Genomic DNA, 56923 nt, shown 5'->3' with positions numbered 1-56923 from the left:
AGATGGACCTGCCCGCGTCGGTGCAACAGGCCCGTGAGGGGGGGCACTGATGATCGACGCGATCGAGCGAGCACTGCTCGCAGTGACTTCGCTGCTGCTAGGCGGCGACGCCGACGGCCTCTGCCAGCTGCGCGCACCCGTCGACGAAACCACGCTGGTGACGGACCGCAACAGCCTTCTGACGGTGTACCGGGTGGTGGGTTCGCGTCGCCACATTGGCCAGCAGGAGTTCGACGCGCAGGCGCGAGGGCTGTGCGCAGCCCTCACGAACCTGCTCAAGGCCGGCCAGGGCGGCAGGCAGCACAGCGTGATGTTCGGGTTTCGTTCCGACCCCAAGGGTAGCGAGCAGCTCCTGAAGGAAGTGCTGGGCCCGGCGCTGCAGACCGCACGGCGCCTTGGGGCGGATGCGGGGTTCCTGTTCAACGATCGCCTGGCGGCCATGGGCCCGGCCTGCGTTGAGGAGCTGGCCGTCTTCGGCGTGTACACGCACACGGCAGGGCTGAGCCCAAACGAGATGCAACGCTGGCTGCTGCAGCGCAAGGAGCAGGGCCTGGCCATGGCGAAAGCTGGCGTGGTGCTGGACCCCATGCTCACCCAGACCCCGTATGGGCCGCCGGGGCTACTGCTTTCTCGCCACAACGCGGCCCTGTCCATGCTGGAGGGCAAGCTCACGGAGGAAGGCGGCGCGGTCAAGATCATGATGGACAGGCTGCCCTGCGGGGAGGCCGTAAGCCTCATGCGGCGTTTTGGCGATGCGGCTGCCCAGGACCAGAAGTGGCGCCCTGAGCTGCTGGGCGACAGGCCGGCCGGTGTGGCAGTGCGTCGCTCCACCGGGGTCAAGGACTTGTCGCTGCCGCTGCGCATCGGCAGGCAATTGGTCACCGAAAAGTTGCGCGAGCACTTTGGCGACGCTGAGATGGTCAAGCGCGGGCGCTACTGGTATGCCACGATCACGATGGAGGTCGCGCCTTCCGAGGACGTCGCTCCGAGCTTTGCCGATCTGGCGAGCGCAGTGGGCACGACCGTTCCCTGGCAAGGCCACTTCGAGCTGACGCCCAACGGCCAGGATTCCAATCAGCTGGAGCGCTTCTTCGCCACCCTGTTCGGCTCGGCCGGGGAGCACAACAGGGCGGTCAAGAAGGGCTTCGACGAGCTCAAGGAGCTCAAGGAGATCGGGGAATACATCGGCGCATTCCGTGCCGTGTTTTCTACCTGGGCCCTCTCCGAGGCGCAGTGCGTGGACAACCTGAGCTTTCTGAAGTCGAAGGTCGAAGGATGGGGCCAGGCGGTGGCCACCAACGAGAGCGGCGCGCCGGCGCCGGCGTTCCTGGCCAGCGTGCCGGGCTTCTCGCGGTCGCTGCCCGCGAAGTACATCGGCGGGCCGCTGTCGGCTTTCACGCGCATGATGCCCGTCTTCCGGGCGTCCTCGATCTGGAAGAGCGGCCAGCTCGTTCCCTTCACCCGGGAAGGGCGTCCCTACCCGATCAATCTCGGCTCACCACTGCAGAACTTCTGGGGCACGCTCGTGTTTGCCCCCACCGGCACGGGCAAGTCGTTCACCATGAACATGCTCAACGCCGGCGTGCTGTTCACCCCCGGCATGACCGAGCTTCCCATGGTGACCGTCATCGACAAGGGCCCCAGCGCCAAGGGCGTCGTGAACCTGGCCAAGGCCCTCTTGCCACCACACCTCGCGCAGCAGGTGGTCTACTGGCGCCCGACGCCCAACGACGTCGGCTACTGCGTCAACCCCTTCGACACGCAGCTCGGATGTGACAAGCCCCTGCAGGCCGATCGCGACTTCCTCTCGGCGCTCCTGGGCGGGATCGCCCCAAACCTGGGAAGCGAAGGAGGCAAGTTCATCGGCATGGTGGTCGACGTGGCGTACGAGACGTTCGGCCGCACCTCGAAGGATGCGAAGCGCTGGCAGTGGAACACCGCCCGCGCGCTGAGCGAGAAGCTCGCGTCCGTGGGCATCGAGTTCCGTGAGGATCGTGCGCCGCGTGTGTGGGACGTCGTCGACGCCTTCCTCGATCGCGGCATGTACGAGGAGGCCGGGGACGCGCAGTTGCATGCGGTCCCGCTGCTGCCGGACCTGCCTCGGGTGTTGCAGGACCGGCGCATCACCGACGTCTACGGTACCGCACCCACGCCGAGCGGCGAGAAGATGCTCGACGTCTTTAGTCGCAACGTGATCGCGGCCTCGGGCGAATACAAGCTGTTCTCGGGGGTCACGCGTCACAAGTCCGATGCCCGCTTCGTGGTGGTGGACATCGAAGGCCTGGCGTCCGCGAGCATCTCCGAAGAGGGCCGCAGGCGGTTCGGCCTGATGATGCTGTTCGCCAGGCGCTTGGGAGCGCGTAACTTCTTCCTGCATCCGGACGACATGGCGCAGGTCTGTCCCCCGAAATACCTGCCTTACCACCAGGCCCGGATCCAAAAGATCCGCGAGCAGCTGAAGTTCCTGGAGTACGACGAGGTGCACAACGCCAAAGGCATCGGCTCCGTGCAGGACCTGCTTCAAAAGGATGCGCGCGAAGGCCGAAAGTACAACGTGGTGGGCATCCTGTCCAGCCAGGACCTGGACGACTTCCCCGTCGACCTGGTGAAGAACTGCTACAACTTCTTCATCATGGGCGCGGGCAATGACAAGGCCGCACGCGAGCTGCAGGAGACGTTCAACCTGAGCGACTCGGAGCTGCAGACGATCATGGCGGAGTGCACCAGCCCCGGCAAGTTCTTCGGGATGTTCCGCACCAACCGGGGCATGTTGTCGCAGCTGCTGCACACGAAGGTCGGACCCATCGAGCACTGGGCGTACACGACCACCGCCGAGGACATGAATCTGCGGGACGCAATGTACGACCAGTTCGGCGTGAAGGGGTCCTTGGCCTTCCTGGCGCACCGCTTCCCGCGAGGTAGCTGCAGGCAGCTGCTCGAGCAAATGCGCAACGCCATGGGCTCCAGCGCGGTTGTGGACGGCAAGGGCATCACCGAGGCGCTGCTCAAGCAGCTTCGGCCCCAGGCGGAGGAGTTCCTGGCAGCTGCCCTCAGCTGACGGGCTCCTGGTTGCGCTCCGCGATCGGAGTGGGCGGTGCATGCGGCGAAAGCGCCTGCAGGGCGGCGTCGCGCTCCTTGGCGTAGGCCGGGCGGTAGACGTCGGCCAAGAGGTCCCGCCGCGCCGCCCGTGTTGCCGCGCTCCTCCAACCGGCGTCGTAGCTGAGGGCCTGCGCAAAGGTCGGACGCAGAGTGGTCTCCCCTCGCAGGATGCTTGCCGCCTGGCGCATCAGGAGCGCGTCGGTGGCGGCGAACTCAGCGCGCACGTCCTGCGGGTCCGCATCGACAACCGCGTCACGGTCGGCCTCCAGTCGCTGCGCAGCGCGTTCCAGGGCGTTGATCATGTCCCGGGCGTCCCCGCCCTCCGGTTGCTGCGTCGGCGCAGCCGCGGTGAGGACCACCCGCACTTGCCGGATGGGGGCGGCAATGGCGAACTGCTGCTGCTGCGCATAGATCACGGCCTGGCCAGACTGGCCCAGCGCCTCGAGGTCGTCGGCGCAGATCCAACCGAGGGCGATCTCGGCGGGCTTGTCGCTCGGCACGCCGCGCTTGAGCGCCTGCACAGCCTCGCTCACCACGCCCCGGTAGGCAGGCAAGCCCGACGGCCCGGCGCCAGGTTGCATGTAGCCGAAGGTCACGCGCTCCACGCCAGCCCGCGTCGCTGCTTCGACCAAGGCCTGCACGCAGGGGCCTGGCAGTGTGTAGTCGGGGCAGTGTCTTGGTTCCATGCGAATTGTTGAGCGCGGTGAGGGGATTTGAATACGGGTTGCGCGCCGGGTACATTGCACTTATTGAAGTCTGTACCGGAATACTGATGCAAACCGTAGCCGATTCTGCCGACATCACCAAACAGGTGTGGCAGATCATCGACAAGCTTCCGCAGCGCGAGGCGATCCTGGAGGGTGACGCGCGCTTTTGGGTGCAGGAAGTCGTCGCGGCTTACGGTGACCTGGCGATCTGGCACGCGATACGCGCCGGCGGATTCGGGGGTTCCCAGATCGGCGCGCTCGTGAGAAACCACAACGGGCAGCGTGCCGACCATGAGGCGTCGGCCCACAACATCGTGGAAGGCGCCCTGCTGCGCCGGCTGCCCGACGAGCCCAATGGGCACATGCGCCGCGGCACGGCCATGGAGGAGCGCCACCGCCCCTGGTTCTACGAGAAGCACAACGCCCAGCGCGACGCGCAGGGCTTCACGATCCTGTCGAAGAACACCGGTCCGTGTCCCTGGATGCGCTACTCGCCCGACGATCTCGTGTTCATGCCCACCCAAGCGGGGCGGGAGCGCTGGCTGATCGACTTCAAGGCGCCATCGGTGGTCGACCAGTCGGAGGCCGTCTCGTTCCAGTACGTGTGCCAGCTGCACATGGGCCGCCTCGTGTGCGAGCACAACGGCGTGGGCATCGACGGATTGCTGCTGTCGCAGTTCGACTGGGCCAACTGGCAGCTCAAGGACGATGTGGTCGGCTACCTGCCGGAGCTGGATTCGATGATCACGGCGGCCGGCGACTACTACTGGGACTTCGTGCTGCGGGGGCAGGTCCCTCCCTACGTGCACAAGGAGCGGCTGGATGTCGATGTGGTCCCCGAGACCGTGCGCGAGGCAGCCGGCCGCCTGGCTCGCCTGAAGGCGATCGCATCCGCTCTGGAAAAGAAGATCGAGGCGGTGGAGCAGGCCGTCAAGCCCGCCCTCGAGAAGCTGAAGTTCGGGGGCGCCAGGTTGCCCCTGAACGGGATCTCGTTTTCGGCCGTGCCGAAGCCCGACGAGGACAAGATCCGGGCCCAAGTGCCGGAAGCGGTCCTCGCTGCGGTGCCCCTCATCGGCGGGCGCAAGCGCTACGACGACGAGAAGATGGTCAAGAAGCTGCGCGAGCTCGAAGTGGACATGACGCAGTTCGTCAAGCCCGCGAGCATGGACAACGACGTCCTCTATGGCGCGCTGTGCGCCCACGGTTTCGACGCAGACGCCCTGATGGGCGAGCAGGTGCGCGGCACCGTGGACAAGAAGCTCACCGCGGAAGCCATCGAGTGGGTCGAGCGCGAGTTCGCCGACTTGATCCAGGCTCCCGCCCAAACGTCCGCCATCGAAGAAGCCGGTGGCGCCCAGAACGATCGCGATGGACACGAAACGCAGCGCCAAGTCCCGCGGTCCGTAGTCGCGTAGCGCTGCGTTCCTGTCACACCTATTCACTAGGAGATCACCATGGGTATCAAGCACAACGAACAGTCCGGCAACGGCCTCGTCTTCCTGAACATCGACGCCAAGCACGGCGTCCTGACCCAGAAGGGCACGGCGCTCCCGGGCGCCTCGGTCGAGGGCCTGCTGACCAAGTTCCAGATCCGCCCGGAGAAGTTCGAGCACAACGGCCAGACGATCCACAAGGACACGATCGCGCTGCGCATGGTGGACACCACCCCGGGCGAGCCGGACATCTCCCTGAACTTCACCATCGCCTCCGGCGGCGACGGCGCCGACGTGCAGGGCGACGCCGCCTACCAGGCGCTGCGCACGCTGGCCAAGCTGAACGCGGCCGACCTCTCGCTGCCGATCGAGATCAAGCCCTGGAGCGTGCAGAAGGGCCAGCGCTTCGGCGACGGCGTGGCCGACCGCGACATGACCGGCGTGGCGGTCAAGCAGGGCGGCCAGTCCCTGAAGGACGACTACGGCAACGGCGTCACCGAGCTGCCCGAGCTCAAGACGGTGCTGGGTGCCAACGGCAAGCCGGTGATCGTGCAGGGCAAGGAACTGAAGGACCGCAGCGAATGGAACGCGATCCTGGACAGCCTGCTCGAGCAGATCGCCGCCAAGCTGCCGGCCATGCAGCAGTCGCAGCAGCAGGCGAACGGCGCCGGCGAGGACATCGATGCCGACGCCGCGGCCGCCGCGGCCGAGGCCGCCGCCCGCCAGCCGCAGCCGGCCGCCCAGCCCGCCGCCGCCAACCGGCCCGGCATGCGCCAGCGCGCCTGATGCCCGTAGACAGCTTCTGATCGAGAGCTGAGAGGGGCCTGTTCCAGCAGGCCCCTTCTTTTTCAGAGGGCTCCGGCGGCCGGAGCCCTGCGAAAAAGAACCCGGAGGCTCCATGCACCCCTTTGCCACGCACGCGGTGATCCTCGACGGAGAGGACGCGATGCGCACCATCGCACATCACCTGGTGGACCAGTCCATCTGGTTTGCGGTCACCCCCTTGCCCGACGACCAGTGGGAGCTGGAGGTCAAGGAGGGGGAGCAGCACCGTGTGCAGCTCGACGCGGCGAAGCTCCCGAAGCCGCGGCCCATGACGCAATCCTGTGCGGAGCAACTCACTGTTCGCGCCAGCGCGTGGGACAAGCTGGCCCGGGCCTTCATCGAGCACTGGTCATCGCACGCGCTGGACGGCGGCGTGGACGGTCTCGTCGGCCTCGTCGAACGCCTCTCCAAGGAACACCCCTCCCGTGCCTCGCACGTGCACTTCGGTGGATGGGAGCTGCGGCGAAAGGAGGGTGCCTCGCAGTATCTCTACGCAAGCCGCCCGGACAAGCAGGGGGAGATCCACCTGAAGGCGGCTGCCGACGGGTTCGTGGTCGACGTGTGGACGAAAGGCGCAGGCGAGGTCGTGGCGAGCACCGCTGCGGCCTACACCGACCTGGGCGAGAACCCGGACATGCCGGACCTGCGCAGGTTCGGGGACCTGGCGGTGGGCGACTGGTTTTTCGACGGCGACAGCGGCGAGGAGTACGTGAAGTCCGGCAACGGCAGCGCGCGGTTCCTCACCGGAGGTGACGCCTTCGAGGGCAGCGAAGCCACGTTCCAGCCTGGCGAGGTCGTCGACCGCATCGGGGTGGCCTGCACCTTCGGTCAACTGGAGGAGGGCGCGCTCTTCTTCGACCACGCGCGCGGCAGCCGTTTCGTCAAGGGCGAGCGAGACACCGCCCGACACGCCGCCCAGCCGCCCGACGCGCTGGGGCGCGCCGCCGGGTGGTCGGACACCGACCCGGTCGTGCGGCTCATTTCTCGCGACCGCGGCGCTGAAGCGCCCGCGGACCGTCCCCGGGAGCGCTGATGGCGCTACGGCGACCGTCCCACCGAACCGAACCGCCGGCGTGCGATGCCGGCACCGCAATGCACCTGGGAGTACCTGAATGAGCACCATCAAGTGGATCGACCTGCGGGACAACGTCGACAAGGCCCGACTGAAGATCGGCACGATCAACAGCGACGACGGTCGCCAGCGGCGCATCCTGTTCATCGTGGGCCTGGACGGCAAGTCGGGCCGTTGGCAGGCGGCGATCGACAAGCTGGGGTTCATCGCCTCCCCGAAGGGCAAGTACCTGGTGCGCCAGGTGCTGGAAGGCGAAAAGCTCAAGCCGGCGAACTTCCACGCGGTCTGGCCGAATGCCACGCTGGCCGAACTGCCGGCCGAGCAGGTGCACCTGGATCTGGCGGCCACGCGCCGGGCGCGCGAGACAGCTGCGCCGCGCACGGAGGAGGAGTCCAACGCGGCGCAGCAGTTCGGTGTCGTGACGCGCCTGGGCCGCAACGCCGAGGGTGATGAGGTCTTCGACTGCGCCGCCGGCCGGTTCCTTCAGCAGGGCGAGAAGCGCGTGTTCGAAAGCCGTGTGCTTGTGCCCGCGATGTTCTTGCGGGCGCCCGACCAGGCCAACCTGGACACCTGCGCGGACGGCTTCGTGCAGGCGATGCTGCAAGGCGAGGTCCAGCACAGCGATGACCTGGACCGCTTCATCAAGGCCGTGACGGACCGCGACGGTCCTCACGAGCCCGCCATGTACGACCGCATGGCCGAAGTCGTCGACGCGGCCATGGTGCGATTCCTCAACGGCTCCTACGAGACGGCGCAGGACGCCTACGGCGACGCCAACCGCCTGTACGACTACCTGCCGCCGTACCGCGGCGCCGGCCGCGGCCAGGCGGCGATGCCGTTGCCGATGGCCGTGATCGCACAGCGCCTGCTGGGGGACACGGAAGGCAAGCGGGTGCTGGTGCCCAACGCCTTTGACGGCGCCGCCTTCGCGTTCCTGGCCAAGGGCAGCGACATCCACGCGTTCCGCGGCGACAAGGACCTGTCTGCGCATGTGGGCGGTGTCCGCGAGGACGAGGTGACCTGGGCCGACCGGTTCGACCCTGTCGCCCACCAGGGCGCGGAGGCACTGTTCTTCAACGCCGACCCGTTGCTGGACCCCGACGGCAGCCGCCGCGACTACCGCGAGGCGCTCGCCGCCCTGCGTGCCCTGGGCCGCGGCGGGCGGGCCGTGCTGGTGCTAGCCGGAGACAGCGCCCGCAACCCCGGCGAGCTGTCGCCCGAGTCGCGACGCTTCTTCGAAGCCCTGGGACGGCGCTTCGACGTCGAGGCGGCCGTGGAACTGGGCGCGGAGCTCACGGGCAAGTTGGGCACGCACGCGCCGCTGCGGCTGGTGGCGCTGCGCAACCGGCCGGCCACCGCCACCTCCAAGCGGGTCGAGAAACTGGAGGTCCTGCACAGCTGGGATGAACTCAAGGCTTCGGTCGACGAGGCGATCGTCAGCATCGACCTGCGCGAAGCCGAGAGCGAGGCCATCGACGTCGAGCGGGTTGCGCGCGAGAACGAGTTCCAGCGCCCCTACATCGCCTTCTCCAAGGTCGGCGAGGCGCGCACCATGGTGCCCAAGAACCTGCAGGCGCCGCTGCAGTACGCCCTGTCCAAGCTGGAGCAGCAGCACGGCCCGATCGACACCTTCGTGGAGACGCAGCTCGGTTTCGGGCCGAACACCATGGGCGACCGCTTCTCCCCGGAGCAGGTGGACGCGATCGGCCTGGGGATCGCACGGATGCTCGCGGGCCGCGGGATCATCGTTGGCGACGAGACCGGAATCGGGAAGGGCCGAGTGCTCTCGGCACTCGCTACCTGGGCTGAGAAGCAGGAGCGCGACGTCATCTTCGTGACCGACCGGGCCAACCTGTTCTCCGACCTGGTGCGCGATCTGCGCGACATCGAGGAGTGGGGGCGTTTCCGCCCCTTCGTGATGAACGCCGACGGCGTGCTGATGGACGTCTTCACCAACCAGGTCCTTCAGCAAGGCACGCCCGCCAAGGTGATGCACGAGGTGCTGGAGCAGAACAAGACGCTGCGGGATCTGGGCTGCAACATCTGCTTCGCCACCTACTCGCAGATCTCCGGGGAGGACTCGCCCAAGGCGGACTGGTTGCTGCAGCGCGCTGAGCAGGCGCTGGTGATCGTCGACGAGGCTCACGTGGCAGCCGGCTCCGACAGCAACACCTCCCGGGTGGTCACCGACCTGGTGAACCGCGCGTGGGCGGTGGCCTATTCCAGCGCCACCTGGGCCAAGTCCAGCGAGAACCTGCACGTGTACGGGCGCGCGTTTTCCGAGACCATCAACGTCGGCTCGCTGGCCGCCACCATGAAGACCGGCGGCGAGCCGTTCTCCGAGGTGTTCAGCTCCATGCTGGCCCGTGACGGGGCATTCATTCGCCGCGAGCACGACCTCTCGAAGATCGAGTTCGTCGTGGAGGTGGACGACTCGCGCAAGGAGCGCAACTCGGAGCTTTCCGACAAGGTGGCCGAGATCCTCTCGGCAATGACCTTCGTGGCCGGTGACATCAACAAGATGCTGGTGCGGCTCAACGGCGATGTCGTGGCCGACCTGCGGCGCGCGCGCCAGGCTCGCACCTCGCTGGACGTGCACTCGCTGCGCGCCCGCGGCCGCCGGCGCCGTGGTGGTGAGGACCCCCAGGACGCTCAGCCCGAGGCCGGCACTGCCCCGCAGCAGCCCGAAGGTGATCTGCAGGGCGAGGAGGCGGAGGCCGCGCGCGCCACGGGCGCCAACCATGGCTTCATCCTCAAGAGTCACTTCGGCTCCGGCTCGGTGCTCTACCAGGTGATGCGCCGCTTCCTGGCGGTGCTCAACGCCGACCACGTCTCGGAGCTTGCGCTGCGCGCGGTGGAGCAGAACCGCAAGCCCGTCATCGTGTTCGAAGACACGGGTGAGGCCTTCGTCAAGCGTCTGATCGAAAAGGAGATCATCCCCGGCATCGACGGCGAGCGGGACCTCATGCCCGAGGAAATCCGGCCGCCCACCATCCGGGATCTGCTGCGCCACGTGATGAAGCGCATGGGCGTGATCACCAAGTCGGTGGCTACGGAGGAGGTGGCGCTCTCTGCGGCCGAACGCCGCCAGGCCGCCACCGACCGCGCCGAGGAGGAGGTCGACATCGAAGACGTGGTGAACGCCACCGACGAAGCCGCCGCGAGGGGCATGGTCATGACGGTCCTGGACCTGCCGGGCCTGACTCCCGAACAGCAGGACGACTACCGCAAGGGCATGGAGCGGATCATGAAGATGATCGAGGAGTTGCCGCCCCTGCCGCTGAACGCAATCGACGTGGTGATGATGCGCCTGGCCGACGCGGGCCTGAAGGTGGGCGAGATCTCAGGGCGCAAGCTTCGCCTGGTGCCGCCGCAGGAAGCCTGGCAAATGCCGGTGGATGCCCTCGGCTGGGAAGAGGGCATCAAGTGCAAGATCGAGCAGCGCGACACCAAGAAGACGGCCGTGAACCGCACGGTGTACGGCTTCAACAACGGCGAGCTGGATGCGGTGTGCATCAACCGGTCGGCGGCCACCGGCCTGTCGCTGCACGCCTCGCCGCGCTTCGACGATACCCGCCGGCGCGAGCTGGTGGAGATGCAGATTCCGGAGAACCCCACCGAGCGCATCCAGTTGTACGGGCGGGTGAATCGCTACGACCAGATCGTGACGCCGAAAGTGTCGATCGCCACCACGGGCATCTACGGTGAGGTGCGGCAGCTGATGCAGCAGAACAAGAAGCTCGCGCGCCTGTCGGCCAACATCCGATCCTCGCGGGATAACGCCGCGGAGATCAAGTTCGTGCCCGACCTGCTGAACGCCGTCGGTGAGGAGGTGTGCCGCCGCTTCCTGGAGGAAAACGGCGGCATCCGAAACCGACTGGGCATCACCGACAAGGAGCTGGAGGCACCGCACTTCAACGCGGCGCAGCGCCTGACGTCGCGCGTTGCGCTGCTGAAAGTGGCCGAGCAGAAGATGGTGTACGAGGAGCTGTACGAGATGTTCGCGGACGCCCTCAACCGCTATGAGCTTGCGGGCGAGAACCCGCTGAAGCCGCGAGAGATGGACCTGCGGGCGAGCACCAAGGACCAGATGATCGCCATCGGGGTGGAGATGGACGGCTACGGGTCGGCGTTCGACGGCCCGGTCTACCTCAAGCGCATCGAGTGGCAGGAGGAGGTCAAGCCGATCGAGTGGGAGCACATGGTGGCCATGGTCAACGCCTCCCGCGCGGACCTGGTGGCTCATGGCGCGGCACAGTACACGCGGCCGCTGGCCGGCGAGCTGCCCCCCGACGCTGGCATGCCCGAGCCCGTGCAGCTGGATCCCGACGCGGCCGACCTCCCTGCGGACGCCTTCGGCGTTCCGGCCGTGGCGGTGGCCAGCTCGGGCGTGCTGCCGGCGCATGGGTTCGTCTCGGGCGTCGCGCCCGCGCCTGAAGTCGAGGTGCGGCAGATCCGCTACGGCAAGATGGTGCAGCACCTGTCGGCGATCATGAACTCGAAGATGACCATCGAGCTCACCGGCTCGGACTTCGACAGCGTGCAAGCCGCCCTCACCGCGGACAAGAGCAACAGCGTCAAGCGCGCCTACGCGCGCAAGCTCTGGGTGGAGCAGAAGCTGCCCCTGCTGGTGCCGGGCTGCCGGGTCGGCCTTCCGGCCGGCAAGACCGAGGAGAACGGCGTCGCACAGTTCCTGCGCAACTGGGGGGTGGTGACCGCCCTGAAGCCAGCGCCCAAGGGCAAGGAGGCGATGCTCTCTCGCTGGAAGGTGGAGATCGTGGTGCCGGGTGACGAAAAGCCCCGGGTCATGACGCTGGCTGCGCTCATGGAGGGCTGCGACGTGGCGTCCGTCACGCGCAACGGCATGCCGGACATGGAAGCCGTGAGCGACACGCTGATCGACAGCGACATCTTCGGTAAGAGCGAAACCGGCAACCGACTGCCCGCCAACTTCGACTTCTTCACGCCGGCCGCCGGCGAGGTGACGCGCCGACTGGCCGATGTCGGGATGAACTGGGATACGGCCGCGACGGAGGTGAACTACTCGCGCATGAAGCGCGACTTCAGCTCCGGCTACATGGAACGCGGCCTCGTCAAGCGCAAGGCCATGGTCATGGACGGCAACATGTACCTGGCCAGCGAGTGGGCCTCCGCCACGAAGCAGGGCCACGGCATCATCTATACGGATGAACGCGGGCTGCGTCAGCGCGCGATCCTGCTGAACAAGAACCTGGGCCGGCATTCGCTGCTGCTGCAGCACATGCCGGTGCGCCTGTGGTCCGCACAGATGGTGACCCGCTTTTTCGACCGGCTGCTCAATCGCCGCGAGGGCGAGCCCGCCGTGCCGACCAATTGGCTCAATGGCGGCTACGTGGTGCCCACAGAATTCAAGACCGCCATGAAGTGGCTGCACGGCACGCAGTTCGAGGGCAGCGGCACGCTGGTGGCGATCGTTCCCGGCCAGGGCATTGCACTCCTGGTGGATAAGTCCAACCTGGCGCGCACCACCAGGGCGCTGCGCGGCGACCAGCGCAGATCCTTGCGCCGACTGCATCCGCAGTGGAACACCTACACGGACGAACAGAAGCAGGCCGCCCAGGCCCTGGTGTGCACCATCCGGTCGACCACCAAGCCCAAGCGCGGCGAGCGCCCGCTGGTGTTCCTCGATTGCAACACGCCCGAGCAGTTCCAGAACGCGGTGGACCTGATCTGCCGGGCTGCCGGCATCGAGCTGTACTTGCCGCGCGGCACTCCGCTGGGCGAGATGGCGGACCGCATCCAGCAGGAATACTTCCATGAGCGGCGCCGCGAGGCGCGCGCCGCGCTCGGACTGCCGCCCGAGGAGGCGATCGCGCCGCAGCAGGGGGCGGACGAGGGCCTTCTGGAGGACACGTCGCTGACCGACCTCGCCCATGAGCTGGGGCGGCCCACGGGTGCGGAGGAAGCGGCCCCCCCGGGAGATCAGGACGATCCCCGTCCGCGCGAGCGCGAACGACTGACGGCGTAGGCGTCCCGCGCCTACCCGAAGCACGAGGGCGTCCGAAGCCGCGCCCTCGTGCTTTTCGCTTCAAACTCTGCCACAATTCGGCTAAAGCAGTCCGCAGGCGAGTAACACTGCAAACGCAAATAGGGCCAATAACGCCGAAAATGCAGATCAACCGATTCTGGATCACCGAGAAGCCCGACATGGCCAGGAACCTGGCCGCGGGCCTCGCGTTGACCTACGGCGCCAAGGTGGTCAACGAAAAGGCGATGCGGCAGGAAGGCTGCATCCGCTTGGACAACGGGGACGCGGTCGGCTTCCTGTTCGGCCACATGCTGGAGCTCGCGCCCCCGCAGGACTACCTCACCGAGGAGCAGAACAAGGGCGACGTCTTCAAGTACCTGCCGCTCATGCCGGCGGAGTTTGTGAAGCTGCCCAAGCCGGAGCGCGTGATCGGCACCGGCGAGGTCAAGAGGGACAGGGGCGGCAAGCCGCTGCCGCAGTTCCAGCTCGTGAAGCTGGTGGAGCACATCCGCGCCGCGCGCGAGATCGTCAACGCGGGTGACACCGACCGCGAGGGGCAGCTGATCGTCGACGAGCTGCTGATGCACGCGGGAGTGGACCCGCATGGCGCCACCAAGCCGGTGTGGCGCCTGGCGCTGCAGAACCCCAAGGACGACGAGATCCGCAAGTTGATCCACGCGGGCCTGGAGAAGAACAGCGATCCCAAATGGGCGCGGCGCTACAAGGCCGCATACGCGCGTGAGACCTTCGACTGGTGCCTGGGCATGACGGCGAGCCGCGCCTACCGCCAGATCACCGGATTCCAACGCATGTCGGTGGGCCGGGTGACGACGCCCACGCTGATGCTGACGGTCGCGCGCGAGGAGGCGATCGAGAAGTTCAAGCCGGCGCAGTTCTACGTGCCGGTGATCACGCTGTCCGACGGCACGCAGTTGCGCTGGTTCCGGCGCGCCGGCGCCGAAGGAGCGCCTGGCTTCGACACCGAGGGGCGCATCGTCAGCGAGGCGGTGGCCCGCCAGATCGTCTCGGCCATCCTCGGGGGCTTCAAGGGCGAGATCTCGCTGGCCGAGGCGCTCAAGAAATTTCAGCCCCCGCCGTTGCCCCACTCGTTGGGCACGCTGCAGTCCACGGTGAGCCGCCGCACCGGCTTGGCCCTCAAGGAAGTGACGCGCGCTGCGCAGTCGCTCTACGAGCGGCACAAGATGATCACCTACGTGGGCACCGATTGCCGGTACCTGCCCACCAGCATGCTGCAGGAGTCCCACGACATCGTGCAGGGCCTGGCCAAGATGTACCCCAAGCAGTCGACGGGTGCCGATCTGGATCTGCGCAGCAAGGCCTGGAACGACTCCAAGACGGACGAACACTTCGCGATCGCGCCCACCGGCCGTGTCGCCACCGGTTTGGACGAGGCCGAAAAGAAGGTCTTCGAGGTGGTCACCCAGCGGTTCCTCGCCCAGTTCTATCCCGCCCACGAATACGTGGCCTTGCGGCTGCAGGCCGTCTTCGGCCAGGACGAGTTCAAGGCGAACTCGCGGGAAGTCGTCAAGGCCGGCTGGAAGTCGGTGGAGTACGACCCCGACGACAAGGAAGCCGGCGACGGCGACGACCTTGGCATGGATGTCGAGGCGAAGGCTGAGCGCAAGGTAGCGAGGGACGTGGAATGAAGGTCAGCGACTTCCAGGAAGGCGGACAGTACCGGGTGGGCCGCGTCATTGGCGCGGTGAGCGCCACGTATGAGAAATGCGAGACGGAGCCGCCGCGCCGTTACACGCAAAGCGACCTCATCGACGACATGATGGCCGCCCACAAGTTCGCGCCCAGCGAGCAGGAGCGCCAGGTGCTGCGGCAGATCGATGGCCTGGGCACGAGCCGCACACGCGAGAGCACCATCTCGGGCCTGCTGCAGCGCGGATTCCTCGAGGAAAAGCGCACCCGTCGCGGCCGCGCCGAGCTCGTTCCCACGCCGCTTGCGCGATCCGTCGTGCAACACCTGCCGGCCATGCTCACGAGCGTGGCTACGACTGCCAAGTGGGAGCTGGCCTTCCGCCTGATCGAGCAGGGCAAGGCCGAGCCCGAACAGGCGCAGCAGTACCTGCGCTTGACGCTGCAGCAGATCGTGAAGGAAGCCCAGGGTAAGGGCCGCATCGAGATGCCGGCGCCGCCGCCACCCCCGACCCGCCATTTCGGCAAGACCCCGCCGGCGAGCAACAGCGCCGCGAAGGGCCGCACCACGGCCCGACTGTGAAGCAACGAGGAGTGTCTACATGACCACCATGACCGCCCCCGACATGATCAACGACTACGCCTTCGTGCGGCAGGTGATCGGCTATGCGAAGCAGGGCGTGATGATTCTGCCGCAGGTGCGCCAACATGCCCTGGACAAGTTCCTGGGCCTGCAGCAGCAGGAGATCATCGATCCCGCGGCGGTGCACGCCACCAACCGCGTGCTGGAACACCTGCGCACGGGGATCCTGCCGCAAGCGACCCTGTGCCGCGACGCGATGACGGAGATCGACCAGTTCCTGCTGCCGATGCGTCGCGATCAGCGGGCAGCTGAATCGATGATCGAGCAGCGCTACGAGCGCCAACGGGGTTGACCCACTCCTCGTCGCGAGCCTCTCCATGAGCTTTGCACCTGCCGCCGATCTCGTGCTGCGCCCCCACGGGCGTCCCGCCATGTATTCAAGCCTGGAGCGGCTGCACCAGTTGGCCACCAAGCTGCCGCCCGATCAGAAGGCGCTCTTTAAGGAGCACTTCGTGGAGGGCAAGCGCGAAGAGCAGCTGTGCGCCGAGCTGGGCATCACGTCCGAGCAATTCCAGCAGCAGCTGCGCACGCTGCTGCGCAACGTCCGGGGAGCCCTGGGCGCCAACCTGGCGGCCGCCGCCGGGCCCGAACAGTCCTGAGGGAGGAACCATGGTCGACCGCGCCGTCAACGGACTGCCCACCTTCGACAACCCCTTCGAACAGAAGGACGATCGCTTCAGCGTCTGGGGCTATCGCAAGATGGCGCTGTACGTGCTGAGTCTCACTCTGGAAGAGCTCACCTGGGATCCGCAGGCGGGGCGCAGCGTCGCCGAGCGCGCGGAGATGCAGCAGGCCAAGGACGCGGCGGCGCCCTGGTTCGACAGCGACGCCTTCGTGGCGTTCGCGACGCTCGCACAGCTGCCGATCTCCACGCACTCGCTTCGCCAGCGGTGCCTGCAGCAGCCGCGGGAGACGCTGGAGCAACTGCGCGCGATCCGCAACGCGATGGACGAAACCCGGGTGAGCGAGCAGCAGCGCCAGGCAGTGGCGGCGATGGCGCCGCAGAACCTGCCGGCGAACAACTGGGTGTTCTCGGACGTGCTCGAAGGCCTCTCGGCATCGGTGGAGGCGGCGCTGCTGCGCGCGCAGACCAGCGACGCGCACGGGACGCGCCACCAGGTGGCCCCGGAGGACGACACCACCACCCGTGTCGGCGTTGCCACCGGCGAGGCAACCGCCAAGAACATCCTGACCACGTCGCTGGCTCCCCTCGGGCGGCAGCTTCCTGCCAAGCAGGGGTTTCTGTTCGACGAGATCTCCACCGCCCAGGAGCGGGTCGCGTGGAACAACGTGGCGCGTCAGCCTGTGCGGCACCGGGTGACGCAGTGATGCAGGCCTTCGCCGTCGACTACCTCGAGACGGGCACCGACGCCCAACAGCAGCTTGCCGAACTGCAGGCGCAGCACCTGCTGCAGCTCGAGGCGGCGATCACACTCGCGCCGGGGCGAGCCGTCCCGATGCACAGCTTCCTCGCGGGCCTGTGCATGGTGCATGACTGCAGCTTCACCCTGCGCGGCGCGGAGCTGGCGGCCGAGCATGTGATGGCCCCCGAGATGTTCCTGCCGATGGTGGCCGGAACTGCCATGGACGACGGCCGCTACCTGGCGGGCATCGATCTAGGCTGCGGGCTGCGCGTCGACGACGGCAGCCTCTTCGGTGTGCGCTCCGTGGTTCCGCATCTCACCGGACACATCGCCGATGTGATGCGAGCCCTCTTTTTCATGCACGCAGCGCGCAAGGTCTTCGGCCTTCGTGAGCGGGCGTGCATCGACCTGACCGCCTCCTACGAAGTCATGAACGGGCAGTTCCAGAGCCTGCGCCAGGCCCTGGGCAGCCAGCAAGGTGAGATCCCATGGCCACTTCCGCAACGCCTCAGCTGAACCGGGCTCTGCGCCGCGGCGCTCTGCCCACCCGCACGCTGCCGCCCTCCAACCACGTGATGGGCGCGACGCCGACCGCGCCGGTGGGCGACGACGACCCGATGGCGGAGCTCGCCAAGACGCTGCGCCCCCCCGCCGGTGCCGATCTGGCCACCCAGCTTTCAAGCATGGTGGACGACGGTCCAGCGGATGCGCCGCATGCGGCCGCTGCTCCGGCAATCCCGGGCGCGGCGGCGCTGCCGCTGGCGCCGGCGCAGCAGGCTGCGGGCCCGACGGGGCTGGAGCAGCCCGAGGGGCCGATCCCGCGCGCGCCCCTGCGCGGCATGAGCCGGGCCGCGCGCTACGGGGCGCCCGTCGCGGATCCGCTGGAGGTCGGCGCCCCGGCGCCGCACGGCAAGTCCCCGTCGGCGCCGGAACCGGCGGCCGCCGGCTCCAGCACGGGCGGCTCGGCGCAGCCGGGCGCTGCGTCGGGACGCTGGAACCAGTACATGGACGCCAAGCAGGCGCCCGAAGCCGTGAGCGCTCGCCAGGCGATGGCCGCGGCCAAGGTGGTCACCCCTCTGGTGGCCGCCGTGTCCTTCCATCCCGGCAGCTCCTCCACGCCCAAGGCCATGAGCGCTTCGCTCGCCTCCATGCTGGTTGCCGTGCACCGGGCCAGCACCAGGGTGGCCGAGCGCTGGTCGGAGCTGTACGGCAAGGACGTGCCGGCCTGGACCGTGTCGCACCTCATGCAGGTCATGGCCGATGTGGTGGCGCAGCGCTGGGAGCAGGACGGAAGCGTCGACGTCGACGAACTGGCCGAACTGGTGGTGGGCGTGCTCACGAATCAGGACGGCGACGTGGTGCGCATGGTGGTGGATGCCGCCGACCAGGCTTACATGGAAGCCACCACACCCGAGACGGCCGCCAACCGGGTAGCCGTGTCGACCTCGGGCGCCGCCTGGGACCTGTACAACTGGGTCACCCACCGCGAGCTGGCCATCCCCGGCGAGCTGCCCAACCGGTTCTACTGCTACGAGGTGGAGCCGGCGCAGATGGTGGAGGTGCTGCTCAAGCAGTGCGTGAGCTTCGCGCGGTCGGTGCCGCTGAACGTGGACCACGCCGACACACGGGTGTCGCACATGCAGGCGTCCATCCGCCGCATGGCCAACCTGATGGGCGCGGAGTACGTCGCACAGACGCGCTCCATCATGAACTGGATCAACGATCCGGCCATCAGCAACGAGGAATTCGCCCGCCGGAAGTTCTCCGCTTCCGACGAATTCGAGGTCCGCGTCCTGCCGCACATCTTCGAGTGGGCCCGCCGCAACTTCCTGCGCGTGGAGCAGGGCGCATACAACGCCATCGAGAACCTGAATGAAAAATCGAACCGCGATTCTGCTGGCGGCGCTGCTCGCCCCTCTCACGTTTAGCGCCGCGGCGGCCACCCCGGAGCAGTCCGACTGCGACCTGGTGCGCAACGCCGCGTTCTCGGGCCAGACCAACGCCGTCAACCGGATCTCGACGCTGGAGAGCACGGTGAAGGACCAGGTGGTGACCAGCCGCACCTGCATGGAGCGCTTCGGCGACCTGGCCGCGCGCATGACCGTCAACCTGGGGGGGGCCGATGTGGCACCGATCCGCAACCAGATCTTCGGCAGTGCCTGCAGCGTGATACAGGGGAAGCTTTCCCAGGCTCAAGCGCAGGCTGCGTCGGGGCTCGGCACCTACGGGGGCACGGTGGTCAACGGCGTGGTGAACGGCAACCTTTCCCAGTCCGTGGCGCAGACTGCCGGAAAGGCCGCGGGGACGGCCGTCCGAGATTCGGTGGGCAACGCCACGATCGCCAATGCGAGCGGCAACGCAATCGGGGCGACGGTCAACTCCGCAAGCGGCTCGGTCTGGGACCGCATGACCAGCATGTTCTCGCGATAGGGAACGGAGCACGTCATGAAATCAACCCGCCCATTTCTGGCCTCCATCTTTCTGGCGCTCTCGGCACTGAGCCCGTCGGCCTTCGCGGTGTGTGACACATGCGTCACCAGCGCAATCGCGACCGCGACCACGACGCTGACGACGGCGATCGGCACGGTGGTGACCTCGATCAACACCGGCTTCAACGTCACCCTCGTCAACGCGCTTCGGGGAGCCACCCAAACGCTGAGCGCGCAGCAGGCCAAGTCCGCCGAGCTGGTGGCCGAGGCGAACCAGCGCACGCACGCCGCCATGGAAACGGAGCGGCAGAACGCCCGATACGCCGTCCCGGACGCCTGTGCCGTCGTGGCCGCCACCAAGGGGCTGCAGGACGCCACGCGCGGCGCGCCGGCGCTGGGAGGCGGGGTGGGGCGAGGCGCCGGTGGCGGGACGCGCTCCGCCTCGGGCGGCGTGACAGGCGAGATGCAGAAGGCGCTGGACATCTCCGCGGGCCGCGCGCCCGCGCCGGCGCCGGAACACCAGGCTGCTCTGGCCGCAAGCGGCGCCTGCGGCAGCTTCGTCAGCTCCCGCGGCAACCCAGTGCGGGCCAACACCTGCTCGCTTGCCGGGTTCTCGCCCAACGCCGGCAATGGTCACCCCGACGCCGATATCCGCGCGGAGACCCTGTTCGATGGGCCGCAGCGCGCTGATATGGCCTCGAGCTTCTCGCGCAAGCTCACCGTCGATCCGGACGGCGCCGAGCGTCAGGCGCTGGAGGCGTACCTGCGCAACCTCAGCACGCCCGTGGATCTCCCGCAGCTGTCCAAGGCCGACCTGGCGCGCTCTCAGGGCCGCCAGTACATGGCCTACAAGGATTCCTTCGAGGCGCGGATGTCGCTGGCCGAGAAGCCGTCGCGCATCCTGGCGCAGAACCGCACGGCCAACCCAGCGCTGCTGCCGGTGCTCAAGCAGCTGTTGGCCAGCGACGTGACGGGCGCCTTCGCCAAGGATTACCTGGACAAGGCCTATCCACGCTGGAGCACCCGCGGCGTGAGCGTCGACGAGATGATGAACCTGGAGGCCGAGCGCCGGTACCTGAACAAGAACTGGCACGTGCAGATGGCCAGTCTGCCGCCCGAGGCGCACGTGAAGGAGCAGACGACGATGATGGCGTTCCAGGTGCTCCTGCTGCAGCGCATCTCCGAAAGGCTGGACACGCTTGCGGTCGTTTCGGGTCAGGGCGTGGCCACCCAGGTGCGTCAGGAGATGGTGCCCCAGCTGATCACGCTCCACGGGCAGGCGAGCCATTGAACGCGCGCGCGCCTCTGTGCGCACGCGCGACACACCACCCCCCGCTCGGACCACACGAAAACGATATGGGGACATCGACAACTATCCCGCCCGCCGGGGAGGACACACTGGCATGCCGAGCAACCTGCACCGTGCCTTCGGGCGCCTGCTGCCGCTGTCACTGCAGCGCCGAAGAATCACCCATGCCGTCGAACTGGCCCTGACGGATGTCGACCTGTACGTGACCGTGTCGCACCTGCACCTGTCTACCTTCGGGCGACAGCTCACGATGGAACTGCGGGCCCCCGTGGCGGTCCCGCCCACGATGCTGGAAGCGATCCGCGGCTACATCGCGCAGCGCCTGCAGGAGCTGCTGGGCCTGCAACTGCAGCCGCAGCAGATCTACCTGGTGTCGCTACCTCCGCACAACGTGCAGGCCGCAGCCCCACCGTCGACCGGCGCGCTGCGGCGCGCGGTACAGCTTCTGCAGCCCTGGGCCCCCCGCACCGCACCGAGCGCGCCGCCAGCGGCCAACGACTCAAGGCTTGATCGTCCTGTGGGTGCGCCTGTCGTGGCGCGACGCCCGATCGAGCCCTCGACGTTTCACGAAACCGTGCCGGTGGCGGCGCAGGCTCGACAAGTGGAGGCCGTGGACCTGAACGATGAAGATCCGCGCTGGGCGTCGCGCAACGTCGAGGTGCAGGAGTTCTCGCCCTCGGACATCGCCGCAGCCTTCGCCGCCACTGTGCCTGCGGAGATCCATCCCGATGCGACCCAGTCACAGAGGCAGGCGCGCTCCGGCTGACGACATCCCTGTTTGAAGTTACTCATGCCTCTTGATGACTCGTGCCCGGTCAGCGCAGGTTGATCGGGCCTTCTTCCATGCCATGAGCTGATCGCATACGACGGGGGCATGCAACTGCGCGTTCCTACCGCGCAGGCTTGGCGGCCTTCACATTCCGAAGGCATGTGACGATGGCGGTTACCTGCTCTTCGTGCCCCTTCATCTTCGCATCGATGGATTCTTTCGTGACGGTCTCTAGTGCGTGGTCCTTCGACGAGTTCAGCGAAAATTTTGGCTCGCCGGCGAAGATCATCATTTCGACGTGATCCAAGCCGGTGTTCGCGCGCACGTTCGTGCCGCCCGTCACAGAGGAGTGCACATCTTTGCAGAAGTCATTCTTTATGTCGGGAGCGGACCCGAACGGCGGATCGAACTCAGGCTCCTTCTTCTGCTTCTTGCAGCGCATTTCAGCCGGTAAGTGTCCGGGAGCTTGGGGAATGATCCTGTTGTAGAGCAGGTACTGGTGTAGGGCAATCGACCCCTCGCCGAAGTGTCCGGAATCGGCAAAGACCGCCCATGTCCCGTGCAATCCTGGGCCGCCGACCCACGCGATGTGCCCGAACAGGTTCCTGTCGGTGGTCACAAGAAAGGGTACCGACTCGGCATCCAAATACACGAGCGCTCCATTTTCTGGGTGCTTTATCGAGGTGGTCGACAGGTATGGCAGGAGCTCCGTCTTACCGTCAACCGATAGGACTGCCGTTGGGGTGTTGCCCACTTGGCGCAGCAGGGGCTTGCCTTTTCCATTCCCGATGACTGAATTGCCATCTCCGCAGGAGGGTGCACCCGGCCCCACTTCGAAGCCGAACGCGCAGAATTCCTTGGTGCCTGGGCCGAAGTCCATCCCGGCGGCGTCAAGGAGGTCCTTTTCGCAGGACTTGTCGCATGGGTAGCGCTTCCCTTCGGACTTGCCGCGCAGGCCCGGAGGGTTTGGAACCCAGCGGTCCACGCCGTCGGACAGATAGCTGAATCCCAAGTCCGGCCGTTGTTCCCCTTTCTTGAAGATGTAGGAAGACTTGCCGCCGTCGGAATTGACACGTAGGGGTGGTGCACGCACCGCGATGAGGTCGCCTGGGAATTTCAGGGTGGCATACGTGGGAACTTGTTTGTTTTCAGGCCTCCCAGAAATCCTCTGGCCAGGTATCCCGCCGCACTGGTCGTCCGCGACACTAGCGCCTGCCCAAGTGCACAGGCCTAGAGCGAAAGCAAAGAGGGGAAGAAACTTCATTTGCGGACTCCTCGGGGAACTCCCGTGATCCTTTCGACCGCAACCCGATTGGGCGTCAGCGGTGCAAACCGCGACGCTCCAGTCCGGAACTTTGATTGCGTGTCCGCGAGAGTATTTGACGCGAGCAGACTGCAGGCGTATCTACCGACAAACGGCAGGCGAGCACTGGATTTCGCTTAAGAACCCCGGTAATCTGTGCTCAAGAGGAATATAGCTAGTTGGAAGAAGCATCATGGACGCAGTCGTATCCCGGAACCCGCTGGAGGCCCTTGGCCAGAGCGTGCCTGCCTACGCGATGATGCCCGCGGAGTACCGGCAGCGGATCATCCCGGTGGCCGTATACCCTCAAATGGAGGGAGGAAAGATCTGCTTGAGCCCTGCAAACCAGGAGGCGGAGGCCGCGCTGGAACGAGTGCGGCTCGCACTGGAGCCGCTGGCGACACAGGCCGACGGAAATCCGTCCGCCTGGGCGGCGGGGGCGGTCCGCGAGCTGCTGGACATGGTGAATGCCCAACCCGGCTTCGCTTCGCCCGAAGTGCATGCGAGCTGCGCGGAGATCCGTGGCCAGCAGATCATGATCCTCAAGCAGGCGGCACTCGACACCGGCAAGATGTCCCTGGAGGTTGCGATCCGTCGCGTGCATCGCAACATCGTGGCCGAGGCCCTGGAGAAGGGTGATCCGGTTCCGCGGCCAGTTTTGATCGAGCACCAGCTCGAGGACGTGGGCGCGGAGCGGGAGATCGCAGCATGAGCCCGCAAGAGCGCATCCGCAGGCTGCTGCAGGAGCGCCTTGGCTGGATCGGGGTGGCCCCGGACCTGCGCAACGACGGGCCGGCAGTGCGAGCCGTTGCGGCGCTGATGAAGTTGCCGCTGGACCAGGTGGTCAACGAACTCGTGGAGATGCGCACGCAGCAGAACCTGGAGATGGCGCGCCGCCTCGGCCAGGCGAGTCTCACGCCGGCGGCAGTGACCCTGCTGGCTGCTTCCAGGGACTCGCTACTGGGTCGGGATCCCTTCGAGGTTGCCTTCCACCGCCGCGCGGAACAGGACGCCGACGACCTGGTGCGCTCATTCGGAGCTGCGAGCTCGCGGCCGCGCGCGATGGCCGTCTAGCAGGCTGTTGAAGAACCTTGCCGCCCCGCGTAGGTTCTTGAGACCAATCGCGTGCCTCTGCGGGCGCAAATTTTGGGATGCGACTGAGCAGGTCGATTACTGGAGCTTCAGGTCGATGCGCTCGTCCTCGAGCAGCAAGACAGAGGCATCGAGCAGGGCCTGGCCGGTGATGTCCTTGTCCTTGTACCGGCGAACCACTGATTCAGGCATCAAGTACCGGTACTCCAGTTTGCTGGGCGTCTCATCCTTTTCGGCGAAGCTCCTTGAGTGGCCATACACAACGATGTCGTATCCGGCATACGCCTTGGGCGCTGCCACTGCGTCGTTCAGTGGGGTGAGCACCTTGCGCACGGTTTCATCGAAGAGCCGCTTGCCGACGGCGTACTTGTCAAGCTTCAGCGAGTTGTACGTCGTCGTGCTGTTGATCTTCACCCTCAGGTACTTCTTCCCCTTGAACTCGCTCGTGCCGATACCTCTGATCATCACCTCGCCTTCGTTGAGGATGCTTTGAAGGCGGATGACGTCGAGAAACCGCAACACGCGCTCGCGGAGCTCACGGTCTGCGTTCGAGTTCGCGAATTCTTCTTCGAGGAAGTCGACGGGGCGTAGCATCTCAAGCTTGATTTCCTTGTACTGGTCATAGGAGGCCGTGCTTGAGGCACTGCCTTTGGTGGTGTAGTACCCGTCCTTCGTGGCCACCGCCTTGGCATTGGATTCATGGAAAACGATGGAGACTTGGTATCCCCAGAGTGCGCACCTCCCCTGTTCGTCGGTCTTGCACTCCTGCGTTTTGATCGGGTCCCCCATTGCATCGACGGTGACTTTGACGTCCACGCCTGGAATCGGTTTGCCATTGAAGTCAATTGCGCTCACGGAGTAGCTGTGCTTGACCGTGCTGGCGTAATTGCGCTGGGGAGGTGTCGCACACGCGACCAAGGCCGCAACCATGCCGAAAACTGCAATCGTCCGAATTCGAAACATCACCCCTCCTTCAATAAGAACTCAGCGGGCGGGTGTGATCGTCGATGCGATATGCGCAACGCCTCGCCTGCCGCTGTGATTATCGGATGCACTAGAGACTTAGTCCGACGGAGTTCTCTCATGCGTGCAAGCGAGATCCGCATGCCGTCAGCCGACAACGCCGCCGTGGCCTCTCGCTCGCACTACCCGCCGCGCGCCGGCGAGCCGGTGGACTGGGCGTCTCGCTTGTTCGACAGCGACGGCTGGGAGCACTTGCTGATCGACCTTGGCGGAATCCAGGTAGTCACCAGGGTGAGCTTCGCTTATGCCGTCTGGGACCGCCGGACCGGCTCATGCGTGTCGCAAACCGATGCGGGGGGCGAGGAGATGCGCATCGGTAATTCGCCCCTCACGGACGTCGAGCGCCACAAGCGACAACTGCGCGCGCAGGAGGCCGTCCGCCAGATGTACGGACACGACGAGAGCGCCTACCCAGCCGCGATCCGCGACCGATTGCGCGGCGGGTGACGCGCAGAGTGTTGCGGTGGTGGCCAGACCATCATGGGCAGAGCGAACGCCAAGGCACTTTCTCCGGACGCCCGCACCCGGCATCAGGCGTTCGCGTAGCCCCCGCGAACGAGCAAGTTCACCTCGGGCAAGACACGACCCAGGCGCCGGTGATGTTCGGTCGGACATGGCTCGTGGGCGTCTGCGATGGAGAGAAGGCGCTTAGCGCTGGGCACGAACGGCGAGCCCACCGCCTCAAGATGCCGCAGGTCATGCAGCTTGAGCACGCTGCGTCTCAGCTTGCCGACCACCGGGTCCTGCACTGGGCCTGCGTACTCGCGAAAGCCATAGGAGCGAAACAGGCGCAATAGCGGCGCGGCGCTCGCAGCAAAGCAATGCTTGGCCCCGCCCGCGAGGCCGTGCTCAAAAATCGTCTGGAGCAACAGTGCGCGCGCTCGTCCATTGCGATGCCGCGGAGCGACCGCAAGCCTGGAGCACACCACCGCATCTTCCGCGAACGGAGCGCCAGCGCCGGTCAGATCGAACACCGGCCCGTACACCGCCCGCACCTCGGGGTCATCCAAGGCGTTCACCCGGATGGTGCCGACGACCAGGTCCCCGGCCGCGACAAGGATGACGCTGGGGTTCGCCAGATCGAGAGCGTCCGTCCAAGTCCGGTTGGCGTGGTCCGCGCTGGGATACGGCTTTCCCTGTTCCTCGATGTACACCTCGTACCTGAGTCGAGCGACGGCTTGCATGTCGGCTGCCGTTTCGGCGACCCAGGCCCGCAGGGGTGCCGCACCGCGCATGATCGAATTCTCCATAACTTAATTGACTTACAACAACAAACGCTCGCAAGGCAAACAGCGAGCAAGCATTCAGGCTAAGTGCTTTGCACAAGAGCCTACGGGCATTTGAAAGCGCGGACTTGCGCTGTGACAAGGCAAAGCGTGCTGCAAGTTGCTAGCTCGCTCTGGGAGTAATACGGACGTGCTCCGCCTTACGACCTTCCCTTACGCGCCGCGGGGTCTGAGGTGGCGGTCACGCCACGGGCTCGTGGTTTCGACGCCACTGGATGGCGTCGTCCGGGCTCCCAAGACTGCCCGTGGCACGCCTGCGCGCGGTCATGCAGCCTGCTTGGCGCCAGGTGATCTGCACCGCGTTGGCGGCAACTGCAAGAGCCCGTTTTGACAGGGAGATGTCGTAGTGGCGGGTGGGCCTTCCGGGGTGCTGGAACCATCGGCGTGACACGCCGATGCGATCTGCCATCGCGTGAAGCTCCTCATCCGAGTCGGCGATCATATGACACATGACCATGGTGCCTACCTGCGCGCGCATGTCGTCGACGTAGACCATGTCCGCAATGCTGGTGAAACGAGCGCCGCGCTCAGGCTTCGGGGCTGCCGCCCCCCGCAGCGGTGCCGGGCCGCGGCGCGCGGCGCGCGCGAGCGGGTAAGGTCTGGGCCGGGCGCCAGTGCGTCGCCGAGCCAGGCACGCTCGCCGTGAGCATGCATTCCGAGCAGAGAACCCAGGACTCGTGCTTCAACTCCGATTCGGGCATCAGCCAATCGCACAGGGCGTCCGGAGCGGGCAGGCGTTCGCCGACGGAGATCCAGGTGTCCGCCCGCGGCGCCGGAATGGCGGGATGAACGCGCATCAGGCGCGCGAATTCCAGGGCGGCCGCCAGGTGGATCACGTCGCCGTCGCGGATGTGCGCGGTGAGCCCCGACCTGCGCAGCACGTCACCCACGGAGCCGGGCGCCGGTGCGGCAAGCTGGAACGGCGGTGCGTCCAGGACGGCCAGCAGTCCAAATAGGGCCAGCGTGGCGTCGCCTCGCGGGTCTTCGTAGCACCCGGTGGTGCACAGCGCCGTGGTGACGCGATGGAGGGCCTCCAGGCCGGCGTGCGCCCGTCTGGGAACTTCGATGGCCGCGTCGACCATGTCGGGCGCGGGCGTCGTGTCAGCTGCCATCTGCCGTGTCCTCTCGGTGGTGGTTGGCGGTGCGGCGCGCCGATGCGTGGTGGTCTTCACCCTCCGCGAGGACGGGCGGCGGCTCGGTCGGGCTTCGCACACTCTGGGGCCACCTCGCCGTCGGAGACGATGTCGCGGGCTCGCACGAGCACGTTGCCAGGGCTGTCGAGGATCAGCACTTCCTTGCGAGTTCGCTCGCGCGGTGTGGGATCCAGCAGGACATACCAGCCTCCGTGGCTGTTGGCGCGGGTGATCACGCCCGTGCGGCCGGCGTAGCCCTTGCCTCCGATCACGGCGTTCTTTTCGATCTGTACCTGGCCCCCGCGGGGAAAGCGCGCGAGCAGTTCCTGTTCGCGGTGCTTCGACTGCGCGATCGCCTGTTGCTGGGCGGCCATGGGTCCGCACAGCAGCCTCGCACGCAGGGCCGCAGGGACGTCGTTCCAGGCCAGCGTGGCCAACCCAGCATCCAGGCAGCCTGCCTGGCCCAGTGCGTAGGCGCGCTGCGTCGCGATGAGGCCGCTCCACCTGAGGGCGCCGGCCGCGTCGCCCTCAGCTTGCGCGCTGGGCGCCTGCGGCTGTTCGGGCGCGGCGGCGCTCACGATTCGCGCTCCGCGCGCAGTGACGGGCCCGCGGCCGCCCCTGCGTCCACCAGCACATCGCCCTCGGGCGACTCCGGGGCTTCGTGTGCCATCTCGCGCACGAGGGCAGACAGGTTGGGACCGAACAGGCCCGCGCTGACGTCGCAGCCGCCGTTCTCGGGCTTCTCGTCCTCCAGCACGGCCGCCGCGATCCGCGCGGCCAGCGTCAGCGCCGCCGGGGAAGACACCTGGGGCGCGCTCGTGCCGTCGACGAGGGCGTCGATCCGCGACAGCAGATTGTCCGGCAAGTCGTCGTCGCGGGTGAAGTGTTGGCGGACCTCGTTGAGCAGCGAGAGCGCCCGGTGGTGAGCGTTCCTGTCGGCGCGCTCCACCTCGGGCAGGCCGGCGGCGACTTCGCCGGCTACTTCGGCGCGCCGCAGCGCCTTCGCGGCCTCGCCGTAGTGGCGCGGGTTGTCCCAGCCACGGAACTTGGCGCGGCAAGCGTCCTCGAGGGCCTCGGACGACAGAACGAAGATCTGCGTGCCATCGGAGGAGGTGGTGATGCGCGCCGGCGCGAACGGGATGGGCCGGAACTCGTCGAGGTGCCGGCGCAGCACGCCCATGAGGCGCTGATCCTCGTCGTAGTCCTTGAAGAAGGTGCCTTCCAGCAGGCGCCGGTGCAGCTCCTTCAGGTCGGCGTTCTCCACCTCGCGATCGGTGGCCAGGCCGTTCTCCGGGACGCTGCACCAGGGCGTGTCGGTGGGGTCGATGAAGTAGCGCGGCTCGTCGGAGCTCCACTTTGCTGCGTCGACTCCGATCACCGTCTTGCCGGGAAAGCGTACGCCCTGCTGGTTGGTGTACGTCACCTTGGCGCCGACGGGATATTTTGGCTTACGCATGGGGAACCTCACTGTGGTTGCGGCAGTCGACTTGCGTCTCCCTCGGCATCTCCATGCCATCGGGGTGCGTTGCATGATCACGGGGACGCTGCACGGGCATCCGCAGCACGGTGCCGACCGGGTAGTAGTCGGCGCCGAGCATGTCGGGGAAGCGGTCGGCATTCAGGTCACGGATCTCCGTCCATCGGCGCTCGTCTCCGAGCTGCCGCAGGGCGATGCCGCACAGGCTCTCGCCGCTGTCGGTGATGTGAGCGGGCCCGTGCCATCCCAACTGCGACGCGGGCACCTGGGGCAGCTCCCCGAGATGGCCGACAGCTTCCCGGGACACGAGGCAGCCGCCTTCGAAGGTCTCGCACAGATAGTCGGCCGGATCCTTGCTGGCGTGATCGCCGAGGATGCAGCGCTCCAGGTCGGCAGCTGTGGCATCGCGCAGCGTCAGCGTCTGGCCAGGGCAGACGTCGTGCCACCAGCCCCAGCGCTCCCGCGGGATGTCGCGCTCCATTGCGCGTTTGGACTTGAGCTTGGCGCGGTAGATCTTCATGTCGGCCCCTACGCGGCAGCGCGCTCGTGATCGGCGCGCGGAACCTCGGCGGCGGGCTGCTGCTGCGCCTGCTCCTGGCGCACCTCGCGGTCCCAGTCGTCGCGCGAGAGGATCCAGCGCTTGGCCGGCGCGCCGCTGCGCTCGAAGGGGTTCTGCTGCTGCGAGTAGCGGCACAGCACAATCCGGGCGCTGTCCATCGAGGTGCAGAACCACACCTGGCGGTCCAGCGCGCGGGAGAGGCGATTCTCGGGCTCGTCCTCCCGATCCAGCAGCACGGCGAAGTTCTTGGCGACGCGGGCGTTCTCCACCAAGCCGTCGGGCCGGGCGTACCTGCCCACCATCCGCGGCACCGCCCAGTCGCAGCGAAACACCTTGGGAGCCATCCAGGGCCGGCCCAGGACTACGGCTTCGTACAGGCGCGCGTAGGTGCCGCCCATCGCGCAGGCGCGCTCGTAATAGCCCTCCCACAGCGGGTCGAAGATGCCCACCTGCCGGCTGATGCCTAGGCGGCGCAGGCGCTCGCCGTCCTTCAGGGAGAACTGCATGCCGCTGTCGATGGCCAGCTCCATCGCCGACGACATGGCGGCGATGGTGTCGCGGTCGCCCAGCGTGCGCGGAAGTGCGTGCGCCGTGGTGGTGAGGAAGTCCACCGCGCCGGGAGCGCGGCCGGGGAATCGGGCGGGGTCGTAGCTGCTCATGGGACCTCGTTCGGTAGATGTTCAGCGGCAGCGCTCACGGCCCGGCTGCTCGCACGTGGATGGGTCGGCCAGGGACCGGCGCGTGCTGGCGTCGGCCTGGAGCCACTCGCGAAACGACAGGCCGCTGTCGGCGTCGAGGAATTCCTGGTAGCGCCGCTGGCTGCGCGTCAGCCTCGGCGGAGACGGGCTGTGCTCCGCCGCATACGCGCGGCCGTCCTTCGTTGCCTGGAACAAGTCGCTTCCGCCGGTGAGCGGATTGCCGGGAGCGCGCGTCATGAGGCCAGCCCGCACCAGCGCCATGCAGTGGGGGTGGTCGATGCCGCCAGGGCCAGTGACGAAATGGTTGCGGTCGATTCGGCGACGGCCGTATTCGTCCAGGCCGAGGGTGTGCTGAAGGATCTCCAGCTTCCGGGCATCGGGGCCGGGCGTGGCGGGGGCGGCGGTATCAGCCACCGGGGACCTCGCGCGCGCGCTCGCGGAAGGGCGCCTGGACCAGTTCTGACCGGACGTACTCCAGCATGGCGAGGGCCGCATCGGCGGCCTTCATCTCCGCGTGGCCGTCGCTGTGGGGCAGGGGGTAGTTCCCCCGCATGCGCAGCACCAGGGCGCGCAGGTCTTGCAGTGCAGCGCGCACGGCGTCCGGCCGCAGGCTCGCCTCGGTGCATACCAAGGCGGCACCAACCTCTCCGTTCAGCCCGCAGGCGATCTGGCGTGCCAAGGCATCGCGATCGAGCCCGCCGAACATCTCGTCGCTGGGTTCGTCCTTCCCCAGGTCGGCGACGCACACCCAGGCCTGCAGGCCGTTGATGCAGGGCAGGAACGCCTCGACGACTGCATGGCCGGCGATGTCGGTGGCCGCACGGAACACCTGGGGCACGCGCTCCAGCTTGCTTGCCGGCTCTCCGGCGGGCTCGGCCGGAGGCACGTAGCCCAGGGCCGCCATGGCTTCGCGGATTGCCTTGCGTGGTTCGTCGCGCCAGTGGACGGCGATCTCCTCGGGCTGCAGCTCACCCATGCGCTCCTGCGTGAGCCTCCACCCCACGTCGGCATCACCGGCGCCGGTGGGGATGGCGAAGCAGGTGAGATCGAGGTACTCGGTGCCGAGGAAGTCCAGCAGCGCCGTGTCCGGGTGGTGCACGGCCGCCGGTGCGAAGTGCCGCACCATGGCGCGGACCTTGTCCGGCCAGCTGAGCCCCTCCTGGCTACAAAGTTCGCTCCATTTCTCGTTGATCGCCTGGTCGCTGGGTTGCTTGCGGCCCGGGGAGTCGAGCGGCGCGTCGGTGTGGTTGGCAGGGCAGTTCATGTGTTCCGCGGTCCTCCCCCATCCGGCGGCTCGCCGTCAGGTGTGGCGGCCGGCCCTAGCAGCCAACTGCCCTGACAAACACCACCACGCCGGGCACTTGGTCCACAGGACCCTGAAGGGGTATAGTTGGTTTGCAAGATGATACAGGCGCAAACCGACAAATCAAAGCAGTCGGCGCCTGCGTGAGGGCCCACCATGTACCGCTCGAAGACCTGCTCCCGAATCCTTTCCGGCCTGGCGCTGATGGCCCTGAGCCTGTGCTCTGTTGCGGCATTCGGACAGTCGATCCCGAGCCCCTCGGACTTCACGGGGCTGATGAACGCCACGCCGTCGGGCGACTGGTCGATGAAGCTGTGGCGCTACATCTTCGGAGGCTTCGCCGACAACCCGTTCTCGCCGGGCTCTCCCACGACGTTGCTGGGAAGCCTGTTCATCGTGCTGAACACGGCGCTGTTCACCGTGGGTTTCGCGTGGGCGATGTACGGGGTGGTGTCCGGCGTGGTGCAGACTGCGCACGAGGGAGAGGTCCTGGGCAAGCGCCTGTCGACGGTCTGGTTCCCCATCCGCATGACGGTGGGCATCGCAGGCATGGTGCCGATCTTCCAGGGCTTCACGATGTTCCAGTCGATCATGATGCTCATGACCGCGGTGGGCATCGGGATCGGCAACCAGCTGATGACCTCCGCTGTGGACAACACGTCCGCCATGCAGGCCCTGGTGGTGCAGGACGGCTTCGTGCCCACTGCCGTCGCTGATGTGCGCAAGGCAGCGCAGAACTCGTTTCTCTCGGGGGTTTGCCTGGCGGCCCAACAGGCGGCCGAGGCAACGCACCGGCAGCAGGGCACGCCCTTGCAGCCCACCCAGCTCGTGAACGCGCAACCGTATCTCGTGCAGGACAAGCAGGAAAGCGGGTACCGCTTCGGCAGCGCCGACGACCCGCAGAAATGCGGCTCGATCTACATGCAGTGGACCAGCCGGCAATCGAGCAGCATGACGGCCTTCCGAAGCGGCGGTGTCGACTATGGGGCGATCGCGCAGGCGGCCGCCTCGGCGTACAAGACCGGGATGGAGGCCACGGCCACCCGCTCCATCGCATTGGGTGCGCAGTGGTTCAATCAGCGGGTGGCCAACATGAATGCAGGTGCCGCGGCACCTCCCGCGCCGCTCAGTGATCTGAACGCAATCTCGGAGGAGTTCATCAAAGGCTCGCGTGCGGCGATCAGCAACACCAAGGTGAACGCGCAAGCGCTGAATTCGGACGTCAAGAGCAACATGACCGCCATGGGGTGGTTCGGCTTGGGTGCGTGGTTCTCTACCTTCGCCGAAGCCAATGCGGCGATTGCGGACGCCGCGAAGGGTCCGTCGATCAGCTCGACGCCGATTGGTGCCGGATCCGGTTACCTGGACAAGACCACTGCGGACGCCGTGGCGGCGGCGGACGACGCCCTCCGCCAGGCCCTTGCGAGCGAGCGGCCCGCGACGGGTGACGCGACCCGCGCGATCCTGGACAGCTCCATCAAGGACCTCTGCGCCGGCGATTCCGTGCTGGGGTCCAGCTGGGTGGCGCAGAAGGTCAACGGCATGGTCGGGACGGCCACGGGCAACTGTAGCCTTGGTCAGGGCCTGGTGTCCGCTGCGATCCGCGCGTCGGCGATCGGCTCTGGAGGAGGAGGCAACGGGTCGACCTTCAGCTTCGACTCCACCGGGCTGGTCAATCCGGTGCTGATGATGAAGAACCTGGGCGACTACGTCATGTCCTTCAGTTCCTCCTTGCTGATCGGAAGCGCCGCCGTCGAGTGGGCCGCCACCAAGTTCGCCGCGGTGGGGAAAGTCGTGAAGGGCGCCGCAAGCGTGATCGGGGGTGCTCCGGACAAGAGCGGTGACTCGATCGGCGAGCTCTTCTCCGTGTTGAAGCTGGCGGCGGTTCTGCTGCTTGCCCTGGGCGCATTCCTGTCGATCTACGTGCCGATGATCCCCTTCATCGTGTGGATCGGGGCGCTACTCGCGTATGCGGCGTCGGTGATCGAGGGCCTGGCGGGGGCGTCCCTGCATGCCATGGCCCACCTCGAGGGCGAAGGGGAGGGCATGGGGCAGCGCACGAGCCACGGCTACCTGTTCCTGCTGAACGTCGTGGGCCGGCCCGCGCTGATGGTGATCGCCTTCTTCGTGGCCAGCGCGCTGATGATCGTGGTCGGAACGCTGCAGGCCCAGATGTTTCTGCCCGCGATGGCGAACGTGCAGGGAAATAGCCTCACCGGCATCTTCTCCATCGTGGGATTCCTGCTGATCTTTGGGATCATGAACTTGACCCTGATCTCCGCCAGCTTCAACCTGATTCACGTGATCCCGGACCAGGTGATCGGCTTCATCGGCGGCAACATCAGCTCTCACCTGGGTCGCGAGACCGAGGACAAGGTGCACGGGGTGTTCATGATCGGCGCGCGATTCGCGCCGAATGCGATGGGGCAAGTGGGGGCGCTGCGCGACCAGCTGAATAAGGGCAAGGCAGCAGCGAACAAGGCTGGTGCGACGGCGAGTGCCTCTGCGGCAGGCCGTGGGCGCTAGCGAGCGCAGCGCTCAGTAGCGGAAGGTCTCGCCGGCCTCCCGGGCAGCTTCCCAGTCGTTCGTCAACGCAATTGCGCGGATTCCAGCTTGGTGAATGCGTTCGCGCAGCGCTGCATTCACAACCAGAGGGTGATCGGGGTCTAGCTTTGCCAGTGCTGCACGCAGGGCGTACTTCTCTGCCAAATTCGCAGCATTGTCCTCGCGCAGCTTGCTAACTGCTTCGTTCAATTGCTCGGCGTCGCGTGCCTCGCGCCGCGACTGCAGCTCGCGGGCCTTGGCCCCCGCGGCGTCCCCTATCGCCTGCACCAGATCACCGGCCGGTGAGTACCCCATATCCCTCTCCTGTCGTCACGTTCTGACCGCACTCCAGAAGCATAGCGACGGAACCTGACTTCAGGAAATGCTCGCCGCCAGAGTAGGGCAGGCGGCGACAATGTCAAGCAACGGGCAACGGAAGATTCAACCGCGTGCGAGTGCGCTCACGAGCGCGACAATGCCTTCGCGTGGGCCCGGTGGCAACATGAGGATCTGCCGCGTGAGCTCTAAGTCTCGCGCAACGGATTCGACCTCTCCTAGTGCCCGTCCTTCCGCGGAGGGGGTGCCCTCGCGAAGATCGATTTGCGCCTGCAGTGCCGCTTCAAGCGCCGGTAGATGCCGGCGCGACGGGCGGTTCCGTCCGCTCAGCCAGTACCGCACCGACTGCTCGCTGACGCCCACCATGTCAGCGAGTTGCATGACGCTGATCATGCGGGTCTTCATGTGCTTCGCGATCTGGTCTTTTACCAGCATGTCCGTCTCCCACCATGCACTTTGAGGACCGCGCCTCGGGGGGCATCGCCGTCTTGAAACCCCAGGCCATTCCCACGATTGGAGGCGGCCGGCCCGCAGCAACGTCCAGGAAGAGTGCCATGCGGAAAAAGCAAACCCGCAAGGCATGCCTGGCGGGTTTGGATCCGGTTTGGTTGCCCCGCCAGGGCCGCATCCTTGGACCACCTTGCCCCGGTTGCGGCAGGTTGGCGCGGGCGTTTGCCCGACTCGTTGATGTTGGTGTGCATTGTAGAGCGTCCGAAATGCGCTGTCACTCCCCACGCTCTCCGCCCGCACGGAGACCTATCCGTTCGCGAGCCGCATCCAGATGTCCACGTGACACCTGGCCTCAAGCGAACACCAGCACGCGAGATCGCGCCCACGCAGCTCCGCCTGGGCCCGCTCTTCTGGGTGACCACCCAGGCGGGAGAGGAATGACTTGTGCTGTTCGTAGGCGCGGACGACCTGCAGGTCACTGGCGCCGGCGAGCGTCGCGGGGTTCCAGATCCCACGTACTGCATTCTCGAACAGGGCCAGGCTCAGGGCCAGGCCGTACTGCTCCACCGGGAACGGGTTGCCCCAGCGACCAGGCCGCGCGCAGTTCACCGTTCCTGGAGGGATGCGCCAGCCTTTCGTGCGGCGCAGTTGAAGGCGGGTGGGCATCGGGACAACCTAGCATGCGCAAGTGCCAGCGCCAAACAGGCCGCGGCGGCTTGGTAGCATCTGTGGAGGAGGGCCCTCACGACATGCCGATCTATCAGGTTGCGAACAAGGAACTCAAGGCAGTTGTTCCCACGACCTTCGGCGTCGAAGGCATCCTGGAGCGCAAGGACCTGCAGCGCATGCTGCGCGAGAACATCGCGGTGCTGGATCCGCGCCTCATGGTGATCGCGGAGGAGTTCGGCGACTGGATCGACAGCCTGCGCCGCATCGACCTTCTGTGCATCGATCGCGATGCGAACCTGGTGGTAGTGGAGCTCAAGCGCACGGAAGACGGCGGTCATATGGAGCTGCAGGCCATGCGCTATGCAGCCATGGTGTCGGCCATGACCTTCGAGCAACTGGTGGACACCCATGCCCGCTTCCGGGGGACCAGCCAGGACCGGGACGAGGCCAAGGCGGCGATCTTGGACTTTCTCGGCTGGGACGAGGTCGCGGAAGATCAGTTCGGGCTGGACACGCGCGTCATCCTGGCGGCCGCGGACTTCAGCAAGGAGCTCACCACCGCGGTGATGTGGTTCATCGACCGCGGCATCGACGTGCGGTGCGTGCGCCTGAAGCCCTACCGCATGGACACCGGTACGGTGCTGCTGGACGTGCAGCAGCTCATTCCGTTGCCGGAGGCGTCGGCCTTCCAGACGCAGATCGGCGTGAAGAAGCAGGCGGAGCGGCTGGATCGCAGCGAACGCCACGAACAGCGCTATAAGTTCTGGGAAGGCCTGCTCGCGGTGGCGCGGACCAGGAGCGAGGTGCACGCCAACCGCAAGCCCACGCAGGATGGCTGGCTCGCAGGCGGCATCGGACGCGCCGGCTTCACCCTCACCTACACCACGCGGCAGCACGACTCCCAGGTGGAGCTGTGGATCGGGCACGGCGCCGGGCAGTCGGCCCGCAACAAGGCTGCCTTCAGGGCGCTGCAGGCGCAGAAGGACCAGATCGAGGCGGCCTTCGGCGCGGCGCTTGAATGGCAGGAACTGCCCGAGGGCGAGGGCTGCCGCATCCGTTTCGTCGTCGACGGCGGCTACAAGTCGCCGCAGGAGGACTGGCCGAAGATCTACGAGCAAATGGTGGACGCAATGGTGCGGCTTGACAACACCATGCGCCCCCGCGTCGCGCACCTCGCGTACTGAGCGCGGCCCCGCTAGGCACCACCGGCTGCTGCAACTCGGGACGCGCGTCCCTCATCAGAATGGCCGAAGGCCTTGTTCGGCGGCACCGGGTACCCTTGCCGTGCATGGTCGAGAAGAAGAACGCCGAGGTTCCCGTTTCTTGGGCACAGGCCCGCGACGCGCACGCAGAGGTGGAGCGCCGCCTGGGCTCGCTTGGCTCGAGCACGGCAGAAGTGGCGTGGTGGCGTGGGCATTCCGATCACCCTGATTGCCGAGGCTGCGCGCTTGCGGCTCGCCTGCGAAAGCCTGTTGGCCGTCGCAAGCGCGACTGGGTAACGACGGTGATGGGCGCGCCAGAGCGGGCCCCGGTCCCCGGAGGTGGAGAACTGGCGGCACCCCTGGCCGAGGGACGCGACGACGATCCTCTTCACGTGCCGGCGACGCCCTTCGCGCCAGCATGAGCAGAAGATGCGCCAGCCCATAACCATTTCCTCGTTCCAGCAGCACGCGCAGCAACGATGCATTTCACAGGTCCGCTGCTCCTAAGAATCACGTTTTTGCGTTAGCTTGAATCCCCGCCAGCCCCACCAAAGTAACCACGGTACGAGCGGCGCGATAACGCCCAAAACCACGAACTCCTTCCAGCGGAATACGGGTTCTAACAAGTAGCCGGCCAATAAGAGCAACGTCCACAGTGCCGTCGCTACGATAGGCACGCGTTTGAGTCCAGACATTTGCATCGGCGGACTAACGAGGCTGTGCAAAAACCAGCTTCCCGCGGGCTTGCTGTTTGCGTTGATCGGTTCGACACGCCACCATCGCGCTTTTCTCCTGCTTCGCCCCTGCGGGTTGGTTGTGGGCCATTCTGCCAGCCAGAATCGATCCCGCAAGGCTGCGAAAGCGCGCCAACCACCCTTCAGCCCCGACCATCACGGTATCCGTTGCGTGCGAGCTTCTCGAAGTTGTGGACCATGCAGTAAAGCCGCCACTGCGTGCCGACCTTGTCCTTGCCTCGCAGCGTGAATCGGTCCAGCCGTTTGTTGTGGCGCAGGTTGGCGAACACGGGCTCCACGGTGGCAATGCGTCGGCTATAGATACTGCGGCCGCGCGCGGAGTCGATCGCGCGCCTCATCAGCTGCGTGGCCACGTGTGCGCTGGGTTGCCCTCTGGCGAACATCGCCACCTGCCGCACTTCAGTACGCTGTGGGTGCCGCAGGCACTGGGCGCGCAACTGGCACGCGCCGCAGCCCGCCTTCGTCCCCTTGAATTTGTGCGCGACGCGCCCGTTGATCTTGCAGCAACTGCCACTGCTGTACATCCGCTGGCCCGCCGGACACACGCAGCTGTTGGTCTGCTCATCGACGATGAAGTCACCTGGGCGGAACAGGCGCACCGGTTGCACCCGCGTGCTCGACTTGTCATGCAGTGGATCGGGCTTGACCCTGTGGCGCTCCTGGCCGGCAAGGCGCTCGTCACGCTTTCGCATCTGGCCGTCCGCCACCATCGCGGGAATGCGGGCCTGCTGCAGCGCCTGCATGTTCTCCTTGCTGTGATAGCCCGCATCGGCAGTGATGATGGTGTGCGCCGCACGCACCCGGTCGGTCTGCTCGATCATCGGCAGCAGCATCGACTGCTCCGACCCCGACCCGGTCACCTCGGCGGCGACGATCACCTGGTGGCTCGCATCGACCGCCGCCTGTGCCGCGAAGCCCTGGATGACGCCCTTGCTGGTCGCCATCTTGGCGCTGTCATTGTCCGTGACGTTGGACTTCAGCTCCTGGCCCTTGCGGTTGCGCCGCTGCTGCTCGCGCGCCAGGAAGTCGCGCGTGGCCTGGGCTTCCCTTTGCAGCGCCTCGATGCGCTGCTGGCGGTCGGCGCCAGCGACGCCCTCATCGCCTGCGTCATCGCGGCTGCGATGTAGCTCGATCATCTTGCGAGCCGCCTTGTCCAGTCGCTCGGCGCGGTGGCGCAGCTGCGCGTGGCTGCCGCTGCGCTCCTTGCTGGCGTTGGAAGGCAACTTCACCCCGTCGATGGCGAACATCTGCCGCCCGATCAGACCTTGCCGATCACAGGTGACCAGCACCTGCGTGAACAACGGCTGGATCTGCTCGCCCAGCTCCCGCACGAACTTCGCGATGTGCGTGTAGCTCGGTTGCGAGTCGCCGCTGAGGGCCATGAACAGCACGTTCTGGCGGCACGCCTGCTCGATGCGCCGGCTGGAGACCAGCCCCCGGCTGTACGCCAGCAGCACGATCTTGAGCATCACGCGTGGGTCGTAGGCGCTGGCACCGGTCTCGTCGTTGCGAAACCTCGCGTCCAGTCCCGACAGGTCAAGTTCGTGATCGACCAAGTGGTCCAAGGCGAATTCGAACGTGCCGGAGTGGATCTGCTCCGTCAACACCACCGGCAGCAGCAGCGGATCTCGGTGAACGGGCTTGTAGCGGGGCATGGCGTTTGCGGCGAATGCGATGCTCCCGCAAACGATTCAACCACCCTTGCAGATGACCGCCTGCCGATCGACGGCAGGTTTTTGCACAGCCTCAACAACGAGGCTGTGCAAAAACCCGATCCTCGCCGCGCACGCAGTGCCCTGGGAACAAGTTGACCTTTTGCATCGCTTCTCCTCGATGATCTGAGCTCATTGCGATCTCCGGACTCATTCTGGCATCCTGGGGCGCTCTGGCAAGTCTTTGTGCGGTCTTCAACGCGCTTCTCATCGCCTGCTTTCCTCCGAGCCGCTGCGCGCGAGTTTCTCGATGTTGTGCACCAGGCAATAAAGCCGCCATTGCGTGCCCACTTTCTCCTTGCCGCGCAGCGTGAATCGGTCCAGCCGCTTGGTGTGGCGGATGTTGCCGAACACCGGTTCCACCGTGGCTATGCGCTGACTGTAGATCGCCCGGCCCCTCGCCGAGTCGATCGCGCGCTTCATCAGTTCGGTGGCCGCGTGGCCGCTTTGCGGGCCGCTGGCGAAGAGCGCTACCTGCCGCACCGGCGTGTGCTCGGGATGGCGCAGGCACTGCGAACGCATCGCGCAAAGCCCGCATGCGCCCTGTGTCCCCTTGTACCTGTGAGCGATCCGCCCGTTGATGCGGCAGCGGCTGCCACTGCTGTACAGGCTCTGGCCCGCGGGGCAGATGCAGCAATTGCCCTGCACGTCCACGATGAAGTCCGAAGGACGGAACAGACGAATCGGCTTGTCCTGCACCTTCGTCTTGTCATGCAAGGGCTCCGGTTTATCGCGATGCCGCTGCTGGTTCGCAAAGCGCTCGTCGCGCTTTCGCATCTGGCCATCGGCCACCAGCGCCGGGATGCCCGCCTCGTGCAGCGCGCGCATGTTCTCGTGGCTGTGAAAGCCCGCATCGGCCGTCATCACGGTGCGCTCGCCAGCCAGCGCTTGCGCCTGCCCGATCATGGGCAGCAGCATCGACTGTTCCGAGCCAGAGCCGATCACGTCGGCCGCCACGATCACCTGATGGCTTGCGTCCACCGCCGCCTGCGCCGCGTAGCCCTGGATGACGCCCTTGCTGGTGGCCATCTTGGCGCTGTCGTTGTCCGTGACGTTGGACTTCAGCTCCTGGCCCTTGGCATTGCGACGCGGCTGCTCGCGCGCCAGGAACTCGCGCATGGCCTGCGCCTCGCGGTGCAGATCGTCGATGCGCCGCTGGCGCGCTGCGCCGCCTGCACCTTCGTCTGCGTCGTCGGCCCCATCGCGACTGCGATGCAGCTCGATCATCTTGCTTGCCGCCTTGTCCAGGCGCTCGGCACGATGGCGCAGCTCCGCGTGCGTGCCACTGCGCTCCTTGCTGGCATTGCACGGCAGCTTCACCCCGTCGAAGGCGAACATCTGCCGCCCGATGAGCCCCTGGCGATCGCACACCAGCAGCACCTGCGTGAACAGCGGCTGGATCTGGTCAGCCAGTTCGCGCACGAACTTGGCGATATGCGTGTAGCTCGGTTGCGAGTCACCGCTGAGGGCCATGAACACCACGTTCTGCCGGCAAGCCGCTTCGATCCTGCGGCTGGTGTTCAGCCCCCGGCTGTACGCGAGCAGCACGATCTTGAGCATCACGCGCGGATCGTAGGCACTGGCGCCAGTCTCGTCGTTGCGGAACTTCGCGTCCAATGCGGACAGGTCCAGCTCGTGGTCGACCAAGTGATCGAGAGCGAACTCGAAGGTGCCTGGCTGGATCTGCTCGGCAAGCACCACCGGCAGCAGCAGCGGATCGCGGTGAACGGGCTTGTAGCGGGGCATGGCGCCTAAGTCGGGGAGCGATGCCTCCGCAAACGATTCAACAGGGTTGCGCGATGACGAGTCGCCGATCAACGGGAGGGTTTTTGCACAGGCTCAACGTTGGAGATGACCGGCGGACAGTAGGCCGGCGAAGCCGGCCGATAGGACGTCCGTGTCGATCGACTTGTTAGGTCGCTGTGATTCAGCGGCGCTCAATGCACACCTGACGGTACCAAGACTCGAAGCTAGGCCAACGCTCATTGCTCGAGCCATTGTGCGACCAGTACAGGATTTCCCCTTCGGGCGTCAGACAGAAATAGTCGCCGTTGTCCTCAATGAAGGGGAGCCGATTCCGCGGCACCCCAATTGCTCCCCAGGCCGTCTCCGCAATCTCGCACAGATCAAGGTGTCCCGAGCCAGGTAGTACCAGCGCCGGCTCGAACAAGGCGTTCCCAACGTCTCCGCCCGTCTTGAGGAACTCACGATACTCCCGCGGGAAGGGGAACTGAAGCCGCGCCTCAGCGACATCGATCTCGGCGTCGGCCGGTGGGCGATAGTAGTCTGGAGCTGCCACGGTAAGCGACCTAACGTGAAGTACCCGCCGATATGCGTCGATACCCTTCGACGCCGGCGAATAACCTTGGACGGCGAGGCAGGGAAAACCCAGTTCTGGCGCTGGTCGCCGGGTAGCATACTGTATAAATGTACAGGTATAACTGTGCTGCCAAAGTCGCCGCTCCCGCGTTCGCCTCGACGCGCCTGCTTGACCAGGTGCGAGAGCGCATTCGGTACCTTCACTATAGCCAGGCAACTGAGAAGGCCTACGTGTACTGGCTGCGCTACTTCATTCGGTGGAGCGGCCTGCGGCATCCGCGCGACATGGGTAGGCAGGAAGTTGAGGCCTTTCTGACCATGCTGGCCAACGAGCGCCGGGTTTCCACCTCCACGCACAAGCAGGCGCTCAGTGCAATCCTTTTTCTGTACCGCGAGGTTCTCACCCAGGAACTGCCGTGGTTGGAAGAAATCGGTCGCCCCGCGCAACGCAAGCGAATTCCCGCGGTGCTGACCAAGGAGGAGATCACAACCGTGCTCACGCTCCTGGGTGGGCAGGAGCGGCTTCTTGCGCAACTGCTGTACGGCACGGGCATGCGCCTCATGGAGGGACTCACGCTGCGGGTCAAGGACCTGGACTTCGACCGACGCGCAATCGTAGTGCGTGAGGTGGTACAGCGGAAAGGAGATCGAGGACCTCACGCAACCGGTGGAATCGCTGGCCAGCAAGGCGGCCGCGGTGCACGTGGTCTTCAACACCAACTACGAGGACCAGGGGCAGGTGAACGCGCGCCTGATGATGCAGGCGCTGCAGCACAGGTCAAACCAGGGGAATGGAGGCGGCTGACCGCAGCGCCCCCGGCTCAGCGTCTTTCGGACTGAGGGTGTTCGCGACGTGGCGGCTCCTCCGGGCGTTCCAGGTGTTGCAAGTAGCCGTCCCACAGTTCCTGCACGACGCGCGCCTGCAGGCGGTCCTTGGGTGCCTTGTGCGGGTCGCGGCCGGGGCGCTGCGCCAGCTGTAGCTTCAGGCGTACGAAGTCCAGAGGATGGAGCGTTCGCATCATGGCCATCTCGCCAGTGGGTGCGATCACGAGGTGCTCGAACTTGCGGCTGCTGGCCAGTTGCTCTCCCTGGTCCGCCTGGACCGCCCAGAAGTCGTTCTCGTCATCCGACATGCGCAGCGGGTGCGGATCGCCGGCGGTGGCGTACCGCCGGATGATGTCGATCTCGAAGCCCGGATCGTTGACCGCGGTCTGCAACTGGTCACTCTTCACCTTGAAGGTCGGGTCGGCTCGCCGAAATACCTCGATCAGCGATCGCGCGTCGCTGCGCTTCAGGCGCGAGCTGTATGCCCGGAACTTCGCAGCCTCGAACAGGAGGTCGAGGTCCATGGTCGCCAGGGCGCCGGCTTCGACGCGCACGCCGGCCGCCGTCTCATAGGCGTACAGCGCATGGGTGCCGACGGTCAGGAACTGGTCGGAGAGCCCCGCCTGGTCCAGGGCGGCCAGGCTTCGCACCACGACGGCCGGCGTCCGCCCGACGCGGTATGCGCGGTTCAGCCGGCGCTGCTCCTCCAGGGTTGCCTTCATGGCCTTGAGCCTGGCTTCCGCCGGCGCCTTTCGTGAGTGGAAAGCGGCGTAAATCGCCTGTGTCCTGTCGTCCTGGGGGCCCAGACTGGTCTCGCCGCCAGAGGGGCTCACGCGGATGAGGTAGACGCGGCCGTCCACTGTCTTCCAGCGCATAGATCCGCGGACCTCGGCAGCCTCAGCCTTGGCGCGAACGTAGTTCGCCCACGCAGCGGCGGCGTCGCTGAGCTGACGCAGTTGCTTCTCTTCAAGGTCGATGAACTGGAACACGTTTCCGAGCGATTAATGTGATTGGGAGATTACTAGGAAAGTCGAATAAATTCAATCATCTACGGTTGCCCAATCCTGTCCGCAAACGCTGCGCCCCGGTACGAACCAGAGGACTCTATATAGCGCTATAGAATATGCGCGCGAGATAAAAGGCCGACATGCGCATAAGAAGCGGCGACAGTTCCATAATCGACCCTAATTCACCATAATCGACCCTATAGCCCCATCCCGGGGAGCGAGGCCGCTTCATGGAAGTCTTCCACCGAACCCAGCTTGCCGCCGACCTGGCCAAGAAAATCCTACACGTCGCGCCAGGCTCGGCGGCCGGGTCGGGCCTGTTCCTGGCGGCGCCGCGCCGCACTGGGAAGTCCACCTTCTTGCGGGAGGATCTGCGCCCGGAACTGGAGTCGGCAGGCGCCCTGGTGGTGTACGTCGACTTGTGGAAGGACAAGAAGGCCGACCCGGGCGTGGTGATCGTCAACGCCGTGCGGTCGGAGCTGGCCAAGCATGAGAGTGCCCTGAAGCGCCTGGCGCGCAACACCGGCCTCGAAAAGGTTTCCGTCGCCGGCGTGGGGTTCAACCTCCAGCAGGTGGGGCTCGGTGACGGGGTGTCGCTTTCCGACGCGCTGGCGGCACTCTCGGACGAGGAGAAGCGGCCGATCGCCTTGATCATCGACGAAGCCCAACACGCCATCACGAGCGAAATGGGCAGCGACGCCCTTTTCGCCCTGAAGGCCGCGCGCGACGAGCTCAACAGCAGTGCGCACCACGGCCTGCGCCTGGTGGCGACAGGTTCGAACCGCGACAAGCTCTCCATGCTGCGCTCCAGTCGCGACCAGGCATTCTTCGGCGCGCCGCTGATCTCGTTTCCCCCGCTCGGGAGGGACTACGTGGAATGGTTCTGCGCGGGAGCGGGGCTCGCCGCGCCGCTGGACGTGGACGACACCTTTACGCTGTTCAAGGAGGCCGCGAACCGGCCGGAGATTCTCGGGGCCGCTGCAGACGAACTGCGATTCGACTTCGAGCTGCGACCGGAGGAGGTTCGCGAACGCTTCCGCGCTGCGGTGCGCAAGCAGATCGAAGAGAGCAGCCAGGAGTTGCTGCGTGTCGTGCACAGCCTCACCCCGGCGCAGGCAACCGTGTTGCGCGTGCTGGCCGGCCGCGGCAGGGGCTATGCACCCTTCGAGGCAGCAACCCTCACCGCCTATGGCGACGTGCTGAAGGGGCTCACCGGCGACCCTGCCGCCATGCTGGACGTGGCGCAGGTCCAGACGGCGCTGCTTGCGTTGCAGGAGAAGGCGCTCGTGTGGCGTGCGGCTCGCGGGGTGTACGCGCTGGAAGAGAGCAGTCTGGCGGACGTGATGGCCAGCCACGGGATGCTCGACGGCGTGCCTGGCACCCAGCAACGGGTCGAGCGCGAACGAGAGCGGCCGGCGTGAGCGGCTGGGTGGAGCGGTGACGTGCGTCGTGGCCTGAACAAGAAATTCAGGGCCGGCGTGCCTCGCGTTCACGCCGATCTTTCGGTGCACGTTCTCGCCCTCGACGGTGATGTGCTTCACGTGCTCCCGCCCGGGGATCTTGCGGGTGGCGGCAGCGGGTATCGGTACGAGCGCCTCGTTGGCCTTCATTACGAGGAGCGTCGTTATGGGACCTCCAGCGCCAGTTCCATGTTTTAGGTGGACAACTACCAGGTGGAACTCATCCAAAGAGAATCGACCACTTAGCGGCATGGAGGCGCGGCTGGCCCTGAGGCCCGCCGGCGACTATGGCCTCGTAGTAGCCCTTGGTCGACCAGGCGGCGCCCTGGGTCGCCAGTTCCTTGCGCGGTTTGTGGCTGGTCTCCATCTTGAAATTGCTGGTCTTGTCATCGATGCTGGCACCCCAAAGAGCGGATGATTCGCCCGAGGGCGACCTGTCCCTGTGAGTTCCACGGCCGGCGCTCCGCTCGCACGGGCTGTACCTGCTGCCTCTCTTCGCGCTGGCCTGCCTGTTTTGGTCGCACAAATCGTTCGCCGCGCGCGAACAGGGCGGCTTCCTGGCGAAGAACGTCGAGATCTCGATCTCGGTGGCGCAGCGACACCTGAGAATCGCGGAGCAGAAGAAGGCCAACGAGACGCTGGCGAACATGCCGGCGCACCAGGGCACCAGGGCCCGGAACAGCGACCACCTGCAGTAACTCTTGAGTCGTTATTCTTGAAGGATTCGATTTTCGGCCGAAGCCCTGTCAGGGACTTGCAAGAATAGCTCATCTGTATTAACGTACAGGGTTGATGAGTCAGAGCCCTCTCGAAGTCACCTCCGCCCCGACCGCGACTGCGGAACGGCTCATTCGCTTCGAGACGCCAAAAGACTTTCAGGGTCGCCCAGGGTTCCGGGCAAACCTCCCTCCTCGTGAGGGAACACCGTTCCGGATCATCGGCGGCTACGGCTTCAAGAAGGTGAACTGGCTGCGGTGCGGGTTTTCCAACTGCAAGACACTCCACGGAGCCGGCTATGTGATCCGGAACGCGGCCGGCCTAGAGACCAACATCGGGCATTGCTGCGGGAAAACGCTGTTCGGCGCGGACTGGCACGCTATGTACGAGCAGTTCGAGACGCAGCGCAAGGTGGAGGCGCTGCAAGACGTGCTGGCCCGCGTTCTCACCACGCGGGAGGCTACCCTGAAGCAGGCGCGAGCCGCGTTCGACGCGCTGCAGCCAGCCGCCGACCAAGTGGCCAAGATCGTAGCGACGCTGGATGGCTACGGGCCGGTGAAGCGCGCGTTCTGGGAGTGCGTGAAGCAGCGCGGCTCGCTTGCCTACTACCGGGATCTCACGGAAGACGAGCGTGCGATGGCCGGCGGGCAGAAGGCGGTGCGCGAGACCAAGGGCCACATCGAGGGCATCTATGCAGCGACCGTGAATGCGCGGGAGCTGGCGCGCACCTTGAAGTTCAAGGTGATCGTGCCGCTCACCGACATCCAGCCGGAAGCGCTTTTGGCCATGCCCTATCGGCAACTGGAGCAGCGGCTGCGCGAATACGCCGACATGGCGGGGATCGTGCAACAGGCCGAGGTCTTCACCGAAGACGCGGCCAAGTTCGCGAAGCCCCTGAACTGGCACAAGTTCGAGCAGTTCTGCGATGCATCCAAAGTCCGCATGGACCATCAGGGCTACAAGGCCCTGCGGACGCTCGCCGGCACGCTCTAGCCGCCATCCTCCTTCTCGGTCGCCCGTGCGGTTGCGGATGCGGTGGCGTACCGCAGCAACCTGGGTTGCGCAGATGCTGGCGTCGACCTTGTCGCGCGCCAGGAAGGTGAGACTCGCTTCAATGGACTCGCCGGCAACAGTAGTTCTTAGACACGTTGGTTATCTAAATATTAATCAAGATAACCGGCAGTCACCCTAATTGAGCCTAGTCGCCTTAGCTCAGCAGCTGCCGCTCTGTGTGAAATTCCGCTCTAGTGCGGTCCGTCGGTCACAGGCGTATCCGCCGAGGCAAGGGCACGTGGGATACTGTACGCATAGCCAGTATCTAGTCATGTCGAACCTCGCCGCCCTGGAGTGGGCAGAAGACCCCGCCGAGCCGGCCCCGCCACCACGCAGGGCACGCGCGGCCGTGCGTGAAGGGGAGCTTCCGAAGGGTGTCTGGAAGGGCAGCGAGCTGGGCTCGCAGATCGGCGAAGCGGTCCCGTCTGGATGGGAAGCCCTGGACCGGGAGCTTCCCGGCGGTGGCTGGCCGCTACGATCGATCACGGAGATCCTGACGCCGCAGCCGGCGGTGCTGGAGTGGCGCCTGCTCGCAGGCGGCCTGGCCAGCGCCGTGGCGGCCGGTCGGGAAGTGATTCTCGTGGGCCCGCCCAAGCCGCCCCACCTGCCAGGGCTGCTTCACGCCGGCCTCGATGAGCGCAAGCTGGTGTGGATCCAGGCCAGCACGCCGGCGGAGCGCCTGTGGGTCACCGAGCAGCTGATCAAGTCCAACTCGGTGGGCGCGGTGCTCGCGTGGCTGCCGCAGGCCCGCCAGGAGCAGATCCGCCGGCTTCAGGTGTGCTCCCAGGGCTGCGACGCCACGGTGTTCCTGTGCCGGCCGGAGGCGGCTCGCCACGAGTCGTCGGCCGCGCCGCTGAGGGTGCACGCCACCTACGGGCTCGATTGGGAGCTGGTGGTGGACGTTTTCAAGCGCCGCGGGCCGGCGCACGCCGCGCCACTGCGGCTGCCGTCAATCCCCGGCGGGCTCGAAGCGGTGCTCACGCCGCGGCTGCTCGCGCCCAGCCGCATGTTCCAGGTTCCGGAGGCCGTGGATGCCGCTGTGGGCAGTGCTGCACCCAGCCGCCGACCCGCCAAGCAGCTCGCCCTCGCTTGAGGCCCTGCAGGGCATCGCGACCTGGGCGCTTCAGTACACCCCGCGCGTCGCGATCCTCGAGGAATCGGCCATCGCGATGGAGCTGGAGGCGAGCGCGCGCCTGTTCGGCGGCCGCCGGCGGCTGGTCGAGCGCATCAAGGCCGAAGCAGCGGAGCTGGGCCTCGCCGCGCCCAGCTGGGCGCCGACCAGCCTGGCGGCGCTGGCCCTGGCGCGCGCCGGCGCCACCAACGGCTTCGCCAAGCCCCTGCAGCAGGTGCTGGACGCGCTGGCCTTCCCGACGCTGACCGCGGCGCGCGCGCACGAGGCGACGCTCGCCCGCCTGGGCTGCCGCACATTGGGGGACGTTCGCGCGCTGCCGCGAGGCGGCATTTCCCGGCGCTTCGACGCCGCGGTGCTGCTGGCGATGGATCAGGCCTATGGACTGCGCCCGGAAAGCCACGCGTGGGTGCCAATTCCCGATCGCTTCGCGCAGCGGCTGGAGCTGATGTCGCGGGTGGAGCTGGCACCGGCGCTCCTGTTCGGCGCACGCCGACTGCTGATGCAGCTGTGTGGGTGGCTCGCGGCGCGGCGCAGCGGCATCACCTCCTATACCTTGCGCTGGGCCCACGATGCGATGCGATCGAAGACGGCCGGCGACGGAGGCGAGCTCACGATCCGCACGGCGGAGATCACCCGCAACGTGGAGCACCTGTGCCGCCTTCTCGCGGAGCACCTGGCCAAGGTGCAGCTCAAGGCCCCCGTGGGCGACCTCGAGCTCGTGGCCGACGATGTGCAGGCGCTGGAGGAGAAAAGCACTGCGCTGCTGCCGGACCCCACCCAGTCCAGCGAGTCGCTGGCCCTGGTGCTGGAACGCGTCGCCGCGCGCCTGGGGCCCGAGCGGGTGCTGCGGCCCGTGGCGCGGGAGGACCACCGGATGGAATGGATGGTGCACTGGCAGCCGGCGCAGGAGCGCAGCCGCGCCGGCCCACGCCGCGCCCGCGCCTGCCGCAGCCCGCCTACCGCCTGGCCGAGCCCCTGAAGCTTGCGTCGCGCGGTGATCGCCCCGTCTACCAGGGGCCCCTGGTGCTCCTGTCAGGGCCGCATCGCCTTGAAGGGGGGTGGTGGCACCGGCTGCCGGACGCCGGCGGCGGCACCACCGCGCAGAACGTGGTGCGCGACTACTGGGTGGCCCTGAGCCAGCACGCCGGAGTGCTGTGGATCTTCCAGACCCGCCTGGGCGAGGACAAGTCCGCCTGGTACCTGCACGGCGTGTTCGCCTGAACGCCGCGACCATGATCCCGACGCAGTACGCCGAGCTCTGGTGTCTCTCCAACTTCAGCTTCCTGCGCGGCGCGAGCCACGCGGAGGAACTGGTGGAGCGCGCCAAGGAGTTGGGCTATGCGGCCCTGGCCATCACTGACGAGTGCTCCATGGCAGGCATCGTGCGCGCGCACGTCGCCGCCAAGGAGCACGGACTGAAGCTGCTCGTGGGCGCGCAGTTCGAGGTGCAGGCCGCTGCGGCCTTCACGATGGTGGTGCTCGCGCGCAACCTGGCCGGCTACGGCAACCTGTGCGAATTCATCACCCACCTGCGGCGCGCCTCCGAGAAGGGCACCTACTCGCTGCACGCCGACCAGGTGACCGGTTCGGAGCTGGATGACTGCCTGGTTCTGGTGGCGCCGCGGCGCGGCCTGAAGCAGTTGGAGATCGACCAGGTGGCAGCGTGGACCGTGGAGCGGTTCGCGGGCAGCTGCTGGATGATCGCGCTGCGCGAGCGGGTACTGGGCGACGAGATGTGGCTGCACATGCTGCGCCAGGCGAGCGCGCGTCTGGGCATCCCGCTCGTGGCCGCCGGCGATGTGCACATGCACGTTCGATCGCGCAAGCCTCTGCAGGACGTGCTCACCGCCACCCGCGTGCGCAAGCCCCTCACCGAGTGCGGCGAGGCGCTGCAGCCCAACGCGGAGCGGCACCTGCGCACGCGCCTGCGCCTGGCGCAGCTCTATCCCGAGGACCTGCTGCAGGAGACGCTGCGCGTCGCGGAACTGTGCGAATTCACGTTGGAGCAGATGAAGTACCAGTACCCCTCGGAGGTGGTCCCCGAAGGCGAGACGCCCAAGAGCTACCTTCGCAGGCTCACGTACGAGGGGGCAGGGCAGCGGTGGCCGGACGGACTGTCCGAGAAGGTGCAGACGCTCATCGAGCACGAGCTCGCTCTCATCGCGGACCTGCGCTACGAGATGTACTTCCTCACGGTGCAGGACATCGTGCGCTTCGCCAGGTCCCGCCAGATCCTGTGCCAGGGTCGCGGGTCGGCTGCGAACTCCGTGGTGTGCTTCTGCCTGGGCGTGACGGAGGTGGACCCGGACCGCATGAGCACGCTGGTCGAGCGCTTCATCTCCCGCGAGCGCAACGAGCCCCCGGACATCGACATCGATTTCGAGCACGAGCGGCGCGAGGAGGTCATCCAGTACCTGTACACGAAGTACGGCCGGGACCGCGCCGCGCTGGCGGCCGCGGTGATCAGCTATCGCCCGAAGTCCGCGATCCGCGACGTGGGCAAGGCGCTCGGCTTCGATCCCGACGTGGTCGACGCGCTGGCCAAGGACCACATGTGGTGGGACGCCGCGGCCGTGCGCGAGGAGGAACTGGCCGCCCTGGGCCTGTCCGCCGACGACCTGCAGGTGCGCCAGATGCTGGAGCTCACCGGGCAGATCATGGGATTCCCGCGGCACCTGTCGCAGCACGTGGGCGGTTTCGTGCTCACGCGCGGGCCGCTCTCGCGCATGGTGCCGATCGAGAACGCCTCCATGGTCGATCGCACAGTGATCGAGTGGGACAAGGACGACCTGGACGCGCTGGGCCTGCTGAAGGTGGACGTGCTGGCCCTGGGCATGCTCACCGCGATCCGCAAGGCGCTGGAGTTCATCAGCCAGAGGAAGGGCTTCGTCTTCGGCCTGCAGGACGTGCCTGCGGAAGACCCCGCCACCTACGACATGGTGTGCAAGGCCGACACGGTGGGCGTCTTCCAGATCGAGAGTCGGGCGCAGATGTCGATGCTGCCCCGGCTGAAGCCACGCACCTTCTACGACCTCGTGATCGAGGTCGCCATCGTGCGCCCGGGCCCGATCCAGGGTGGCATGGTGCACCCGTACCTGAATCGCCGGATGGGCAAGGAAGAAGTGATCTATCCCAGCGAGGCGCTGAAGGCCGCCCTGGGCCGCACGCTGGGCGTGCCAGTGTTCCAGGAGCAGGTGATGCAGATCTCCATGATCGCCGCCGGCTTCACAGCGGGCGAGGCGGACGGCCTGCGTCGCGCCATGGCCGCGTGGAAGCGCAAGGGCGGGCTGGAGAAGTACCACGACCGTTTGGTGGACGGAATGATCGCGCGCGGCTACGAGGCGGAATTCGCAAAGCAGGTGTGGCAGCAGGTTCACGGCTTCAGTGAGTACGGCTTCCCCGAGAGCCACGCCGCGTCTTTCGCGCTCCTGGTGTACGCGAGCTGCTGGATCAAACGCCACCACCCGGCGGAGTTCCTCGCCGCGCTCCTGAACTCCCAGCCCATGGGGTTCTACTCGCCCTCGCAGCTGGTGCAGGACGCGAAACGCCACGGCGTGGACGTGCGCGCGGTCGACGTGATGGCCAGCGACGTGGATTGCACGCTGGAGGACCTGCCCCACGCGCCGGCGGTGCGCCTGGGTCTCCGCATGATCGACAAGCTCAAGGGCGAGTCGGCGCAGCGCATCGTGCGGGCGCGCGCGAGCGCGCCCTACGACAGCGCCGACGACCTGGCGCGCCGCGCGGGCCTGCAGCAGCACGAGATGAAGCTGCTGGCCGCCGCCGACGCGCTCCAGAGCCTCTCGGGCCACAGGCGGCAGCAGGTCTGGGACGCCGCGGCGCTGCGGCCGGCGCCGGAGTTGCTGCGCGACGCTCCGATCGAGGAGGAGATCCTGGAGCTTCCGCCTGCGCCGGAAGGTGAGGAGATCGTCTTTGACTACGCCTCCATGGGCCTGACGCTGCGGCGCCATCCCCTCGCGCTGCTGCGCCCCACGCTGGCGGGGCGCGGCCTGAAGACGGCCGCAGACCTGCACGACCTCCCGAATGGCCGGCGCGTGCGGGCCTGCGGCATCGTCACGCTGCGGCAGCAGCCCAGCACGGCCAACGGCACCATCTTCGTGTCCCTTGAGGACGAGACTGGCGTGCTGCAGGTGATCTGCTGGAAGAGCATCCGCGAGGAGCAGCGAGACGTGTTGCTGCGCGCCAAGCTGCTAGCCGTGACCGGCGTGTGGCAGCGCGAGGGAGATGTGCGCAACCTAGTTGCGCGCGAGCTCGAGGACCTCACGCCGCTGCTGGGAAGGCTGGCGGGGAGCGCGGAGAGCAGGGACTTTCGATAGATCCCAGACTCGGCAATACCTCTTCCCGTGCACTATTAACAAGGGCACTCGTCGCTGTCGGAAGTCTCGACGGTCTCCGTTGAGTGCGAGCCGTCGAACGAAAAGTGGTACTTGCATTGTCCGTCGTACATCACGCAGCACTCTACGTCTTGTTCTTCCGGATTCCCTATCTGGAAGAACAGCTTAGAAAATTGCTGTTGCTTGTCTGGCAACCGGAATTCATCTGGGCCACCTCTCTTCCATTCACCCCAGACGTCGTTGTCGTCGCGTGAAGGTCCGCTTTGAAGCGTTAACCTAGTTGCGGTTGTGCCCGCGCAAAACCTGATCGACCATCCGTCCATTCGGTTCTCCTTGGTCAAGAACGGTACCGAGAAGCACGCTTTCAGCAACTCGCTATCTTTGCGCGGCCACTCCAATCGAGTGTGCTGCTGCGAAGGGACATTGATCTGACGCAATAAGTTTCTTGGCACATGACCACCAACCCTGGCGGGCGATGATGTGCGACCCGGGGCCGAATGCTCTGCAAAATCGCCGATCCACCCCTCATGGCGAAAGTCGTTCAGACATTGAAGCCAGGCCTGAGGCGCAAGCTAAGGGTGCGCGGTGGGTCTGGGCCAAGCAGCCGCGCACGACCTCGACCATCCCAGTGCATGTGACCCCGGTGAACTGTGGCGAAACCTGACGCTGGCAAATTTCTGACGGCCCGGTAGAAGCAGCCACTCCGGACGCCTTAAGGCCCGGTTTTAGGTCTCCCAGGATCGCATTTCCGAACTCGGTGACTACACGAAGCCCATCCACCTCTTAGGAGTGCGTCGTGAAGTCCCGTCCCTGTTCAACCTTGTCCGCTGTCGTGCGCCAGCTCCGTCGCGCGAGGCGCTGCGTAGCCCGCTCCCGCTGGTACCGCATCGCGCGGTTGGCCATCTGGCTGCTGGAAGCGTGCCACCTGGCGTCCTGGCTTCTCGCCCCTTGGCAGTAGCCGCTGCCATGTGCGTACGACACGCTCGCGACGCTCCCGGCCAGCTCACAGGCGCGCAGCGGTGTCAGCCGCGCAGTCGAGACCCGGTCATCGCGGCCTCGGGTGACCACGCGTGCGCGGACACCGGGAACGGCCACTGAGGCGGCTTGCCGGGGGGTACCACCACTGCGGCAGGTCCCCCAGCCCCCAAGGCGCTGGCAAGCGACTCCGCGTGCCGGGCCGCGCCCGCCTGGACCGCGTCCGCCAGGCGCCGCGCGGCGAGCCTGGTGGCCCGCTCCACGCCAGCCTCCGTGAGGCTGAAGCGCCGCGTTAACGGCCGCGCCTCGATCTCCTTTGCCAGGCCCAGCGCGCACAGGCGCTTGGGAAGCGTGCCGGCGCCCCGGATCTCATACGGCGCCGGGTGGGCTGCGAAGATCGACAGCAGGCAATTGCGCTGAGGGGTGGTGAGTTCCTGGGTCGTCATATGCCGCGGGCACGGGCAAGCCCGTGCAGGCTTGAAACGTAGACTACTTGAGGGGTGCACAGCGTCAAGCAGGGGGTGCTTTCCGTGCGCATCGATCTCCGCGAACGCCGCCCGTGGCCGGCGCCCAGTTGCGACCGCGCATGCGCTCCATGGGCGCCGGGCGAGCGCTCTTCGCTCCGCCCGGACGCCTATCACGCCGAGAAGTGCTCGTCCAACCCTGTACTGGGGTTCACAGCCTAGGGTGCCGTGGGTAGCATCGTCATGACCATCGCGGAGGGTGCTGTCATGACCGGCTTCACGGGCGCCATCGGAGCTGCGGTACTCCTGTTGTATCTCCTGGTTCTATCCGGTTGTGCAAGCTTCAGGCAGAAGTCTGACGAAGTCTGGCAACGTCCCAGCGGAGGGGAACTCGCCCCGCTGGAAGATGCCAAAGCGGCAATAAGGACGCATCTTCCGTATGCCTGGGCGTCCCTGGCGGCCTACCAGCGTCCCACCGAGCCCGAGTGTGCCGAACCGCATGCGTTCCTGCGATCGATCGGCTGGACGCGCTGGCTCGAGCTGCCGCAGCTTTTGGGGGACCAGCCGTTCAACGACCCAGAGATGCGTTCTCTCGCGCAGGCCATGCGCGAGCAACATCTACGCGTGGAAGTGTGGAGTCGTCCTCCCTCTGAAGGCCGCTCTGGTGAGGTCATCGTCGCCTTTGGGGGTACGGAGTTTCGCAATCTGCAGGATTGGAAGGCCAACCTTCACTGGGTTGGGGCGTGGTTCGGTGCCCAAGACCAGTACGAGTTGATCTCCTCTCGGTTCGTGCCGGCATTCGCCCGAGAGTTCAGACGACGCCAGCAGCGCCCTGACGAAGCGTGGTTGGCATCGGCGCGCATCACCCCGACGGGGCACTCGCTGGGGGGAGGCCTGGCGCAGCGCTTCGCCTACGACGTCTGGGATGAACTGAAGTTGCCCGCGGACCAGCTGCGCGTGCGAGAGATCTACAGTTTCGACCCCAGCCCCGTCTCAGGTAAACGCACGTCTCCCTCGTTCCAGGAGCACAAGGACGAGACCCTGCGGTACAAGGGACTGAAGATCTACCGCATCTACAACCGCGGCGAGATTTTGGCGACCGTGCGCTCCATCTTGCACTTCGGGAATTTGAACCCAGACCTGAACGAGCAAGGGCAGAACTGGATCGATATTCGGTACAAGGACAACTGGAGCTGGCGCACCTTGTTGCCGGACGGCTGGGTGCATGCCCATGGCATGGAGAGCCTGGCGTGCTTTATGGCCAAGGAAATCAATGTCCCTGTGATGAACACGCCAGGCGCAGCCTCTTCGGTCCCAGCGCGCGCACCGCAATAGGTTCCGAGGGCCAGCTAGGAGGTGGGCACCTGACTGAAAGAAGCCCGGGCGCGTGACATGGGCCGAGTCTGGCCGTGGGACCCTCTAGATTGCCTGCAGCGCCCAGAGGTCGGTGGTCGTCTGCCGTGGCAGACGGGCCACTTCGCAGTATCGCCGCAAGGCGCGATCAGTCTGCAAGGCCACGGAGGTGAGCTGTGCAAGCCAGTCCGGGTCGGCAGGCCAGGTGCCGTGCTTGCGCATCGGCATGTAGATGGCGTGCACGTGTTCGTAAAGTCGCTGGGCGCCTGCCTCCCCGCTCATGCCCAAGAGGAGGTGCAAGGTGGCACCCACGATGTCGGACGCCCCCTCCTCGACGCCCTTTCGAAGGGACGCGATCGAATCCGCTAGCAGGGGCAGGTAGCAATCAAGGATCTCGTCGACCAGCTGCAGCTTCACGAGGGAGCGCAGCTTGGCCTCGTTCAGAAGTTCAGTGCTACCTGCGAGGTTCGAACGGACGGGCATACCAATAAGAAAGGCACGGGAAAGACTCCGTGTGCCGCGTGGGGATCCTAAATGCGTCGGCCCCAACTTCCGAGCTGCGAAGCAGACAAAGTGGCGGACTATTGAGCCATTCGTGGTACTTCGGGGGGCGCACTCCCACCACGTGGTGTGCCCACGTCGTTTGTAGTTCAAATCCGCGCTTCATTGACTTTCCTCATCGGGATCTTCGTCACCCCAAGACATATTGCGTTCCGTCGATCTACGTCACCGAAAACTGAATTCACGGAGTAGGGATGCTCTCGAAAATGGGAAACACTGCCCGCCCCAGGTTGGACGGGGCGACGGCCGCGCGGCATGTCGATGCACAGGAGGCAAGAGCGCACGACGAGCGGGGAGCAGTGACCTCGGCGCTGCGTTCAGGCAGCGGCGGAGCCTTTGCCGTGCTCGCTGGCCCGCAGGCGGTTCGGCTTCGGCCGCAACGCGCCGTCGGCCGGCTGCAGCATTGGTGATGGGGCTCCTCAACGTGCGGGAGCGGACAGTGGTGCCCCGCGGTGCGCGCCTGCCATTGTTTCACCGCCCGGGTCGCGTCGCGCTGCTGGACGACGATCCCGTCTTCCGGGCCATGCTCAAGGGGGTATTGGAGCGCAGCTGGGATGTGCTGACCTTCTCTCGGGCCGAGGGCCTGCTCGAACATCTGCTCACCGAGATCCCGTTCGCGGCGGCGGATACCTGGGTGCAGCAGGATCTTGTCAGGACGTTCCTTGCGGAGCGGGGCAACCTCCCCGCCGCGGTGATGCATTACCTTGCGCGAGCGACGGAGCGCTTTGGCCTCACGAGGATCTGCCTGGTCGACCAAGTCCTCGAAGGGGGGCGATTGGGGACCGACGTACTGCGCCAACTGCATTCGCACGACTGGCGCGGACACGCGGCACTGGTGACCGGACAGGCAGGCACTACCACGGCAGTGCAGGCTTTCAACGAAGGCCTCATCCAGCGCTTCGAGCAAAAGGAGGGGCCCGAGTTTCCGCTGAGGATTCTGGACTTCGTGCTGCTTGCGCAGGAAGGGGGCGCCCCCGACACCGACCAGATCTGGCGCAGCACGCTCAACGAGGTGCAACATCGCGCGCTCACGGCAGCTGGCGTGTGCGCGAGCCTCGGCCAGTCTTTGCGCGGTGTCATGGCCGAATACGTGGTGATCGGCGCTCCCTTCGGCGCGCTGGGGCTCACGGCCGCAGGCGCCATTGCGTGGATGCCCCTGTCCATGGCCGGCGCCAGCGGCCCGGCCGACCTGCGGGAGTTTCTGCCGATTTCGGAGATGCGCCCTGTGAGCGCGCCAGGGCGTTTCGGAGACGACGGACAGCTGCTGGGCCAGGTGTTCGTCACGAGCGACAAACTACCTGCCGGGCATCCGGCGGGGTTGGATGAGTGGAGGGCGCGGCATGTGGCGCTCGATGCCGGCTTCGATGCGGCGATCTCCGTGGGCGCGAGTTAAGGCTACCGCGAGCGGCGAGCCCTGCTCACGACCCGAAGCACCCATCGTCCGCCGGCTCCTTGTGAGCGGCAAGTGCAGCGGCGGCACCAGGCAGGGCCTCGCGATCGCGGCTTCCTGTCTCGGGGCAGTCCTCGGGGACTTGGCTCGCGTGCCACTTCTCTCGCGAGCCGATCAACATGGGGATGTCGCGCGACAGCGCCGAACAACGCGAGTGGGGCTCCCTGTTTCGGGCCTGCCCGCCGGGAGCGGAATACACCACGTGCTTGCACCCGTGGCAGGTGAGAAGGATGGTCCTGGACATGTGAATCTCCGGCGATCGTGCGGACTGACGTCTCAATGACACTCGGGATGTCGGTGGGCTCTGCACTTTGCGCAAGATCAATGTACGGGCCCGTGCGTCGAGGACCAAGCAGGTGCTCCTTCAATATATTTTGCGGTTTGCTATCGG

52 protein-coding genes and 1 riboswitch (1 of these 53 cut by a window edge) are annotated in these 56923 nt (G+C 66.4%); of the genes, 30 read left to right on the top strand and 22 right to left on the bottom strand.

Annotated elements, in window-relative coordinates:
• Together WG923_RS14270 and WG923_RS14265 are read left to right on the top strand one after the other, a co-directional pair.
• On the top strand, nt 1-50 hold the 3' portion of the coding sequence (locus tag WG923_RS14270; protein WP_340351648.1) for a hypothetical protein. It extends 268 nt beyond the left edge of the window; only the last 50 of its 318 coding nucleotides appear in the window; its start codon lies off the left edge, out of view; the stop codon is at nt 48-50.
• On the top strand, nt 50-3058 hold the full coding sequence (locus tag WG923_RS14265) for a hypothetical protein (protein ID WP_340351647.1): 3009 nt from the start codon (nt 50-52) through the stop codon (nt 3056-3058). The genes WG923_RS14270 and WG923_RS14265 overlap by 1 nt, the downstream gene beginning before the upstream one ends.
• On the opposite strand, the gene WG923_RS14260 is transcribed toward WG923_RS14265, so the two are convergent.
• Entirely contained in the window at nt 3051-3704 is a 654-nt protein-coding gene (locus WG923_RS14260; protein WP_340351646.1) for a hypothetical protein, read from the bottom strand. The genes WG923_RS14265 and WG923_RS14260 overlap by 8 nt on opposite strands.
• Nucleotides 3705-3793: 89 nt before the next feature.
• Here WG923_RS14260 and WG923_RS14255 point away from each other — a divergent pair, with 89 nt between their 5' ends.
• The 14 genes from WG923_RS14255 to WG923_RS14190 all read left to right on the top strand — a co-directional run bounded on the left by WG923_RS14255 (nt 3794) and on the right by WG923_RS14190 (nt 21319).
• Nucleotides 3794-5221 carry a hypothetical protein gene (locus WG923_RS14255; protein ID WP_340351645.1) on the top strand — a complete coding sequence of 476 codons (1428 nt, stop codon included), beginning with the start codon at nt 3794-3796 and terminating at the stop codon, nt 5219-5221.
• A gap of 39 nt (nt 5222-5260) precedes the next feature.
• Nucleotides 5261-6025 carry a hypothetical protein gene (locus WG923_RS14250; RefSeq protein ID WP_340351644.1) on the top strand — a complete coding sequence of 255 codons (765 nt, stop codon included), beginning with the start codon at nt 5261-5263 and terminating at the stop codon, nt 6023-6025.
• A 112-nt stretch (nt 6026-6137) separates the two neighbouring features.
• Complete coding sequence (locus WG923_RS14245) at nt 6138-7097, top strand: hypothetical protein (RefSeq protein WP_340351643.1); 960 nt, start codon at nt 6138-6140, stop codon at nt 7095-7097.
• Nucleotides 7098-7176: 79 nt separating this feature from the next.
• Nucleotides 7177-13143: a strawberry notch C-terminal domain-containing protein gene (locus WG923_RS14240; RefSeq protein WP_340351642.1), complete on the top strand. Its 5967-nt coding sequence runs from the start codon at nt 7177-7179 to the stop codon at nt 13141-13143.
• Between the two features lie 140 nt (nt 13144-13283).
• On the top strand, nt 13284-14810 hold the full coding sequence (locus tag WG923_RS14235) for a DNA topoisomerase (protein WP_340351641.1): 1527 nt from the start codon (nt 13284-13286) through the stop codon (nt 14808-14810).
• Nucleotides 14807-15391 (top strand): DNA topoisomerase, encoded by a 585-nt coding sequence (locus WG923_RS14230; protein ID WP_340351640.1) that lies wholly within the window; start codon nt 14807-14809, stop codon nt 15389-15391. Before WG923_RS14235 ends, WG923_RS14230 begins: the two co-directional genes overlap by 4 nt.
• 19 nt (nt 15392-15410) lie before the next feature.
• Nucleotides 15411-15743 carry a hypothetical protein gene (locus WG923_RS14225; RefSeq protein ID WP_340351639.1) on the top strand — a complete coding sequence of 111 codons (333 nt, stop codon included), beginning with the start codon at nt 15411-15413 and terminating at the stop codon, nt 15741-15743.
• A gap of 25 nt (nt 15744-15768) precedes the next feature.
• Nucleotides 15769-16050, top strand: a complete 282-nt coding sequence (locus WG923_RS14220; protein WP_340351638.1) for a sigma factor-like helix-turn-helix DNA-binding protein — start codon at nt 15769-15771, stop codon at nt 16048-16050.
• A 10-nt stretch (nt 16051-16060) separates the two neighbouring features.
• Nucleotides 16061-16780, top strand: coding sequence for a hypothetical protein (locus tag WG923_RS14215; protein WP_340351637.1), 720 nt, complete (start codon nt 16061-16063; stop codon nt 16778-16780).
• The gene (locus WG923_RS14210; protein WP_340351636.1) at nt 16780-17331 is read left to right on the top strand and encodes a hypothetical protein; all 552 of its coding nucleotides are present in this window, start codon (nt 16780-16782) and stop codon (nt 17329-17331) included. The genes WG923_RS14215 and WG923_RS14210 overlap by 1 nt, the downstream gene beginning before the upstream one ends.
• Nucleotides 17304-18743, top strand: a complete 1440-nt coding sequence (locus WG923_RS14205; protein ID WP_340351635.1) for a hypothetical protein — start codon at nt 17304-17306, stop codon at nt 18741-18743. The genes WG923_RS14210 and WG923_RS14205 overlap by 28 nt, the downstream gene beginning before the upstream one ends.
• Complete coding sequence (locus tag WG923_RS14200; protein ID WP_340351634.1) at nt 18688-19245, top strand: hypothetical protein; 558 nt, start codon at nt 18688-18690, stop codon at nt 19243-19245. The genes WG923_RS14205 and WG923_RS14200 overlap by 56 nt, the downstream gene beginning before the upstream one ends.
• A 15-nt stretch (nt 19246-19260) precedes the next feature.
• On the top strand, nt 19261-20535 hold the full coding sequence (locus tag WG923_RS14195) for a hypothetical protein (RefSeq protein ID WP_340351633.1): 1275 nt from the start codon (nt 19261-19263) through the stop codon (nt 20533-20535).
• Nucleotides 20536-20647: 112 nt separating this feature from the next.
• Nucleotides 20648-21319: a hypothetical protein gene (locus WG923_RS14190; protein WP_340351632.1), complete on the top strand. Its 672-nt coding sequence runs from the start codon at nt 20648-20650 to the stop codon at nt 21317-21319.
• A gap of 124 nt (nt 21320-21443) precedes the next feature.
• Here WG923_RS14190 and WG923_RS14185 read toward each other — a convergent pair whose 3' ends face one another.
• Entirely contained in the window at nt 21444-22586 is a 1143-nt protein-coding gene (locus WG923_RS14185) for a hypothetical protein (protein ID WP_340351631.1), read from the bottom strand.
• A gap of 232 nt (nt 22587-22818) precedes the next feature.
• Here WG923_RS14185 and WG923_RS14180 point away from each other — a divergent pair, with 232 nt between their 5' ends.
• Complete coding sequence (locus tag WG923_RS14180) at nt 22819-23337, top strand: hypothetical protein (RefSeq protein ID WP_340351630.1); 519 nt, start codon at nt 22819-22821, stop codon at nt 23335-23337.
• Nucleotides 23334-23699: a hypothetical protein gene (locus tag WG923_RS14175; RefSeq protein WP_340351629.1), complete on the top strand. Its 366-nt coding sequence runs from the start codon at nt 23334-23336 to the stop codon at nt 23697-23699. The genes WG923_RS14180 and WG923_RS14175 overlap by 4 nt, the downstream gene beginning before the upstream one ends.
• Nucleotides 23700-23795: 96 nt before the next feature.
• Here the strand turns inward: WG923_RS14175 and WG923_RS14170 are convergent, their stop codons facing one another.
• The gene (locus tag WG923_RS14170; RefSeq protein WP_340351628.1) at nt 23796-24680 is read right to left on the bottom strand and encodes a hypothetical protein; all 885 of its coding nucleotides are present in this window, start codon (nt 24678-24680) and stop codon (nt 23796-23798) included.
• Nucleotides 24681-24800: 120 nt separating this feature from the next.
• Here WG923_RS14170 and WG923_RS14165 point away from each other — a divergent pair, with 120 nt between their 5' ends.
• Nucleotides 24801-25187, top strand: a complete 387-nt coding sequence (locus WG923_RS14165; RefSeq protein ID WP_340351627.1) for a hypothetical protein — start codon at nt 24801-24803, stop codon at nt 25185-25187.
• An 83-nt stretch (nt 25188-25270) separates the two neighbouring features.
• On the opposite strand, the gene WG923_RS14160 is transcribed toward WG923_RS14165, so the two are convergent.
• The 9 genes from WG923_RS14160 to WG923_RS14120 all read right to left on the bottom strand — a co-directional run bounded on the left by WG923_RS14160 (nt 25271) and on the right by WG923_RS14120 (nt 31157).
• Entirely contained in the window at nt 25271-25990 is a 720-nt protein-coding gene (locus tag WG923_RS14160) for a GNAT family N-acetyltransferase (protein WP_340351626.1), read from the bottom strand.
• Nucleotides 25991-26207: 217 nt separating this feature from the next.
• Nucleotides 26208-26522, bottom strand: a complete 315-nt coding sequence (locus WG923_RS14155) for a DUF4031 domain-containing protein (RefSeq protein ID WP_340351625.1) — start codon at nt 26520-26522, stop codon at nt 26208-26210.
• A 31-nt stretch (nt 26523-26553) separates the two neighbouring features.
• The gene (locus WG923_RS14150) at nt 26554-27138 is read right to left on the bottom strand and encodes a hypothetical protein (RefSeq protein WP_340351624.1); all 585 of its coding nucleotides are present in this window, start codon (nt 27136-27138) and stop codon (nt 26554-26556) included.
• A gap of 56 nt (nt 27139-27194) precedes the next feature.
• Entirely contained in the window at nt 27195-27737 is a 543-nt protein-coding gene (locus tag WG923_RS14145; protein WP_340351623.1) for a hypothetical protein, read from the bottom strand.
• On the bottom strand, nt 27734-28615 hold the full coding sequence (locus WG923_RS14140; RefSeq protein ID WP_340351622.1) for a hypothetical protein: 882 nt from the start codon (nt 28613-28615) through the stop codon (nt 27734-27736). The genes WG923_RS14145 and WG923_RS14140 overlap by 4 nt, the downstream gene beginning before the upstream one ends.
• The gene (locus WG923_RS14135) at nt 28608-29156 is read right to left on the bottom strand and encodes a LysM peptidoglycan-binding domain-containing protein (protein ID WP_340351621.1); all 549 of its coding nucleotides are present in this window, start codon (nt 29154-29156) and stop codon (nt 28608-28610) included. Before WG923_RS14135 ends, WG923_RS14140 begins: the two co-directional genes overlap by 8 nt.
• Nucleotides 29157-29164: 8 nt before the next feature.
• Nucleotides 29165-29854 (bottom strand): hypothetical protein, encoded by a 690-nt coding sequence (locus WG923_RS14130; protein WP_340351620.1) that lies wholly within the window; start codon nt 29852-29854, stop codon nt 29165-29167.
• Between the two features lie 21 nt (nt 29855-29875).
• Nucleotides 29876-30307, bottom strand: coding sequence for a hypothetical protein (locus tag WG923_RS14125; protein ID WP_340351619.1), 432 nt, complete (start codon nt 30305-30307; stop codon nt 29876-29878).
• Nucleotides 30300-31157: a hypothetical protein gene (locus WG923_RS14120; RefSeq protein WP_340351618.1), complete on the bottom strand. Its 858-nt coding sequence runs from the start codon at nt 31155-31157 to the stop codon at nt 30300-30302. The genes WG923_RS14125 and WG923_RS14120 overlap by 8 nt, the downstream gene beginning before the upstream one ends.
• A 195-nt stretch (nt 31158-31352) precedes the next feature.
• Here WG923_RS14120 and WG923_RS14115 point away from each other — a divergent pair, with 195 nt between their 5' ends.
• Nucleotides 31353-33722, top strand: a complete 2370-nt coding sequence (locus tag WG923_RS14115; RefSeq protein WP_340351617.1) for a DotA/TraY family protein — start codon at nt 31353-31355, stop codon at nt 33720-33722.
• 12 nt (nt 33723-33734) lie between these two features.
• Here WG923_RS14115 and WG923_RS14110 read toward each other — a convergent pair whose 3' ends face one another.
• The 3 genes from WG923_RS14110 to WG923_RS14100 all read right to left on the bottom strand — a co-directional run bounded on the left by WG923_RS14110 (nt 33735) and on the right by WG923_RS14100 (nt 35192).
• The gene (locus WG923_RS14110) at nt 33735-34055 is read right to left on the bottom strand and encodes a hypothetical protein (RefSeq protein ID WP_340351616.1); all 321 of its coding nucleotides are present in this window, start codon (nt 34053-34055) and stop codon (nt 33735-33737) included.
• 126 nt (nt 34056-34181) lie between these two features.
• Nucleotides 34182-34511 carry a helix-turn-helix domain-containing protein gene (locus WG923_RS14105; RefSeq protein WP_340351615.1) on the bottom strand — a complete coding sequence of 110 codons (330 nt, stop codon included), beginning with the start codon at nt 34509-34511 and terminating at the stop codon, nt 34182-34184.
• A gap of 159 nt (nt 34512-34670) precedes the next feature.
• Nucleotides 34671-34772, bottom strand: a riboswitch (SAM-I-IV-variant riboswitch).
• A 60-nt stretch (nt 34773-34832) separates the two neighbouring features.
• The gene (locus tag WG923_RS14100) at nt 34833-35192 is read right to left on the bottom strand and encodes a DUF4326 domain-containing protein (protein WP_340351614.1); all 360 of its coding nucleotides are present in this window, start codon (nt 35190-35192) and stop codon (nt 34833-34835) included.
• 83 nt (nt 35193-35275) lie between these two features.
• Here WG923_RS14100 and WG923_RS14095 point away from each other — a divergent pair, with 83 nt between their 5' ends.
• Nucleotides 35276-36379, top strand: a complete 1104-nt coding sequence (locus WG923_RS14095; RefSeq protein WP_340351613.1) for a DUF4268 domain-containing protein — start codon at nt 35276-35278, stop codon at nt 36377-36379.
• 895 nt (nt 36380-37274) lie between these two features.
• On the opposite strand, the gene WG923_RS14090 is transcribed toward WG923_RS14095, so the two are convergent.
• The 3 genes from WG923_RS14090 to WG923_RS30425 form a co-directional block, all read right to left on the bottom strand.
• Nucleotides 37275-38807 (bottom strand): IS1182 family transposase, encoded by a 1533-nt coding sequence (locus WG923_RS14090; RefSeq protein WP_340351612.1) that lies wholly within the window; start codon nt 38805-38807, stop codon nt 37275-37277.
• A gap of 264 nt (nt 38808-39071) precedes the next feature.
• Complete coding sequence (locus WG923_RS14085) at nt 39072-40682, bottom strand: IS1182 family transposase (RefSeq protein ID WP_340351611.1); 1611 nt, start codon at nt 40680-40682, stop codon at nt 39072-39074.
• A gap of 109 nt (nt 40683-40791) precedes the next feature.
• Nucleotides 40792-41163: an SMI1/KNR4 family protein gene (locus WG923_RS30425; RefSeq protein WP_445322931.1), complete on the bottom strand. Its 372-nt coding sequence runs from the start codon at nt 41161-41163 to the stop codon at nt 40792-40794.
• A gap of 128 nt (nt 41164-41291) precedes the next feature.
• Between WG923_RS30425 and WG923_RS14080 the strand changes: the two genes are divergently transcribed.
• On the top strand, nt 41292-42023 hold the full coding sequence (locus WG923_RS14080; protein WP_445322930.1) for a phage integrase N-terminal SAM-like domain-containing protein: 732 nt from the start codon (nt 41292-41294) through the stop codon (nt 42021-42023).
• Here WG923_RS14080 and WG923_RS14075 read toward each other — a convergent pair.
• Nucleotides 42005-42997, bottom strand: coding sequence for a GSU2403 family nucleotidyltransferase fold protein (locus tag WG923_RS14075; RefSeq protein WP_340351610.1), 993 nt, complete (start codon nt 42995-42997; stop codon nt 42005-42007). The genes WG923_RS14080 and WG923_RS14075 overlap by 19 nt on opposite strands.
• Nucleotides 42998-43245: 248 nt before the next feature.
• Between WG923_RS14075 and WG923_RS14070 the strand changes: the two genes are divergently transcribed.
• On the top strand, nt 43246-44436 hold the full coding sequence (locus tag WG923_RS14070) for an AAA family ATPase (RefSeq protein WP_340351609.1): 1191 nt from the start codon (nt 43246-43248) through the stop codon (nt 44434-44436).
• Nucleotides 44437-44695: 259 nt separating this feature from the next.
• Here WG923_RS14070 and WG923_RS14065 read toward each other — a convergent pair whose 3' ends face one another.
• Complete coding sequence (locus tag WG923_RS14065) at nt 44696-45124, bottom strand: hypothetical protein (RefSeq protein WP_340351608.1); 429 nt, start codon at nt 45122-45124, stop codon at nt 44696-44698.
• Between the two features lie 143 nt (nt 45125-45267).
• Here WG923_RS14065 and WG923_RS14060 point away from each other — a divergent pair, with 143 nt between their 5' ends.
• The 5 genes from WG923_RS14060 (at nt 45268) to WG923_RS14040 (ending at nt 51711) form a co-directional block, all read left to right on the top strand.
• The gene (locus WG923_RS14060) at nt 45268-46185 is read left to right on the top strand and encodes a hypothetical protein (protein ID WP_340351607.1); all 918 of its coding nucleotides are present in this window, start codon (nt 45268-45270) and stop codon (nt 46183-46185) included.
• A gap of 331 nt (nt 46186-46516) precedes the next feature.
• A complete protein-coding gene (gene imuA, locus WG923_RS14055; protein WP_340351606.1) occupies nt 46517-47338 on the top strand; it encodes a translesion DNA synthesis-associated protein ImuA in 822 nt (273 codons plus the stop codon).
• Nucleotides 47277-48356 (top strand): Y-family DNA polymerase, encoded by a 1080-nt coding sequence (locus WG923_RS14050; RefSeq protein ID WP_340351605.1) that lies wholly within the window; start codon nt 47277-47279, stop codon nt 48354-48356. Before imuA ends, WG923_RS14050 begins: the two co-directional genes overlap by 62 nt.
• 44 nt (nt 48357-48400) lie before the next feature.
• Nucleotides 48401-48598, top strand: a complete 198-nt coding sequence (locus tag WG923_RS14045) for a hypothetical protein (RefSeq protein WP_340351604.1) — start codon at nt 48401-48403, stop codon at nt 48596-48598.
• Between the two features lie 11 nt (nt 48599-48609).
• Nucleotides 48610-51711, top strand: a complete 3102-nt coding sequence (locus WG923_RS14040) for an error-prone DNA polymerase (RefSeq protein ID WP_340351603.1) — start codon at nt 48610-48612, stop codon at nt 51709-51711.
• 1040 nt (nt 51712-52751) lie between these two features.
• Here the strand turns inward: WG923_RS14040 and WG923_RS14035 are convergent.
• Nucleotides 52752-53150 carry a hypothetical protein gene (locus WG923_RS14035; RefSeq protein ID WP_340351602.1) on the bottom strand — a complete coding sequence of 133 codons (399 nt, stop codon included), beginning with the start codon at nt 53148-53150 and terminating at the stop codon, nt 52752-52754.
• A gap of 261 nt (nt 53151-53411) precedes the next feature.
• Between WG923_RS14035 and WG923_RS14030 the strand changes: the two genes are divergently transcribed.
• Nucleotides 53412-54503, top strand: a complete 1092-nt coding sequence (locus tag WG923_RS14030; RefSeq protein ID WP_340351601.1) for a lipase family protein — start codon at nt 53412-53414, stop codon at nt 54501-54503.
• A gap of 84 nt (nt 54504-54587) precedes the next feature.
• Here the strand turns inward: WG923_RS14030 and WG923_RS14025 are convergent, their stop codons facing one another.
• Nucleotides 54588-54938 (bottom strand): hypothetical protein, encoded by a 351-nt coding sequence (locus WG923_RS14025; protein ID WP_340351600.1) that lies wholly within the window; start codon nt 54936-54938, stop codon nt 54588-54590.
• A gap of 553 nt (nt 54939-55491) precedes the next feature.
• Here WG923_RS14025 and WG923_RS14020 point away from each other — a divergent pair.
• Nucleotides 55492-56475 carry a hypothetical protein gene (locus WG923_RS14020; RefSeq protein ID WP_340351599.1) on the top strand — a complete coding sequence of 328 codons (984 nt, stop codon included), beginning with the start codon at nt 55492-55494 and terminating at the stop codon, nt 56473-56475.
• Nucleotides 56476-56923: the final 448 nt, after the last annotated feature.

The sequence above is a fragment of the Ramlibacter sp. AN1133 genome, from assembly GCF_037890035.1.
In the GTDB taxonomy this organism is placed as follows: Bacteria; Pseudomonadota; Gammaproteobacteria; order Burkholderiales; family Burkholderiaceae_C; genus Ramlibacter.
This window is presented reverse-complemented; position numbering and strand designations above follow the sequence as displayed.

Bases quoted from the DNA above. Each gene is read 5' to 3' on its own strand.
- WG923_RS14265 (WP_340351647.1), top strand. From the start codon at position 50: ATGATCGACGCGATCGAGCGAGCACTGCTCGCAGTGACTTCGCTGCTG.
- WG923_RS14250 (WP_340351644.1), top strand. From the start codon at position 5,261: ATGGGTATCAAGCACAACGAACAGTCCGGCAACGGCCTCGTCTTCCTG.
- WG923_RS14245 (WP_340351643.1), top strand. From the start codon at position 6,138: ATGCACCCCTTTGCCACGCACGCGGTGATCCTCGACGGAGAGGACGCG.
- WG923_RS14240 (WP_340351642.1), top strand. From the start codon at position 7,177: ATGAGCACCATCAAGTGGATCGACCTGCGGGACAACGTCGACAAGGCC.
- WG923_RS14235 (WP_340351641.1), top strand. From the start codon at position 13,284: ATGCAGATCAACCGATTCTGGATCACCGAGAAGCCCGACATGGCCAGG.
- WG923_RS14230 (WP_340351640.1), top strand. From the start codon at position 14,807: ATGAAGGTCAGCGACTTCCAGGAAGGCGGACAGTACCGGGTGGGCCGC.
- WG923_RS14225 (WP_340351639.1), top strand. From the start codon at position 15,411: ATGACCACCATGACCGCCCCCGACATGATCAACGACTACGCCTTCGTG.
- WG923_RS14220 (WP_340351638.1), top strand. From the start codon at position 15,769: ATGAGCTTTGCACCTGCCGCCGATCTCGTGCTGCGCCCCCACGGGCGT.
- WG923_RS14215 (WP_340351637.1), top strand. From the start codon at position 16,061: ATGGTCGACCGCGCCGTCAACGGACTGCCCACCTTCGACAACCCCTTC.
- WG923_RS14210 (WP_340351636.1), top strand. From the start codon at position 16,780: ATGCAGGCCTTCGCCGTCGACTACCTCGAGACGGGCACCGACGCCCAA.
- WG923_RS14205 (WP_340351635.1), top strand. From the start codon at position 17,304: ATGGCCACTTCCGCAACGCCTCAGCTGAACCGGGCTCTGCGCCGCGGC.
- WG923_RS14200 (WP_340351634.1), top strand. From the start codon at position 18,688: ATGAAAAATCGAACCGCGATTCTGCTGGCGGCGCTGCTCGCCCCTCTC.
- WG923_RS14195 (WP_340351633.1), top strand. From the start codon at position 19,261: ATGAAATCAACCCGCCCATTTCTGGCCTCCATCTTTCTGGCGCTCTCG.
- WG923_RS14190 (WP_340351632.1), top strand. From the start codon at position 20,648: ATGCCGAGCAACCTGCACCGTGCCTTCGGGCGCCTGCTGCCGCTGTCA.
- WG923_RS14185 (WP_340351631.1), bottom strand. From the start codon at position 22,586: ATGAAGTTTCTTCCCCTCTTTGCTTTCGCTCTAGGCCTGTGCACTTGG.
- WG923_RS14180 (WP_340351630.1), top strand. From the start codon at position 22,819: ATGGACGCAGTCGTATCCCGGAACCCGCTGGAGGCCCTTGGCCAGAGC.
- WG923_RS14175 (WP_340351629.1), top strand. From the start codon at position 23,334: ATGAGCCCGCAAGAGCGCATCCGCAGGCTGCTGCAGGAGCGCCTTGGC.
- WG923_RS14170 (WP_340351628.1), bottom strand. From the start codon at position 24,680: ATGTTTCGAATTCGGACGATTGCAGTTTTCGGCATGGTTGCGGCCTTG.
- WG923_RS14165 (WP_340351627.1), top strand. From the start codon at position 24,801: ATGCGTGCAAGCGAGATCCGCATGCCGTCAGCCGACAACGCCGCCGTG.
- WG923_RS14160 (WP_340351626.1), bottom strand. From the start codon at position 25,990: ATGGAGAATTCGATCATGCGCGGTGCGGCACCCCTGCGGGCCTGGGTC.
- WG923_RS14155 (WP_340351625.1), bottom strand. From the start codon at position 26,522: ATGGTCTACGTCGACGACATGCGCGCGCAGGTAGGCACCATGGTCATG.
- WG923_RS14150 (WP_340351624.1), bottom strand. From the start codon at position 27,138: ATGGCAGCTGACACGACGCCCGCGCCCGACATGGTCGACGCGGCCATC.
- WG923_RS14140 (WP_340351622.1), bottom strand. From the start codon at position 28,615: ATGCGTAAGCCAAAATATCCCGTCGGCGCCAAGGTGACGTACACCAAC.
- WG923_RS14135 (WP_340351621.1), bottom strand. From the start codon at position 29,156: ATGAAGATCTACCGCGCCAAGCTCAAGTCCAAACGCGCAATGGAGCGC.
- WG923_RS14130 (WP_340351620.1), bottom strand. From the start codon at position 29,854: ATGAGCAGCTACGACCCCGCCCGATTCCCCGGCCGCGCTCCCGGCGCG.
- WG923_RS14120 (WP_340351618.1), bottom strand. From the start codon at position 31,157: ATGAACTGCCCTGCCAACCACACCGACGCGCCGCTCGACTCCCCGGGC.
- WG923_RS14115 (WP_340351617.1), top strand. From the start codon at position 31,353: ATGTACCGCTCGAAGACCTGCTCCCGAATCCTTTCCGGCCTGGCGCTG.
- WG923_RS14110 (WP_340351616.1), bottom strand. From the start codon at position 34,055: ATGGGGTACTCACCGGCCGGTGATCTGGTGCAGGCGATAGGGGACGCC.
- WG923_RS14105 (WP_340351615.1), bottom strand. From the start codon at position 34,511: ATGCTGGTAAAAGACCAGATCGCGAAGCACATGAAGACCCGCATGATC.
- WG923_RS14100 (WP_340351614.1), bottom strand. From the start codon at position 35,192: ATGCCCACCCGCCTTCAACTGCGCCGCACGAAAGGCTGGCGCATCCCT.
- WG923_RS14095 (WP_340351613.1), top strand. From the start codon at position 35,276: ATGCCGATCTATCAGGTTGCGAACAAGGAACTCAAGGCAGTTGTTCCC.
- WG923_RS14090 (WP_340351612.1), bottom strand. From the start codon at position 38,807: ATGCCCCGCTACAAGCCCGTTCACCGAGATCCGCTGCTGCTGCCGGTG.
- WG923_RS14080 (WP_445322930.1), top strand. From the start codon at position 41,292: ATGTACAGGTATAACTGTGCTGCCAAAGTCGCCGCTCCCGCGTTCGCC.
- WG923_RS14070 (WP_340351609.1), top strand. From the start codon at position 43,246: ATGGAAGTCTTCCACCGAACCCAGCTTGCCGCCGACCTGGCCAAGAAA.
- WG923_RS14065 (WP_340351608.1), bottom strand. From the start codon at position 45,124: ATGTTCGCCAGCGTCTCGTTGGCCTTCTTCTGCTCCGCGATTCTCAGG.
- WG923_RS14060 (WP_340351607.1), top strand. From the start codon at position 45,268: ATGAGTCAGAGCCCTCTCGAAGTCACCTCCGCCCCGACCGCGACTGCG.
- imuA (WP_340351606.1), top strand. From the start codon at position 46,517: ATGTCGAACCTCGCCGCCCTGGAGTGGGCAGAAGACCCCGCCGAGCCG.
- WG923_RS14050 (WP_340351605.1), top strand. From the start codon at position 47,277: ATGCCGCTGTGGGCAGTGCTGCACCCAGCCGCCGACCCGCCAAGCAGC.
- WG923_RS14040 (WP_340351603.1), top strand. From the start codon at position 48,610: ATGATCCCGACGCAGTACGCCGAGCTCTGGTGTCTCTCCAACTTCAGC.
- WG923_RS14035 (WP_340351602.1), bottom strand. From the start codon at position 53,150: ATGACGACCCAGGAACTCACCACCCCTCAGCGCAATTGCCTGCTGTCG.
- WG923_RS14030 (WP_340351601.1), top strand. From the start codon at position 53,412: ATGACCATCGCGGAGGGTGCTGTCATGACCGGCTTCACGGGCGCCATC.
- WG923_RS14020 (WP_340351599.1), top strand. From the start codon at position 55,492: ATGGGGCTCCTCAACGTGCGGGAGCGGACAGTGGTGCCCCGCGGTGCG.